This window comes from Ilyomonas limi, assembly GCF_005233845.1.
GTDB classification, from domain to species: domain Bacteria; phylum Bacteroidota; class Bacteroidia; order Chitinophagales; family Chitinophagaceae; genus Ilyomonas; species Ilyomonas limi.
This window is the reverse complement of the sequence record NZ_SZQL01000003.1, coordinates 288358-346028: the sequence shown is the minus strand read 5'-3', so window position 1 is coordinate 346028 and position 57671 is coordinate 288358. Positions and strand designations below refer to the sequence as shown.

General features: G+C 37.7%; 41 protein-coding genes and 1 pseudogene (2 of these 42 only partly in view). 9 read left to right on the top strand and 33 right to left on the bottom strand.

Going from position 1 to position 57671, the window contains the following annotated elements:
* The 7 genes and pseudogenes from FC093_RS06365 to FC093_RS06335 form a co-directional block, all read right to left on the bottom strand.
* Positions 1-444 carry the 5' portion of a DUF945 domain-containing protein gene (locus tag FC093_RS06365; RefSeq protein WP_262711015.1) on the bottom strand. Its footprint begins 21 nt before the window's first position, so only the first 444 of its 465 coding nucleotides appear in the window; it begins with the start codon at positions 442-444; its stop codon lies off the left edge, out of view.
* Between the two features lie 140 nt (positions 445-584).
* The gene (locus FC093_RS06360; RefSeq protein ID WP_137260911.1) at positions 585-881 is read right to left on the bottom strand and encodes a hypothetical protein; all 297 of its coding nucleotides are present in this window, start codon (positions 879-881) and stop codon (positions 585-587) included.
* Positions 857-1036: a hypothetical protein gene (locus tag FC093_RS06355; protein WP_137260910.1), complete on the bottom strand. Its 180-nt coding sequence runs from the start codon at positions 1034-1036 to the stop codon at positions 857-859. The genes FC093_RS06360 and FC093_RS06355 overlap by 25 nt, the downstream gene beginning before the upstream one ends.
* A 177-nt stretch (positions 1037-1213) precedes the next feature.
* Positions 1214-1459, bottom strand: coding sequence for a hypothetical protein (locus FC093_RS06350; protein WP_137260909.1), 246 nt, complete (start codon positions 1457-1459; stop codon positions 1214-1216).
* Between the two features lie 212 nt (positions 1460-1671).
* Positions 1672-2127, bottom strand: coding sequence for a hypothetical protein (locus tag FC093_RS06345; protein ID WP_137260908.1), 456 nt, complete (start codon positions 2125-2127; stop codon positions 1672-1674).
* A gap of 38 nt (positions 2128-2165) precedes the next feature.
* Complete coding sequence (locus FC093_RS06340) at positions 2166-6599, bottom strand: hypothetical protein (protein WP_137260907.1); 4434 nt, start codon at positions 6597-6599, stop codon at positions 2166-2168.
* A 541-nt stretch (positions 6600-7140) separates the two neighbouring features.
* A pseudogene (locus FC093_RS06335) lies at positions 7141-7386 on the bottom strand (IS110 family transposase); the annotation flags it as partial.
* Between the two features lie 444 nt (positions 7387-7830).
* Between FC093_RS06335 and FC093_RS06330 the strand changes: the two are divergent.
* Positions 7831-9300 (top strand): family 43 glycosylhydrolase, encoded by a 1470-nt coding sequence (locus FC093_RS06330; protein WP_137260905.1) that lies wholly within the window; start codon positions 7831-7833, stop codon positions 9298-9300.
* 305 nt (positions 9301-9605) lie between these two features.
* A complete protein-coding gene (locus tag FC093_RS06325; protein ID WP_137260904.1) occupies positions 9606-10589 on the top strand; it encodes an ROK family protein in 984 nt (327 codons plus the stop codon).
* Positions 10590-10670: 81 nt separating this feature from the next.
* On the opposite strand, the gene FC093_RS06320 is transcribed toward FC093_RS06325, so the two are convergent.
* Both FC093_RS06320 and FC093_RS06315 read right to left on the bottom strand, forming a co-directional pair.
* On the bottom strand, positions 10671-12275 hold the full coding sequence (locus FC093_RS06320) for a solute:sodium symporter family transporter (protein ID WP_137260903.1): 1605 nt from the start codon (positions 12273-12275) through the stop codon (positions 10671-10673).
* 7 nt (positions 12276-12282) lie between these two features.
* A complete protein-coding gene (locus FC093_RS06315; RefSeq protein WP_137260902.1) occupies positions 12283-13299 on the bottom strand; it encodes a GntR family transcriptional regulator in 1017 nt (338 codons plus the stop codon).
* A gap of 468 nt (positions 13300-13767) precedes the next feature.
* Here FC093_RS06315 and FC093_RS06310 point away from each other — a divergent pair, with 468 nt between their 5' ends.
* The 4 genes from FC093_RS06310 (at position 13768) to FC093_RS06295 (ending at position 22220) form a co-directional block, all read left to right on the top strand.
* Positions 13768-16890 (top strand): SusC/RagA family TonB-linked outer membrane protein, encoded by a 3123-nt coding sequence (locus tag FC093_RS06310; RefSeq protein ID WP_137260901.1) that lies wholly within the window; start codon positions 13768-13770, stop codon positions 16888-16890.
* Between the two features lie 20 nt (positions 16891-16910).
* A complete protein-coding gene (locus FC093_RS06305; RefSeq protein ID WP_137260900.1) occupies positions 16911-18611 on the top strand; it encodes a RagB/SusD family nutrient uptake outer membrane protein in 1701 nt (566 codons plus the stop codon).
* An 11-nt stretch (positions 18612-18622) separates the two neighbouring features.
* Entirely contained in the window at positions 18623-20599 is a 1977-nt protein-coding gene (locus FC093_RS06300; RefSeq protein WP_137260899.1) for a hypothetical protein, read from the top strand.
* Between the two features lie 172 nt (positions 20600-20771).
* Positions 20772-22220, top strand: a complete 1449-nt coding sequence (locus FC093_RS06295; RefSeq protein WP_137260898.1) for a trehalase family glycosidase — start codon at positions 20772-20774, stop codon at positions 22218-22220.
* Between the two features lie 606 nt (positions 22221-22826).
* Here the strand turns inward: FC093_RS06295 and cls are convergent.
* Positions 22827-24296 (bottom strand): cardiolipin synthase, encoded by a 1470-nt coding sequence (gene cls, locus FC093_RS06290; protein ID WP_137260897.1) that lies wholly within the window; start codon positions 24294-24296, stop codon positions 22827-22829.
* Between the two features lie 137 nt (positions 24297-24433).
* Between cls and FC093_RS06285 the strand changes: the two genes are divergently transcribed.
* Together FC093_RS06285 and FC093_RS06280 are read left to right on the top strand one after the other, a co-directional pair.
* The gene (locus FC093_RS06285) at positions 24434-25450 is read left to right on the top strand and encodes a metal-dependent hydrolase (RefSeq protein WP_137260896.1); all 1017 of its coding nucleotides are present in this window, start codon (positions 24434-24436) and stop codon (positions 25448-25450) included.
* Between the two features lie 199 nt (positions 25451-25649).
* Positions 25650-27164: a TolB family protein gene (locus FC093_RS06280; RefSeq protein WP_137260895.1), complete on the top strand. Its 1515-nt coding sequence runs from the start codon at positions 25650-25652 to the stop codon at positions 27162-27164.
* Between the two features lie 193 nt (positions 27165-27357).
* On the opposite strand, the gene FC093_RS06275 is transcribed toward FC093_RS06280, so the two are convergent.
* From FC093_RS06275 to FC093_RS06260, 4 genes are all read right to left on the bottom strand, one after another.
* Entirely contained in the window at positions 27358-28533 is a 1176-nt protein-coding gene (locus FC093_RS06275; protein WP_137260894.1) for an exodeoxyribonuclease VII large subunit, read from the bottom strand.
* A 229-nt stretch (positions 28534-28762) separates the two neighbouring features.
* Positions 28763-29368 (bottom strand): hypothetical protein, encoded by a 606-nt coding sequence (locus tag FC093_RS06270; protein ID WP_170971009.1) that lies wholly within the window; start codon positions 29366-29368, stop codon positions 28763-28765.
* Positions 29368-29868, bottom strand: a complete 501-nt coding sequence (locus FC093_RS06265) for an RNA polymerase sigma factor (RefSeq protein WP_137260892.1) — start codon at positions 29866-29868, stop codon at positions 29368-29370. Before FC093_RS06265 ends, FC093_RS06270 begins: the two co-directional genes overlap by 1 nt.
* Positions 29869-30759: 891 nt before the next feature.
* Positions 30760-32148 carry an undecaprenyl-phosphate glucose phosphotransferase gene (locus FC093_RS06260; protein ID WP_137260891.1) on the bottom strand — a complete coding sequence of 463 codons (1389 nt, stop codon included), beginning with the start codon at positions 32146-32148 and terminating at the stop codon, positions 30760-30762.
* A 197-nt stretch (positions 32149-32345) separates the two neighbouring features.
* Here FC093_RS06260 and FC093_RS06255 point away from each other — a divergent pair, with 197 nt between their 5' ends.
* Entirely contained in the window at positions 32346-35396 is a 3051-nt protein-coding gene (locus tag FC093_RS06255; protein WP_137260890.1) for a right-handed parallel beta-helix repeat-containing protein, read from the top strand.
* A gap of 141 nt (positions 35397-35537) precedes the next feature.
* Here the strand turns inward: FC093_RS06255 and wecB are convergent, their stop codons facing one another.
* The 19 genes from wecB to FC093_RS06160 form a co-directional block, all read right to left on the bottom strand.
* Positions 35538-36665 carry a non-hydrolyzing UDP-N-acetylglucosamine 2-epimerase gene (wecB, locus tag FC093_RS06250; RefSeq protein ID WP_137260889.1) on the bottom strand — a complete coding sequence of 376 codons (1128 nt, stop codon included), beginning with the start codon at positions 36663-36665 and terminating at the stop codon, positions 35538-35540.
* Entirely contained in the window at positions 36662-37543 is an 882-nt protein-coding gene (locus tag FC093_RS06245) for an aldo-keto reductase family protein (protein WP_137260888.1), read from the bottom strand. The genes wecB and FC093_RS06245 overlap by 4 nt, the downstream gene beginning before the upstream one ends.
* A gap of 6 nt (positions 37544-37549) precedes the next feature.
* On the bottom strand, positions 37550-38560 hold the full coding sequence (locus FC093_RS06240; RefSeq protein ID WP_137260887.1) for a Gfo/Idh/MocA family protein: 1011 nt from the start codon (positions 38558-38560) through the stop codon (positions 37550-37552).
* A complete protein-coding gene (locus tag FC093_RS06235; protein ID WP_137260886.1) occupies positions 38557-39585 on the bottom strand; it encodes a DUF354 domain-containing protein in 1029 nt (342 codons plus the stop codon). Before FC093_RS06235 ends, FC093_RS06240 begins: the two co-directional genes overlap by 4 nt.
* A 251-nt stretch (positions 39586-39836) precedes the next feature.
* Positions 39837-41705, bottom strand: coding sequence for an asparagine synthase (glutamine-hydrolyzing) (gene asnB, locus FC093_RS06230; protein ID WP_137260885.1), 1869 nt, complete (start codon positions 41703-41705; stop codon positions 39837-39839).
* A 3-nt stretch (positions 41706-41708) separates the two neighbouring features.
* Positions 41709-42548 carry a class I SAM-dependent methyltransferase gene (locus FC093_RS06225; RefSeq protein WP_137260884.1) on the bottom strand — a complete coding sequence of 280 codons (840 nt, stop codon included), beginning with the start codon at positions 42546-42548 and terminating at the stop codon, positions 41709-41711.
* Positions 42538-43674, bottom strand: a complete 1137-nt coding sequence (locus FC093_RS06220; protein WP_137260883.1) for a prenyltransferase/squalene oxidase repeat-containing protein — start codon at positions 43672-43674, stop codon at positions 42538-42540. Before FC093_RS06220 ends, FC093_RS06225 begins: the two co-directional genes overlap by 11 nt.
* A gap of 203 nt (positions 43675-43877) precedes the next feature.
* Positions 43878-44999, bottom strand: a complete 1122-nt coding sequence (locus tag FC093_RS06215) for a glycosyltransferase (protein WP_137260882.1) — start codon at positions 44997-44999, stop codon at positions 43878-43880.
* A 132-nt stretch (positions 45000-45131) separates the two neighbouring features.
* Positions 45132-46610 (bottom strand): hypothetical protein, encoded by a 1479-nt coding sequence (locus FC093_RS06210; RefSeq protein WP_137260881.1) that lies wholly within the window; start codon positions 46608-46610, stop codon positions 45132-45134.
* Positions 46611-46701: 91 nt separating this feature from the next.
* Positions 46702-47454 carry a ChbG/HpnK family deacetylase gene (locus tag FC093_RS06205; protein WP_137260880.1) on the bottom strand — a complete coding sequence of 251 codons (753 nt, stop codon included), beginning with the start codon at positions 47452-47454 and terminating at the stop codon, positions 46702-46704.
* Between the two features lie 106 nt (positions 47455-47560).
* Positions 47561-48472, bottom strand: a complete 912-nt coding sequence (locus FC093_RS06200) for a glycosyltransferase (RefSeq protein WP_137260879.1) — start codon at positions 48470-48472, stop codon at positions 47561-47563.
* 11 nt (positions 48473-48483) lie between these two features.
* Entirely contained in the window at positions 48484-49806 is a 1323-nt protein-coding gene (locus tag FC093_RS06195) for a glycosyltransferase (protein ID WP_137260878.1), read from the bottom strand.
* 47 nt (positions 49807-49853) lie between these two features.
* Entirely contained in the window at positions 49854-50870 is a 1017-nt protein-coding gene (locus tag FC093_RS24565; protein WP_137260877.1) for an acyltransferase family protein, read from the bottom strand.
* A 17-nt stretch (positions 50871-50887) separates the two neighbouring features.
* On the bottom strand, positions 50888-52171 hold the full coding sequence (locus tag FC093_RS06185) for a hypothetical protein (RefSeq protein ID WP_137260876.1): 1284 nt from the start codon (positions 52169-52171) through the stop codon (positions 50888-50890).
* Positions 52171-53415, bottom strand: a complete 1245-nt coding sequence (locus tag FC093_RS06180; protein WP_137260875.1) for a glycosyltransferase — start codon at positions 53413-53415, stop codon at positions 52171-52173. The genes FC093_RS06185 and FC093_RS06180 overlap by 1 nt, the downstream gene beginning before the upstream one ends.
* A 60-nt stretch (positions 53416-53475) precedes the next feature.
* Positions 53476-54246: an FkbM family methyltransferase gene (locus FC093_RS06175; protein ID WP_137260874.1), complete on the bottom strand. Its 771-nt coding sequence runs from the start codon at positions 54244-54246 to the stop codon at positions 53476-53478.
* Positions 54247-54378: 132 nt separating this feature from the next.
* Positions 54379-55266 carry an alpha-1,2-fucosyltransferase gene (locus tag FC093_RS06170; RefSeq protein WP_137260873.1) on the bottom strand — a complete coding sequence of 296 codons (888 nt, stop codon included), beginning with the start codon at positions 55264-55266 and terminating at the stop codon, positions 54379-54381.
* 9 nt (positions 55267-55275) lie between these two features.
* Positions 55276-56700 (bottom strand): lipopolysaccharide biosynthesis protein, encoded by a 1425-nt coding sequence (locus FC093_RS06165; RefSeq protein WP_137260872.1) that lies wholly within the window; start codon positions 56698-56700, stop codon positions 55276-55278.
* Positions 56701-56803: 103 nt separating this feature from the next.
* Positions 56804-57671: the 3' portion of a nucleotide sugar dehydrogenase gene (locus tag FC093_RS06160; protein ID WP_137260871.1), read on the bottom strand. Its footprint extends 464 nt past the window's final position; only the last 868 of its 1332 coding nucleotides appear in the window; the start codon falls outside the window, past its right edge — the gene reads right to left on this strand; the stop codon is at positions 56804-56806.

The following is a 57671-nucleotide window of genomic DNA, read 5'->3' as shown; positions in this document are numbered from 1 at the left end:
TGCGCCTTTACTGGCATAAGCGGTACATAAGTTAAATGCTGCCTGTGTTCTTGCCTGACCAGTGCCGCCTAATAAAAGTGATTTTAGCTTGGCTTCCCTGTCTTTATAACTGCGAACATTTTGAAAGTATCCGGTAACGCCATTGTAAGCACCAAACAAGGTGCCTCTCGTGGTTTCTAACTGTTGTGTTTCGTTGCCTAAAGCATATTCATAAGCACGGTTGCAGGTGTTGAGAAAATAGGTAGATAGCTCGCCCTCCCTGCCCCTTTGAATGTTTTGCAATACCTCTTTATTGGGTATCAATGCAAGCTGAATTAATTTATACACTTCTTTATCTGTAATGCGCACTTTAGACCAATTGTTGAAAATGGTTTTTAATTCTCGGGGTTTTCGGTACTGGCATGAGTTGAATTTGCCCGCAGTGAATGTCTCAATATGAGTCAAATAGTGGTTCCTAAGCGAAATACTAAGGCTGATAGGTTTGGGGTAGATAATGGAGAGGTATGGGCTGAATGGAAGTGTTTATATATAATGAAAGAAGCCGGACTGTTTAAAACCGGCTTTTATTTATTCCGTTGGTAAAATCAAACTGAAGGGTCAACGATCGAGGCAATATCACTGATGATTGGCTGCCTGTAATTCGTGTAAACTGCCTCTGCCGCTGTGTTGTCCGCCATCTGTATCTCAGGAGTGTCTTCAGTGACCAGGGTCGTGAGATAACCCAAGCCCCTGCTGTGGTGGTGCCAGATCGGGCAGTATATTGTTTTCGCCTTCGCTTCGTACATCATCTCCATATCGTACCGCCCAATTCTCTCAAATTCGTTTGATGGGTTTATATAAACATGATTCAGGTCTGTTATTGTAACGAATATGTTGAACACAAAGGTGATGCACGTTTCACCAAGAACGACAAGCCTGGGTAATTGTTCTGCAGAAATTTCTTCACGTTGTAGGGCAGGTCAACTGTAGTGGCTTCTGCACTCGGGTCGTACTTCCCAATCAGCAATCCCATTTCCTCCGCTGTTACCTCCGTCATTATGTTTGTTTGTCTTTTAAATACCGGATGAAACCTGCTTTTTAATGCTGGGATTGGGAAGAAAAACTCACCGGCAAATCCTTCAAATTTTTTTAATTTTTTATATGCTTCCAAATTGGGTATAACCGTTCTGAAATGCAATACTGACCTGCCTTAGAGGTTTCATTAGCAACATATTTAATACGTATTCGATTTATTGTTAATTTGTAGTTTGGTATAGCTGTACAGCGTGCTAAAGTTTGCATTTGCAGAACCATTGATATAAAGGCTTTTTGTTGTCAGGAATCCATCACTGTTGTAAGTATAGTCAAAAACATAATCATCTGCATGTACAGGATCAGTTATAGCCGATTTTGTTACAAAACGGCTCACCCGCCTGCTGCCATTCAGTAGCGTGTATTGGTATGCATTTATTCTAACCAAATCGGGAGTAGCAAAATTGAAACCGGCTTCAAAGTTGGCTTTTTCCTGTTGGCGGGTGCCTCACTCATTAGCAAGGTATCTCAAGTAACTTTGGGTAGAGCTACTTGCAGCCAATTTCCCACATACGACCAGATAAGTAGTTCATAAAGATGGGCAGCAAGGCTGACAGAATATGTTTCCTTGATAGGCTAAGAGAAAAGGTGCCGGGCTGCTTATTTACCAATTTTGCCTGCCTTCACGCCTGTTACATTTTTACCTTCTGCAATATCCTGATCAACGCTTATTCCCGCTTTTCCTATCTCCTCTGCTTCTACACCCATAACATTATCTCCCTTTTGCATTTTCTGAACTATTTTTAACTGTGGTCCGTCATTCTCAATCTCCTTCAGCAAATGGCTAATTTCTTTGCCGAAATCAGGGTTCTTTGCCAGTTGTTCTTTTAATACATCTTCTAAAAACGGCTTGTACTTGTCAGGTTCATTTTCAAACCTTGCCAGTGTATCCGATGCAACAGCATCATGGCTGAAAAATGATTTTACCTTCGAAAAAACAGACGATATTTTGTTGAAAACGGCTTTGCCAGCCTCACCGGAAAATTCTTCCATTGCTTTTTTGGCAAAAGGCACCAGCAGCGTAACCAGGTTAGCTGCAATTAGAGTAAAGTTCATAAATGAAATATTTAAATGAATAAATAAATGGAAAGCTACTAATTCAGGTTTAATTTATCCAGGGGCATTTTAACTCCGTCTATATGAAAATCCGGGGCGGAAACGGTGTCTGCACCTGCGATTATTTTAATAGCTGAAAAAATAGAGCCGTAGATGCGAAACACCGATTCGGAACCAAATGCATCCAGGATAACATCAGCGGCGTATTGCAAAGCTGCCATAAATTCTGACCAGTGGCCTGTAACGGAAGCATCTAAAACATCTGCAATAAAGTTTATATTGCCCGACCTGATAGCCAGGTGCAGCATATTTTGCATCACATGCGCCCGCACATAAGGGTTGGATATTTCTTTTGCATGCGTAAAGGCTTGCTGAGCCGAAGCAAGCATGTATGACTCAGCGACGTATGATGCAATTTCGTAAAAAGCGAGAGCTGCAGACAATGGGTTTTTGATGTTTTGGGCAAGCTCTTCTGCTTTGTGCAGCAATTCCTTTGCCGTATGCTCATCAAGATCACTGTAAACAGAGGCGCTATACATGATTACTGCAACAACATGCTGCTGTTCAGGCAAGGTTTTCCATCCAGCAACCAATGTATCTACCAGTTGCTTAAACTCGTCTGGCGCCGCCTTCCTCAAACAAGCAAACTGCAGTTGGGTTATTGCATGGATAAACGGGTCTGTGATATCGTTTAGGCAGGTTTCTGCAAATACAACATCATGCTGCCATGCGTTTATGGCTACTGTATATTTCAGAAATGATGTTTGAATATCATCAAAATGTATGCTGAAGCTTTGAAGAATTTGTTTACACATAGCAATGAATTCCTTGCTTTCCATATCTCCTGCATCATACTTCAAATTGTCGAAAATCTTTTGCGCACGGTAAGAATCAAACAGGTATGCCGAACCAGTCTTTAATATAAACTCCAAAGAGTATCTGGTTGCCACTTCCGGCAGCCGGAGCGATATGTCAAAGAAAGTCTGCACCTTGGGATTGAGATATTTTACAACATCTGCGTTCGGCAAATTTTCAAGTGGCAGTTCCGGCTCATAATCCGGAATCTTTTCAGCAGCTTCTTCTAACTTTTTAACCATGCTATCATATTCTGATGTATTATCTGCCACGGAAAAAGCGATGTGCGCTAATGCAATTGCCTGTTCTGCCGGGTCCAGCAGGTAGTTGCACATCTCTATAGCTGCCTGTTTGTTCTGCAACGAAATAGTCGCAATGGCTGCCGATACAAAAGCGGCAAGCGATGTTCGTGCTCCCGGACTACCGGCCATTTGTATGCTCCTTGCCACCTCGTCCGGAGATTTAAAAGGGCACCATTGACGTTTGCTTTTCCAATAATTAAAAACGTTGGTTAAAAAGGCAATAAAGTTTGCTCCTCTTGACCTGGCAGCTATTGGATCGGACACTATTTCATCAGAGACAGGCCGGAAAAACCCTCCTGTGATAACTGTGGGGTCAAAGCGGCCAAACTGCATAGTTGGCTTACTCTCGGCAATACATTTATTTAATAACGTTTCTGCTCGGGCCCGGTCTGTATCAAGTAGTCGTAATCCATATACGCATCGCGCTGATAGCCTGTTATCCATTGAAAGCGCATCACTTCCACGTATCCAGTATTCACTTTGGATAAACTCAACCCATTTTAGTGCTTCGTTCATATCTGTGCTTGCCAGAGCTTCGCACAAGTCTCTGATGGCGCTATCTACTTTATAGCTCTCAAAAGAATCAACCTTGCCGATCTGTGGCTTTATTAAATCTTCTCCTTCTTTAATCAATGCCTTTCCTGCCTCAGCGTCAACTTTGGAAAGGATTACTCCTAATCTGGCAATCCTGCCTGCAGGTCCATACCAGCCTAATCCGCGCTCATATACCAGGCATTTATCCACCAGTTTTCTGCACCGCTCACCCATCCCCAAATCGGCTGCCAGCTCTGCAGCATTGGCTAATTCCGTATTGTACGCCCCATCGAATGGCGCCTGCTCAAAGTAATCGAAAATCAGCCCGGTTAGTTCAGCATTGCAATACCTGGTTTGCCGCGCAGCACGTACTAAAGAGTAATAAAATCCGTATGCTGGTTTTTCTTTTTTCATTTCTGCGCCTATAAGTTGCGCCAGTTTAGGTAGCGCTTTCTTTATTAGTTTTTCATCGGCAGCGGCAATAGCCTGTTCCAGTATATCAATATAATATTCCAACCGCTTGTCTTTCTTTTCTTTGGCTATAAGCCTGAACGCTTCCTGCATCAAATCTTTGGCTGCGCCCGTTTGCTTGTTTGCAATCAGGTTGCTAATAACGGTGAGGCAGGCTTTGATTTTGCGCTCTCCCATACGATCGAGGCTTTCTTTTATCTCCGCTGGCTGCAGAGAAGAAAGTGCTGCTGCTTCGTACAATTCATCCGATATATCTTCCCCGCTCGATTCCTGCACCAGTTTTGCAAGCCGGAATGCACGTTCCTTGTCAGAACGCATTAGTCTTTTTGCAGCTTCGGTCATGCTTTTCTTAGCAGCATAGCCACTAAATATAGAATCATTTTCCACGATATTCAAAGCGTATTCCACCAGTTTATTGGTCAACACGTAACCGACCGATTTTTCCAATGCTTCTTTATCTGCGTAATCCATAATGGCGGTGAGGCTTACAAATCTTTGCTCGGAAGGTGGCATTAATTCTAAATAAGCAAGTGCCTCATCAATACGACCCAGCTTTGCCATCAGCGCCAGCATAGCGGGTGTTGACCTGCTTCCCTGTCGCAGTAAAAGAGTCCGGCTAAGGGATAAGAATATTGCCGCATACATATATTCACCAGGGTTTGTTTTTTTGCGACATTCCTTCAGCGATAAATCTATAATGTTCATAAATGGCACATTCGACTTAAACCTTCTGTACATAGCCGCAGACAAGTTTGATTTCACCAGGGCAATCAACTGGTCACTGCTGTCTGTCTCCGTTCTGATGATATGTGCAGTTGTGTATTGTAGCCCGTAATCGTCAACCTTATCCCAATCTACTTCGTTCCATGTTTGTGCGCCACTTTTATAATAGCTCAGTATCCTGTGGTGACATTCTATGCTGTCAATCCAGTCGTTAGGGTTTGTTTTTTTCGTTTCCTCCGATGTGAGCCACTGGGCTACAGATAGATGAAAAAGCTGGTAATGCGCCTGTATCTCATCGAGAAAAGGAGCAAATTTCCGGAATACATTCAAAGCCTCAGAACGACTCGTACGTATGCGGCTGAACGCCATCAACTGATCGAGTGTAACGGGTTTTTGAATCACAGTAAGCACGCTCAGCAATCGTTGCCCCACACCTTCCCAGGGTGCTACAAACTGGTCATTCTCATTTACAGGCTTCAGCACTTCGAGTGCACCAAGCGCATTGATTGACTTTTTAATTAACTGAAGAAAATACCAGTACAAATTGTACAATCCTTCCGGCAACGATTCCATTTTTAGTACCTCTTCCGCCATAGCATCATTCCCCGAAGCAGCAGCTTGCTGCAAAGATTTGCCAAAGGCGGTGATATAAGCGAAGTTGCCGTCTGACTTGGCTACCAAGACTTTCTCTAGTTCATCAATATTTGCTTTGGCGAGATATTTTGCTACGGCATCATTTCTAAATATCTTCCTTGCGTAAGTAAGAACATCAGCGGTTACCTGGAAAGACTTTGAATCAATACTTATTTCACGAAGTGCATCTTTATGGCGTGCCCGAAGTATGTCGAGCCGGGGAATGGGACGCGATGTAAGGATAAAGCGTACGTTTGGCGGCAACTCTACACCAAGCTCCAGCCAGTCCATAATATTCTGTGTATTGTATCGCTCTCCTATTTCATCGATTCCGTCGATAATGATGACAATTTGCTGATCGGGATGCAGCTTAGAAAGTGCAGCGGCAGGATCAATTAGTGAAAGATATTGTAATACATCAATGGTTTGCAGGCGTGGTTCTGCCGTCATGTTTTTGATTTCAATACCCGAAAGCGTTCCGTGTAATAAGTTTACTTCCTGCTGTACGCGCAGTGCCGTTTGATAAAAAGGAGATACTTTTAAATCTTCGATTGTAATGCCGGTTACGCTGCCACCAGCAGCCAGCGTATTTACTCTTTGCGTGACTACAATTTGCAACTGTCCCGGATCGAATATATCAGGATGCCTGCTGGCCAGTTGATGACCAATAGTAAAGAAAAAAGATTGAGCATCGCCAGGCGTTAAAGCCGAAATGCTATCGCGACGTATGAAATATCGAAGCCAATTGTTGTGTCCTGAAGATAAAGCACAGGAAATAGCTGTCTTACCTGCGCCGGGCTCGGCTGTGAGCAGTACAAATTTACATGCGTTGTCATTTAGCAGAGTCTCAATTTGATTTTCAATCCAGGGGCGCTGTACAAAGTTAGCATCCTTAACATACGCATCAATGAATGCCTCGAAAAAGATTTCGCTGGTGGTTTGTGTAAAAGCCATTGCCAATCATTTAAAATTGATTATAGAATGACGTCAAACTGCACTCCCAACCTCTGCTTATTGGAGTTATCCGGCTAAGCGGTGCTTTAAATAGGTCTCAGGTTTATAAAGCTGACAAAAACCCACTTAAAAATACTCCAAATTTTAAAACTTCCATTAAAAAGTTGATCGTCCCTGTTAAAACTCAATCGGTTGTTATAGAAAAAGGTATTACTGTGTTAATAAGATAGCGCACTTCGAAACCCTTCACAATTGTAATTGCTTATAAAAGCAAATGATAAGTTGTTGAGATAATCTTTTGCACCTGAGATTTTAGGTGAGTGGAATGTAGAGAATCTCACATGCATTTGGTATCTTTTAGATAAATGAAGATACTTAAGAATAGCGAAAACGTGCTATCATAACATATTGAAGTGTTTAATATGGCTTTATTCAATTTTTTATCCACACACGCAAATACTTATGCATATCTCTTTTGCAAACTGTGCACTCATCTTTTCCAATGAAAGGATGGCATCTTTGTTTTGCACTGGTAGTATCCTCAGGCTATGTAGCTGATTATTGAAGCCTTGATTTGTTCTGTATATTGCCGCATGGTATTGTACAGTTGTTTGCTCTGAAAGTAAAGCTGGTCAGGCATTTCCCACAGCTCAGGCTTTTGCTCTATGGCGTAGCGGCAAATCCATTGTGCATCTTTCTTGTCTGTTTTATTATGTTCCAGATGCATCTGGACATAGTGTTTGATACTAAATGCATTTACTACGCTTACAGCAGCTTCTTTAGCATGTAGGAAAAAAGCTAATCATACGTAGTACACACCAGTTGCTTCCATTACAAAATGATAGCCCGTACCGGTATGCTCCTATAATAGTCTGAAAGCCTTTGTTATTATTAGCTACTCTGATGTAATAGATTTCGTCCGGGTTATTCTGGTAGGTAACATCGGGTGTATTCTAAGATACATCAATGCTGCTGCAACGTTTTCATTGTTCATGAGAGCGTGGTGTTTTGATGAATGAAAGAATGTATTTTTATAGTGGACTAAACAAAAGGGAAGATATAAGCTTTTAAAAGACACGAGATTCTAAAATAAATAAACAAATTAGCCTGGCATCGAGCCTGGTGATAGGGAAATCATGCGGTGAAGATTAATATTTTTTACAGTTTTGCTCAAACGATTGAGCAAATAAAGCAGCATTGCAAATGCTATTTTGAATAAAACTAATACCACATGAAACCAAACTTTTGCCTTGCTGTTCTCCTGCTTTCCTTCTTGTTTTCGAACGCGCAGTTGAGTGTACGTTACAATCCTTCCATACAGCCTGCCAACGCTATGCAATACTTCCAACCCGTTGGTAATAACCTTTTTGTGGGTGATTGTATTCCTTTTTATCACGACGGCATTTATTACCTGTATTGGCTGCTTGATTCTGCACATCATCATGCTTTAAACGGCTTGGGCGGACATCAATGGGCTTTAAGTACTTCGAAAGACTTAAAAACATGGACCAACTATCCTATTGTATTGGGTATTGATGAAGACTGGGAAAAATCTATTTGTACTGGTTCTGTAGTATATGCCAACAATAAGTTTTATGCTTTTTATGCCACACGTTTAATAAACGATGGAAAAGTAAATGAACAATTAAGTTATGCCATCAGCAATGATGGTATTCATTTCGAAAAACAAAAGCCTAACCCTTTTTATACATCCGCACCTGGCTATAGCAAAAGAGACTTCAGAGACCCTAAAGTGTTTGTTGATACTGCAGGAACATTTCACCTGTTTGTAGCCAGTAAGTTAGACAGTTCCTTTTTGCAGAATTATAACGGCGCTTTGGTGCATCTGACTTCTAAAGATTTAAAGAACTGGGAAGTTCAACAGCCGGTGCTAACAGGACAAAATTCTGTGCCGGAATGCCCCGATTATTTTCTCTGGAATGGCTGGTATTACCTGGTTTACGGCGATAATGGCAATACGTTTTATGTAAAATCCAAGAGTCCTTATGGCCCCTGGCAACAACCACCTTATCAGACCTTAAATGAAGATTGGGCAAATGTTGTAAAGACTGCTCAGTTTGGTACAAACCGGAGGATTGCAGCAGCATGGATACCATCACGTTTTGAGAATAAAGATAATAATGATGAAATCTTTGGCGGTAACACCGTTTTTCGCGAAGTTATACAGGCTAAGGATGGCACATTAGAAACAAAGTTCCCACCGGAAATGATTCCAAAAGCTATAAGAATAGTACCTGCAATGCTGTTGGCTGATTCTTTTACCACAAAGAAAAGTGAAGAAAGTTTTACTATCACTTCACCAAATGGAGTAGGTGCTGTGCACTATGAAAACATTCCGCTTAACTGCAGGATTACGCTTCAGATAAGTCCTTCAACTGCTTTTGAAAATTATGGTTTAATCCTGAGGGGAGATGATAAAGGAGCAAACGGATACCACCTTCTTTTTTCTGCCAACGATTCAAAAGTAAGTCTTGGAAATACTTCGATAACCGGCGTGTCTCAACTGGATAAGCCAATACAGGTGGACATAGTAATGAAAGACAACATTATTGATGTATGTATTAATAATAGGAGATGTATTGTAAACCGGGTGATTGAACATCAGGGGAATAATATATGGCTATATGCAAAACATGGAACTGTTGATTTCTCATCCATAAAAATCTCAGAAATAGAATAAAGTAAAGAAGCATCTACAATAAATGTATTGTGGTTTAGAAAAGAACAAATGGAGCCCATTATAAAAATTAGTCTTTAGTATATTGTTACAACCAAACTGCAGCAACAAAAGGCACTATTACGTATTGTCTCGTGCGAAGCAATTTTTATCAGCGGTTTGCAGAGTAATTTGTGTGCAGCAACTGCACTGTACAAATGTTAAACTAAATAGGTAGGTTTACTTATCCTGCTAACTTATTTTAGCAAAGAGTAAATTATTTAAAGGCATAAAATAAGGTATGTTTCTTATTAACAAAAACAATCTGTATGTTGTTAGGTTTTGATATCGGCGGAACCAAATGTGCAATCGTACTCGGAAATCAAACAGAAGATTGCATTACGATACTTTCTAAAAAGGTTCTTCCTACAGATAAGCCTCCTTATGAAATGATTGAAGCCCTTTTTTCGGAAGCGGAGATGCTATTAACAGAACAAGGTATCACACTTACACAAATTAAAGGAATAGGTATCAGTTGCGGCGGACCTTTAAACAGCAAACGAGGTATTATTGTAGCCCCGCCCAACCTGCCAGGCTGGGTAGATATTCCCATTGTATCGCTTACAGAGAAAAGGTTTGGCATTAAAACTTTTTTACAGAATGATGCCAATGCATGTGCTGTGGCTGAATGGAAATATGGTGCGGGTAGAGGTTATGAAAATCTTATCTTCCTGACCTTTGGTACAGGTATGGGCGCTGGACTGATCTTAGATAATAAGCTATATTCCGGTACCAATGATCTGGCTGGAGAGGTAGGACATTTACGCTTGTCGGAAACAGGACCGGTAGGCTTTGGTAAAGCCGGATCTTTTGAAGGATGGTGCAGTGGTGGCGGACTCGCCCAAATTGCACAGGTAAAAGTGAGAGAAAAGCTTCAGATGGGAGAGAAAGTGTCGTTTTGCAATAGCCTGGATGATTTGCCTGCATTGACCGCAAAAATAGTAGCAGAAGCTGCTTATGCGGGAGATGCCTTAGCAATAGAAATTTATAAGATTTGCGGATGGTATTTAGGCAGGGGACTTTCATTATTAATTGATATACTGAATCCTCAGATTATTATTATCGGTAGTATTTTTGGTCGTGCCCAGGATTTATTAGTTCCTTGCATGAATGCGGTAATTCAGCAAGAAGCTATCTGTCAATCTTACAAACATTGTAAAATAGTACCGGCAGGTCTTAAAGAGAACATAGGTGATTATGCGGCACTTTCATTAGCTGTAATTGCATCCGCCAAAGCTTTAGAAACTATATAAATGCTTAATCTGGTGTTGCAAGAAAATAATGAAGTTTTAATCATTGCCGATAATTAGAAAGGGGGATTGTTGCAACTGCTTTTAACCCGCAATGCCTGCTTTGGAAAATAGTATAAAAAGTAAAATCATTGCACTTAATAAAAAAACATAAAACACATGCCGGTTTTTCCATGGTTTTAAATTATCTGTGTTTCTTTGAGATGGAGCATAAATCGCTTTATTCGGATATAATTTCCCAATTACCATCATGAGTATAACTGTAAGCAGAAAGAGCATGGCTAATACATGTAAAAAATGAATACCGGTGTCAAATACAATCTGCGATAATAAATACCCGCATACACAAAATATAAGACCAACTTTGGCGGCAATAGGCGGTATCTTCCTGGAAACAAAACCAATAAACATGATAGTAAAAATGGGTATGCTGAAAACTGCATTTGCCTTTTGCATATATGTATAAAAACCACCGCTGGAAAATATGATAAGAGGGGCAACAAACATGGCAAGCAGCGAAGCAAAAACTTCAAATCGTTTAGTGGCTTTCAGCAGTGATGCATCTGTAAAAGACTGATTTTTTCTTTGTTTGTATGGCTTGTAAAAATTTAAAATGAACAAGGTTGTAGAGCTGTTAAGTGCCTGTGAGAATGCTGTAATAGCCGCTCCGAACACAACTGCTGCAATAAAACCACTGATGACAGGCGGGCTTACATCGCTTATTAACCGTGGAAATACTTCTGTAGTGTTTTGTATATGAACAGTTTTGTAAAGGTGCACTGCAATAATGCCTGGCAATAGAAAGATGAAAGGTCCAAGGAGCTTGCCAACACATGCCAGCACCATGCCTTTTTGACTTGCCTGCAGGTTGCGCGCTGCTAATGCCTGCTGTACAATTACCTGCTCTGTGCCCCAATAAAATAGATTTATTAAAAGCATACCAGTAAAAATGGTTGAAAAAGGTACCGTATCTGTAGCATTGCCAATTGCATTTAAATGCGCTGTTTTGGAAGACAATATTGTATTTACACCATTTTTCCAATCTCCGTTTCCTATGTGTTGCAAACCAAAATAGGCTAACAAAAATGCACTGGTGAGCAGGCAGATACCCAGCATCATATCCGATATTACAATGGCTTTTAAGCCACCGAGAACAGCATATAAGCTACCCGCCAGGCCTATACACCATACCAGCAGCCAGATGGTGCCTGTATAACCAACATTTAAAATATCGGAAAGATGAAATAAGCCGTTGATGGCAATTGCGCCACTATATAATATAATTGGCAGCAGGTTTAAAAGATAGCTTATAAGAAAGATGCACGACACCCATGTTTTGGTTTGCTTATCGTACCTGCTTTCCAGAAAATCGGGGGTTGTAGAAATAGCGCCCCGCAGGTAAACGGGTATAATGAACTCTGCAACCAAAAGCATGGCGAACACCGAGCTTACGCCCCAGGCCATTACCGTCATATTGTTTAAGTAAACAGCTTCACTGCCACCAATAAACTCTGCAGCGCTGATGTTTGTAAAAAAAAGTGCAGTACCAACAGCCGTATAATTAAGCGACTTGCCTGCAAACAGCAAATCACCTGTTGAAACTATTTTCCTTTTACGAACCTTAAGCCACGATGTAGCTGCAACAATAGTGATGACAACCAAAAAGCTAATAAAGGCCACTGCGTTCATATAGGTATCAAAGAGAGTCTCTTCTTATTAAAACAGTTGGTATAATCTCTTGTATTTTTTCGCGTTTCAACACAGCCTGGCCCACCTTTTTTCCCATTAGCGAAAAATCGGTTGAGTAGGTTGTAATACCGCCACCTATCAGTTCTTTCACCACCTCATCGTTATGTGATAAAATGCCTACGTCTTTGCCGGGTTTTAGTTTTAGTGCTTTGCAGTCTTTCAGTATTTTCCATATCTCTGCATTATCAAGTGAAAAATACACCTTGCCTCTTTCTGCCGTACCCGGCACATATTCCGGTAATATACGGGTGTTTACCTTGTAATCTCTGGAGAATTTTTTAAAAGCCTTAATTATTTCTACCGGGTCGAGTGAACCGGGCGTATGAAAGAAAATCATCTCATCGAAGTGTTTTATCTTACTTGCCAGTTCTGCAAAAGCTTTGTAAGATGATTTTTCAAACTCCTGTGTTACATAGTTAAATTCACCTTGCAGCGGCTCGTAGCGGTCAAACATGATGAACTTATTTCTTGGTATCATGTTGAGCAAAACCTTTGTTTTAGGGTGTGGTATTGGCGATACTACGTACATGCCGTATTTGCCTTTTATCATGTTCAGTATTGTTTCAAATACCGTAATGTTGCCATGATGGAAAAAGACATCTATGTGTACATTTGGACCCAGCTCATTCCTGAAATTTCTGTAAAACTGTTCCTGAAAAGAATCAATCAAATACATGAGTAATGCCACTTTCAATGTTTGCTCTGTATCTTCATGTGCCACATAAAAGCCCAGCCTGTTTTTAGATTCTACTATGCCGCGATTTATAAGTTCCCGATAGCCTTTCATCACCGTTTCTCTGGCAAAGCCCAGCTCTTTTATCATAGTATTTACAGAAGGTAGCGCTTCGCCTTTTGTGATAATTCGCTCATCAATAGCATTAATAATCCCTTGTACAAATTGGTCGTGCTTAGAGTAGGACGGCATTTCTTCCAACTCCTGTATCTTATCAAAAACAGTTATCATAACATGCTGGTTGCTGCTTCGCAAATTACTATTCATAAACTGTAAAAATTATTAAACAATGGAACACATGTTTTTAGTCAACCGGCGTTTGACAAGTGTTTAGTTGCGATGAAATAATCGAACGATATAAATTTAAGCTGTTCTATACTATTCTAATATACTTTTTTATTTATTTAAATAAAGTATTTGTTCTAAAAGAGTATCGCAGCAAAATTGTCGTATTTAAAATTAAAGAACTAAAAAATATAAAAAATTTTGTTTTAAAATATAAAAATCTTTTCTTTACATCTGTATAGAACAGAATAGAATAGAACTTCTAATTAAACAGTACCTATGCTGTTCTAACTAAGTAATCGCTTTGTTGCAGCCAAATTGTTTAGGAGGCTATAATGCGGTCTGCTTTAAAAAACCTGAGTCTAACATTGTTTGTCATATAAAACCACTATGTAAAACCAAAATATAACCACTATGAATGTTAAGGTTGCCACCGGTAAGGCAAAAAATGCCGGTATTATAGCGCTTTTGCGTTTTGAATTGAGTGCCTGTGCGCACATGCCACGGGTTTTTATTTCATTGATTTTTCTGTTATTTTCCTGTATTACAGCATTTGCACAGCAAACCGTTACCGGCAAAGTAACCGGCATTGATACATTGCCTATTGCCGATGTTTCTGTCAGGGTAAAAAACGAAGCAATTGCCACTAAAACGGATGCAGGCGGATATTTCAGCATCAGGGCAGCGCCGGGTGCGACACTGGTTTTCAGCTTTGTGGGCTATACAGATCAGGAAGTTGTTGTAAACGGCCAAAGCAATATAGAGGTTGTACTTAAGGCTGCTGATAAATCGCTTGAAGAAGTGGTAGTCATTGGTTATGGCACCAAGAAGCGCGCAAATCTTACCGGAGCTGTCTCCTCCATCAGTGGTGAAGAATTGCAGAAAGCACCAGTAACTAACTTAACCAACAGTATTGCCGGCCAGGTGCCAGGTTTGATTGTTAACACCCGAAGCGGCGAGCCGGGCAACGACAATGCAGATATTTTTATTCGTGGTAAAAGTACACTGGGCAGCAGTGGCGCACTGGTAGTAATAGATGGTGTACCGGACAGGGCTGGCGGCTTTGCAAGATTGAACCCTGCCGATATTGAGTCATTCTCTGTTATTAAAGATGCGACAGCAGCTATCTATGGTGCCCGCGCTGCAAATGGCGTTATTCTCATCACTACAAAAAGAGGTGTTTCGGGTAAGCCATCATTATCCTTAGGTACCAATTGGGCACTTACACAACCCACGCGCACGCCCAAAATGCTTAACTCTTACCAGTATGCGATTGCTACCAACGAGTATGATGCGCTGGTAGGTCAGCAGCCGGAATTCACCCAAGAAGCTATTGATAAATACAAGGATGGCAGTGATCCGCTGGGCTATCCAAGTTCTGACTGGTGGAATGCTATAATGAAGAAACAAACATTGCAACAAAATCATGTGCTGTCGTTGCGCGGTGGTACCGATAAAGTAAAATATTACTTATCTGGCCAATACGAAAAGCAGGATGGTAACTATAAAAATGATGCCTCTTACTACAAGCAGGCGCAGGCAAGGGCAAACGTGGACATTGCGGTAACAAACAGTTTTAAAATAGGTGTGGATGTATTGTTCAGAAATGAATTCAGGAATGCTGCAAAGCGGGGCTATGATGCCGGCGGTATCTTCAGGGAATTGTGGCTTGCCTATCCTTATTTAGTGCCTGTATATCCAAATGGTTTGGTAGGCGTTGGTATTGGTGGCGGACCAGATAATAGCATGTATTACATTACTTCGGGCGAAGCAGGATACCAGCGCTTTACCAATAATTACCTGCAAACAAAAGCTTATTTCAACTGGAATTTATCGTCCATTACACAAGGCTTGTATGTGGATGGCTATTATGCCTACGACCTTACTTTAAATAAAGTAAAGTCTTTCACCAAGACACCGCCGCCTGCTTATAGATATAATACTTCCACCAGTGACTATACACAGGTAGCTTCTTCTATTGCACCATCACTGTTTGAACAGCGGGGGAACATTAATGAAAACCTCATAAACATCAGACTGGGCTACAGCCGCCGGTTTGGCGACCATAATATAGATGCTTTTGCAGCCTTTGAACGCTTTGAGGGTAATACAGATATCATCAATGCATCCCGATCCAACTTCTTAAGCAATAGTCTTGACCAATTGTTTGCGGGCAGTCTTATCGGTCAGCAAAACAACTCGGCTGCGGCACAGTCGGCGCGTGTTAACTTCATCAGCCGTATATCTTACAATTTTAAAAACAAGTACCTGGTTGATTACAACATGCGCTATGATGGCTCACAAAATTTTCCGGAGGGAAAACGCTATGGTTTCTTTCCCGGCATATCTGCAGGCTGGCGTATTTCGCAGGAGCGCTTCTTTCACTCTAATACCGTTAGTGAGCTGAAGCTAAGAGCATCATGGGCCAAAACAGGCAATGACGCAGTGTCGGCATTCAACTACCTGCAAACCTACTTGCTGGGCACAGGCTATGGCTATTCATTGGGCACCGGCGCTTCGCAGGTATCATCGCTGGTACTTGGACCTACGCCTAACCCAAACATTACCTGGGAGCTTGCCAACACAACAGATGTAGCAATCGAATCCCAATTTTTCAAAGGCAGGCTGGGTTTTACTGTTGACCTTTTCAGAAGCATGCGCTCTAAGATTTTAATTACAAGAAGCGAGTCGGTACCCATGTACACCGGCCTGACTTTACCAAACGAAAACTTAGGAAAAGTATTAAACCACGGCTTTGAACTGGATGCCTTTTACAATAATAAAGGTGGCAAAGGATTTAACTATACTGTACGTGCCAACATGACGTTTGCAAGAAATAAAGTAATATTTATGGATGAAGCTGCAGACATTCCGCATTACCAGCAAAAAACAGATATACCTATAGATGCATGGTTCCTGTACGAGTCTGATGGCATTTACCAGAATGAAGCTGAGATAGATAAAACACCGCATCCTGCAGGCACAGCACCCGGAGATATAAAATATAAAGACATAAATAACGATGGAGAAATAAATGACCTTGATAGGGTGAGAATGCCGCTGGTGAGAACACCTGAAATTATGTATGGTGTTGGCTTTGACTGCTCTTACAGCAACTTCGATTTCAGTATTTTCCTCCAAGGGCAGGCAAGAGCAAGATCTTACCTGGCACCTGCAGGCTTGAACATGGTAACTGAGTTTTTTGATGGCCGGTGGCAAAAAGAAGGTGACAACCAATATCCCCGCAACTTTAATGGACCTACCGGCAGAACGTTTGGTGTAAATACCTATCCATCCGACTTCTGGCTGCGTAATGCTGCCTTTGTAAGATTAAAAAATGTGGAGATTGGATACAACCTGTCAAAGACATTAATGAGCAACTTGAAAATGCAGGGCATTAGAATATATGTGAGTGGCAACAACCTGTTTTCCATCGACAAGTTTGGACCTTCATTCGACCCTGAAAACCCGAGCGATGCGGGGCAGTATTATCCTATACAAAGGGTTATAAATATTGGCGCAAACATTACATTTTAACCAATCACAAAAAGTAAACTATGAACTTCTCAATACATTATTTCTGTAAAGGAAATAAACCACAATGCATATTGTTTAAACAAGCTTACAAGTTTATCAGGCTATCGATAATTACCTGTATATTGGTATTTACAGCATGTAACAAAACGCTTGATCTGGAGCCGCAGAATGCATACTCCGGAAAAGATGTGTGGAGCGACCCAAAATTGACACAGGTATTTGTAAACAGTATTTACAACCAGGCTGTACTTGCCTTTCAGGATTGTATGGGTTGGAGCGCACAAACAGATGAGTTGTATGGCAACTTTAACTGGACCAATGAAAACCTGTATGTACGTGGCGAAGCAACACCTGATAATCAAACAAGTGGCTCGCTCAACGACTGGGACAGAATGTACACAGCTATACGCTACGCCAATATCTTTTTTGCAAACATTGACAACGTAAATGCTACCGGTAATGAAGACCTGATTAAAAGAATGAAAGGGGAAGTGTATTTCTTACGTGCGCTATCTTATTTTGAATTGCTGAAGCGCTTTGGCGGTGTGCCGCTCATTACCAAAGTATATGATGTAAATGATAAAACATTTGACGAAAAAAGAGCAAGCTGGAGTGAGACAAAAGACTTTATTCTTGCAGATATAGAACAGGCTGTTCAAATGCTGCCTTTAACCTACGATGACAATGAAAAAGGACGGGCAACTGTAGGTGCAGCACTGGCTTTAAAATCAAGGCTGCTACTGTATGCCGCAAGTCCTTACTACAACACAGAAAATAATATGCAGTTGTGGAAGGATGCTAAAGATGCCGCCAAAGCAGTAATTGATTTAAATGGAAACATGTACGCTTTGTATGGCAACGCCGGCAACGGAACATACAACAATTTGTTTCTTAATTTCTTTAATCCTGAAGTGATTTTTGCAAGGGTATATAGCGGGCTGGTACAGGCAGACAGGTACAACACTGTGAGCCGCGACCTGAGCCCCAACGGCTACAATGGTTATAGCGCATATAATGTGATACAGCAAATGGTAGATGATTTTGAAATGAAAGATGGCACTGCATTTAGCTGGAACGATCCTGCACAGGCTAATGACCCTTATTCAAACAGAGAGCCAAGGTTTTATGCAGATGTACTGGCAAATAATGAACAGTTTAAAGGCAGGCTTACACAGTTTTATGAAGGTGGTGATGACTCACCTCAAAGTCCTTACTCACCATGGAATGCTTCTAAAACAAGGTACTGCGTAAGAAAGATGGTGAATGAAGCACACGACTGGAATGTGCAGGATTATGATGCCGCACAATGGGTGGTATTCCGCCTTTCTGAAATATACCTTAACTATGCGGAGGCATGCGCCGCACTGGGCGAAAATGGAGAAGCACTTATTTACCTGAATAAGATAAGAACTGAAAAGGCAGGGCTACCTGCGGTTACGGCAAGTGGCACTGAACTGATGGATAGGATAAAACATGAGCGCCGGATAGAATTGTGCTTTGAAGGGCAGCGCTACTTTGATATCAGAAGATGGGGCATTGCAGAAGTAGGCTCAGAAGATGCAAAAGGGGTTATCATCAACAAGCAGGCAGATGGTACTTTTACTTACGAGATAATGACTGTTCAGGAAAGAACCTGGGTGCCCGGCTTTTATTATTATCCCATCCCGCGTACCGAAATACAAAAGAACCCGAATATTGAGCAAAACCCATATTATAATTAAACAATAAATAAATGAGAATAGGGTTCGTATTGTTGCTTCTTTGCAGTTTTACTATTTTAAAAGCACAACATTTACGCTGGCATCTTATGCCAAATGGAAGTATAGAATGGGTGGTTGCACAAGACCAGTCACCTCATACAGATCATATTGAGATGAGCGGTAAGCAGGTATCTGTAATTATTACTTATGGCACCGATAGCATGCACAATCTGGTGCTTAAAAAAGAAATAGTATTTCCTATGCTGCGCACCATACCAAACGATACACATGCAAGCCTTGCAAGACAATTGAATGAAGAGGCACGTCCGCATCTTATAGTAAATGGCAAAAAGCTGGCAGAAAAGCCCGGTGCGTTTTCGTTTGATGGCATACTTACCATTCACACTGTTGCAGAAGATGGCATAAGCATTACAAAAGAAATTTTTCCATCTACAGAAAAGGCCGCACTTGTTGAGAATTGTACTGTAAAAAACAGAAGCAAAAAGGCAGTTAATATTGCTGTGAAGAATTTTGTACACATCGATACAACAGATGCAAGCAAAGGCGTATATGGCGCTTATATCACTAAAACAGAAACGTATGGTGCAGATGAAGTAGCGCTGCAACCTGGTGAGCAATATGCCTATGCAATAGTTTCTTCGGGGCGAAAGCTTACAGACCAGCCTTACTATTTCTCTGCCAGTTACGAGAAGATAAAAAGACAAAAACTGGTGGATGAATGGATGCATTCATTAGTACTGCAAACACCAAATGATACACTGAATAAGATGTTTGCTTTTGCAAAAATCCGGGCATCAGAAAGTATATATGATACTAAAAACGGGCTGATGCATGGGCCTGGCGGCGGCACTTATTATGCAGCCATTTGGGCAAACGATCAGGCAGAGTATGTAAATCCATTTTTTCCATTTTTGGGTTATGCAGAAGGCAATGAATCTGCGGTAAATAGCTTTCGCCTTTTTGCTAATTACATGAATGCCCGGTACATGCCTATTCCGAGTTCCATTATTGCAGAAGGTACAGCTATTTGGAATGGTGCAGGAGATCGCGGTGACCAGGCCATGATTGCGTATGGCGCAGCGCGCTTTGCCCTCGAATATGCCGACACTATAGAAGCCCGTAAGCTTTGGACACTTATTGACTGGTGCCTTACCTATCTTGGAAAAAAGAAAACGGCTGAAGGGGTGATTGCAAGCGATGCAGATGAACTGGAAGGCAGGTTTCCGGCAGGTAAAGTAAACCTCTCTACCAATGTGCTTGCATACGGCGCTATGGTAAGCGCTGCGCATCTTGCAAAAGCATTGGGTAAATACAATGCTGCCGATAGTCTTGATAACGAAGCCGCACAATTGCGTAGCAACATAGATAAATATTTTGGTGGTAATGTCCAGGGTTTTAATACCTACCATTATTATAAGGGGAACACAACCCTGCGCTCATGGATAGGTTTACCACTCGTAATGGGCATGTTTGAAAGAAAGGAAGAGACTATGAAGGCTTTGTTCTCGCCTTTTTTATGGACGAAGAATGGTATGCTTACAGAGGCTGGCTCTGCCACGTATTGGGACAGGGCTTTGCTGTATGCCATGCGCGGATTGCTGTATGCTGGCGCCACCGATACTACCCTTAAATATCTTAATTATTACTCATCCAACAGGCTACTTGGAGAGCATGTGCCGTATGCAATAGAAGCTTGGCCTGAGGGCGGGCAACGTCATTTATCGGCAGAGAGCGGCTTATATTGCCGTACAATAACGGAAGGTTTGTTTGGCTTGCAGCCTACCGGTTTTAACTCTTTTACCATACAGCCATTTTTACCTGCTGGCTGGCACGAAATGTCTTTAAACCATATCAAGGCATTCAACAACGATTTTGATATAAACGTGTCAAAAGAAGCAGACAAAACAAGGATTTTGATAACAGAGAAAAGTGGTAAAAAGCAGGAACTTATATGGGATGGAATAAAACCCCTTGAAGTGATATTATAACTGATTTAAATTAAAAATGGCCACAGTTACAAAGCTAAAAAAGAACATTAGGTTTGATTTCTGGTTCTGTAGCTTCTAAAAAGAATAGCGGGACAAAACCGGGTTACCATGATTAATTTGAGTTGAAAGACTGTTTTAAAAGATTATTGACGTGTATAAATAAAAGACTTCAATGAAAAAATATTTACTGACACTTATCTTAATTGCTGTTTACAGTTTTGCCCTTTCTCAAAGTGAAGGTCTTACTTTCCAATCCTCAGATACGGCATTGCAAACAGCATTTATACGGGCAAAAGAAATGGCACTTCATTACAAGGGAAAACCCGCCGATCCAGTGGGTCCCTGGTATGAATCGGCACTGCCGCCACGCTCGGCTTTTTGTATGCGGGATGTAGCACATCAGAGTCTTGCTGCTGAAGTTTTGGGTATGAGCCGGGAAAATAAAAACATGTTTACCCATTTTGTATCAAACATCTCCGAAAGCAAAGACTGGTGCAGCTATTGGGAAATAAACCGGCTTGGCAACCCGGCACCCGAAGATTACCGGAACGACACTGCATTCTGGTACAACCTCAACGCAAACTTTGATATTATGAATGCCTGCTGGAAACTGTACTTATGGACAGGTGATGAAACGTATGTAAAAAATGCAGCGTTTAAAAACTTCTTCAATAAATCAGTAAATGAATACATAAGCAGTTGGGTATTAGAGGCAGACAGTTTACTTACCAGACCGGCACATCCTAATGCGTCTGAATCTTTTAATATCGAAGATGCTTTTCACAGGTGCCGGGGCTTGCCATCGTATTCCGAAGGCGTACCCAACATAAAAATGGGGATAGATTTAGTAGCCGCTATTTATCGCGGGCTCTTATCGTATGCTGCAATGTTAAGAGCAGATGGGCAAGCTGAAAAAGCTGAACTATTCGAGCAAAAAGCCAAAGCATACCAACAACATATAGATAAAGACTGGTGGGACAATGAAGCATCACTCTATAACACGTATTATAGCAACAACAATCAATTTGGAAAGACAGAAGGAGAAACCTTCCTGTTGTGGTTTGATGCATTGGCAGACAGCACGCGCAAACAAAAAACACTACAGCATTTATTAGCCAACAACTGGAACGTCGAAAATTTATCTTACTTCCCGTTCATCATGTATCAAAATGGCTATTGGCAAAAGGCATATAACTATATGCTGCATCTTACAAATCCAGCTACCAAACGAAGAGAATATCCGGAAGTATCTTATGGCGTAATAAAAGGCTTTACAGAAGGATTGATGGGCATTGAAGCGGATGCGCGAATAAACCGGATCAGCACTTACTACAGAAATGCTACAGCGGATACGTGTGAACTGAATAATGTACCTGTTTGCGGCACGATGATCAACCTAACTCATTCGGGTAAAAAGAAGTCTTTACTAAGTAATAACGGACAAAAAACGATTACGTGGCGTGCTGTTTTCCAAGGCTCGCATAAGCTGATTTATATAAACAAAAAACCACTAAAAGCAACGTTAGGTAAAGATTGGCTGGGTAATACTTTTTCATTTGCAGATGTAATGGTACATCCGGTTCAGCAGGCAGAAGCAGAAGTGAAAGCTGAGTTCAAGTAATAAGTGCAACGTTTAGTTTTTTGTGAATGTACTTCGTCAAAAATTTTGTAGTTAAACTTTTTGACAGGTCTATGAGTAATCATTATTTGCTTAGCCAAAATTCAATAGCTGTTTTTGGAAAGTTTCTTTTAAAGAATGTTCAAAACTATCTATATAGTTTTCTGCTGTCTTTAAATTTTTATATCCAAAGCTTTCATGATTCGCTTTGGACTCGACTTTCTCAAAATAAATTTTTAACTCACGGGCTTGTTTTCTCAGATTTTTGGCTTGGATTCGTTCCCGGTTTTCATTAGAAAAATGATAGTTTAAAGGATAGATCTTTGTAAGCGGTTGTATGTTATCCGTAATTTGATAGCGTAAGTACCATCGTATTTTTTAAATACGTTTATCCATAACCACTGATGCTGTTGCGATGCTCATGTAATGAATGATTATACATATAAACCTGTCTTAAAAATAGTAGTTTATAAATACTTCTAAATCGCTTCTCTTGTCTGGTACCCATTGCTTAAAATAAACTTTTGAACAAACAGATCAAAAGATAATTTATATTCAAAGCAACAAACAGGCTGGATGATAACTTTCGATGGCATTCAATAGCAGCTCTCAAAACAAAGCAGACATTAACCTGCATACCGAATCTATACCTCTTTGGAAAATCGGGCGGCTCTGCCATTGCTCCAGTGTGATCAAACGGCTGTTTTGCTTATCCTGCTCAAAGCTTTCTTCGCAGGCGGTGCAGAAAGCAGTTTCATGGATCACGGAAGTGATTTCAAAGTTCAGGTAAAAGCTACGGATATCTAAGTTGACGGTACCTACAAAAGCAAGGGAGCTATCAATGGAAATAGTTTTAGCATGTATAAACCCTTTTTCGTACAGATATACATTCACGCCCCGTTGCAACAGCGGCTTTATAAAAGAAAACATAGCATGTTGTACAAAAAAGGAATCCGACCTGGCAGGCAGAATCAATTCCACCTTCACGCCGGTAGAAGCGGCAATCTGGAGTGCAGAAGTCAGTTCATCGGGAGGAATAAAATAAGGCGTGCAAATACGGATAGTTCTTTTAGCCTGGCTGATAGCCAGCAAAATCGTCTCCATAATGTAGGGCGCTTCAGAACTTGGACCGCTGGCTGCTATGGCAACAGTGGCATTGCCCTTCTTTGGCGGATGCGGTTTTAAATAACTGCTTTGACTATTGTAATCGTCTTTGCCGCCTGCAAAGTCCCAGCTTAAGAAAAACTGCACCTGTAGTAAGCTTACGGCGGGGCCTTCAATACACACAGACGTATCCCGCCAGTATAGTTCTTGCCTGCCATTGTTCCAATACCGGTCGTCTATGTTGATGCCACCTACGAAACCTATTTCTCCATCTATTACTACAATTTTGCGATGATCGCGGTAATTACTGTGTGCCAGCGAGGTAAATGTTACCGGCAATATCTTTAAAAACTGCACGCCGGCTTCTTTAAATTGTTGTGGTATGTCTTTTAAATGACTGGAACCTACGCCATCAACAATTACCCTTACTTCTACGCCTTCTTTTTGTTTGTTGATTAAGATAGCTGCTATCTTGTTACCCACTTCACCGGATGTAAAGATGTAATATTCTAAATGAATATAAGCGCGTGCATTTTGGAGTGCGGTAAATAAGGCAGGAAACATTTCTTCTCCATTGTCCAGCAAGGTTACTTTATTGCCGGTGCTTATTAAAGACTGTTTTTGATGATTCAAGTAACGGAATGGCAGCGCCATATCACCAATATTATTTTCTAATAACTGAAGCCGTTCTTCCATCCGCGACTTTAACTGCTCAAAGTATTTATCCATTCGCTGCTGATCTGCTGAACGCTTTTTGTCAAATACCTGTTTTTTGAATACGGGCTTTCTGCCCACAAAATAGTATATCAATAAACCTACTACCGGTATAAAAACAATCACCAGTATATACGCTAATGACTTGCTGGCCTTGCGGTTTTCGCTTACAATTGTAATGATAACGCCGGCGTAGATAAACAGCATGGGTATCCAATACCACTCTGCAATAAAGTCTGTTATATTATGCCAGGTTATCATTTAATTATCATTAGGTTTATTTGTAAAATAAGCGATAGTTTCACGTTTGGGGAATGTATAGACAGATGCCTTTGAACAATGTATAAATATAGAGTTAAGTATTAAATTTCAGAAAGAAATTCCTGATACTCAAAAGCATGGATTCCATTACACACATGGCACTTGGCGCTTGCATTGGCGAAGCTGTTTTGTACAAACGGCTTGGCAAAAAAGCGCTGGCGGTAGGAGCTACTGCACAAAGCCTTCCCGACATAGATGTGCTGGCTTCTTTGTGGCTGAAGCCACCGGAAAATTTATTAGCTCACCGGGGTATTACGCATTCCCTTTTATTCGGGCTTGTTGCTGCAATTCTATTGAGTATTGTAGTAAAAAGAATGTTGCGATCGAAAGAGATAAAATTTAGTACTTTATTCTTGTTTTGTTGTTTCCAGCTATGGCTGCATGATGTATTAGATACCTGTAACGCTTATGGGACCGGTCTTTTTGAGCCCTTTACTCATCAGCGTTTTTCTTTTCATTTACTGTATGTGGGCGATGCTTTCTTTTCTGTTTCATTGATAGTTGCTTTTGTTGTTTTAGCCTTCTTCCTTAAAAGAAATAAACAACAAAGAACAAGGTGGTTATGGATAGGTTTGCTTCCTGCCTGCTGCTACCTGATATTTGCCATCTTTAATAAAGTGCTGGTAAAGCAGCAAGTCGTAAAGTCATTACAGGCAAAGCATATACTGTACAAAAGCACCATTATTACACCCACCCCTTTCAATACATTGCTCTGGTACATTGTAGCCGCAACAGACAGTGGTTATGTGGTGGGCTACCGTTCTGTATTCGACAGGGATAGTTCGCTAATCCCCTTTACTTACTATCCTAAAAACGAAGCCTTGCTGCAGCAGGTAGATGTGAAAGTGAATGTGAAAGGACTGCTCCATTTTGCGGATAAATATTATACGGTTGAAAAGGTAAATGACACGCTTATCTTTGATGTACTGCGTTTTGGTCAAGTGCTTGGCTGGCAGGATGCAAAAGCTCCCTTTGCTTTTCAATATTTTTTAAATCCATCTTACGATAATACGCTGGTAGTACAAAGAGGGCGCTTTATAGGATGGAACAGGAAAACCATCATCAATATGTATGAACGAATAAAAGGGAGATAAGAGACACATTTTTCCCATTTTGCTGATAGATTTGTTTAAGATTGCTTATTGTACCATTTTCAATTAAGTCGTGTGCTATTCAGGCCTTCATCTTACTGCTACAGCCTGTATAACATAACTTACTTGAATGTGTCTATTGCTTGCTGCAATAGTTTGTTTACCATTATTTTCTTCTAAATATTAAAACAATACATACAATATGAAGAGGCTTATTACGCTGGTTTTGCTACTCGCATTTTATTGTGTTGCCGATGCCCAGGAAAACAACGCAGCAGGCATTTTTGATAGTCACACCGATGTAGGCGGCGCAAGTGTAAAACGCGGCTCAGCCACCTACATCCCTGAGACGGAGCAATATGTTATCTCCGGTGCGGGCTATAATGTGTGGGGCGATCATGATGAGTTTCAGTATGTATATAAAAAGATGAGCGGTGATTTTATTTTGTATGCCAGAGCAGAGTTTTTGGGCAGTTGGGTAAATTACCATCGTAAGGTGGGCTGGATGATACGTAAAAGTTTAGATGGCAATTCGCCACACGTCAATGCCGTAGAGCATGGCGATGGACTCACTTCGCTGCAGTTTCGCCGTACTGCCGATGCACAAACCGAAGAACACAAGTTGCCTATTACCAAAGCCAATATTTTGCAATTAGAAAGAAAAGGCAATACCTACATTATGCGGGCTGCCGTATTTGGAGAGTTATTTACCGTAGATTCTGTTGCTGGTATAAATCTTGGCGATGATGTGTATGTAGGGCTGTTTGTAGGCTCGCACAACGCCGATGTACTGGAAACCGGAGTGTTTAGCAACGTGCGGATTTCGGTGCCCGCACCAGCCTCCTTGGTGCCTTACAGGCAATATCTCGGCAGCAACGTAGAACTTTTGGAAGTGGCTTCGGGCAGGCGCCAAATTATTTACACTGCGCCTAATTCTATACAGGCACCCAACTGGATGCCCGATGGCAATAGCCTCATTTATAACAGCGATGGACTGATATATAAATTTGACCTTGCCAGCCGCATGCCACAGGTGCTCCATACCGGTGAGGTGAAAAACAATAACAATGACCATGTGATTTCTTTTGATGGCAAGATGCTGGCACTGAGCAGCGGCGTAGAAAAGCTGGGTGGTTCTATTATTTATACTGTACCTATCACCGGCGGCAATCCCAAACAAATTACACCTGTTGGTCCTTCGTACGCACACGGGTGGTCAACAGATGGACAAAGTATTGTATTTACCGGTCAGCGTAACAAAGAGTTTGATATATATAAAGTGCCTTCCAATGGAGGCAAAGAAGTGCGTTTAACCACTGCCACCGGCCTGGACGATGGACCAGAGTACACGCCTGATGGAAAGTATATTTATTTTAATTCTGTACGCTCCGGTTTGATGCAGATATGGCGGATGAAACCGGATGGGAGCGACCAGGAGCAAGTAACTAACGACAGCTTAAACAACTGGTTTCCGCACATATCACCTGATGGAAAATGGATAGCTTTTATTTCTTTCCTTCCCAGCGAAGTAAAGCCGGATGACCATCCGTTTTATAAGCACGTGTATATAAGACTGATGTCAACAGAAGGCGGTGCACCTACCGTAATTGCTTATGTGTATGGTGGACAGGGCACAATAAATACACCCTCGTGGTCGCCCGACAGTAAGCGCATTGCTTTTGTAAGTAATAGTGGCAATAACGGCGGAAATAAATAATTGCAGTTGAGTAATTATCGCAGAGGAAAGAGAAAACGAAGTTCACGAGGGGGTGATACTATTTTCAATTTGGTAGTATGATAAAGCAGAAGCCTCAGCTTTTATACAGTAATCTAATTGAAATATATAATAATCTCCGTATTAACTCCCCTTTCTCTGCGGTAATAAAACGTTATCGCTCCTCGCCATTTAACTATAATGTTTTGCCAATGATAATACCTACAATAACAGCAATGATAACCAGCAGCCAATAAATAATTGTATTGATTTGCTTTTTTACAAGTAACTGTTTCTCACCTTTTACTTTTTGCAGTTCCTGCACTTGCTGCTGGTGCTGTTGCATAGTATTGGAGAGTTGGCCGGAGAGCAAGGCTAACTCTTTTTTATACAATGCTTCTGTGTTCTCTACGTCTTTGGTATGCAGTTCTGCAGTTGCTTTTATATGCGCTTCGAGGTTTTGAATTTGTTTTGTATAATTGGCTTCCAATTGCTTCGTAATATCTTCTACCAATTTTGCCTTAGAGTGTTGCAGTTCTTCCACTGTGCGGTTGTACATATCATTAAAATACTGACCAAGCGCAGTAGGGGTAATAAATGCTTTATCAGCTACTTTTTGCAGTAGTGTATTGTCTTGCTGGTGCCCGATAGCAGTAAGAAAATAGCAACTTAGTTGTAGTGCTGCTTCGGCAATATCCGGCTTGTTAAATATGTCTAATTTATCACCTCCACCTCTCGAAATAATCAGCAGGTCGGCCTCTTCCTGATAGTAGTGCAGTGCATTAATAATTTCTTTTTCGGAAGTAAGATTAATACGTTCAAACCGGAACTCATAAAAGGAAATGGCTTCCTCCAACTGGTGCCTGATATCACTGTCAATAATGCCCGTTTTACCAATGAGTATAACGATGCGTACAGGTTCGTTTTGAATGATTTTTGTTTTAATAAACGCATCTACATCCTTATACCCGTTCTTTGCTTTGCATTGCAAAATATCCAATGCTTTTATCTGTTCGGGTGTAAATTGACTCTCCTGCTGGTGAAGCAGTTCGGTTACATTCAACTGTAGTTCTATACGTGCGCCATTAGCCTGTACTTTCTTGGTAAGGTAAGCCTGGCATTCAATGGTTTGCTGCGCAATTAAATTTGATCTTATGATAGCCGGAACGATTAAGGTAATGCAGGCATCCGAAGCCTCATCCCGGAGCTGATCGTAATAATAACCGTTATAATTTTGACCCTTGCCCGGGATATAGGTTCCTTTGGCTGTAATAATCCTCCTGGTAGCTTCGCTGTTCAAAGCATTATTGAAAATATTTACAATTGCCGATGGGCTATACACCACACTTTGTTTTTCTTCCGTTAGCGTCATAACGGGTGCAAATTACAGCTAATTTGCTAAAAAAATTAGGATTATAAAGTAGTAAAAAGCCTGCATTGTTTGTGCAGGCTTTTTGTTTTAAAATAATTGTTTGAACTGCAAAGACACAGCGAACACAAAGAAGCACTCCAGAGCCCGTGACCTGCGGATAAAGAACTATCGCTAAACTTATTCTCCCGGAATCTTTGTAGTTCCAAAAGCTTATAAATTTAATCGGCTCTCAACATAATAATTGCATTTCTTTTATCAACTCTTTTAAATAGGTAAGATGCCTGCCTACCTTCCGCTGCTTTATTTCTTTATTAAGAAAATACTGCAATAACAGCAACATTGCATAAGCCCCAAACCTTATGGCAACAGGAAGGGAATGCCATTTATCTAACATGCGATAATGCTGCACATATGGTACTACTTCCACTAATAGTATGAAGAAGAGCAGTATGCCACGCATGCCGGCAACTTCCCATTTCGCTCTTTTTTCCAGTAGTTGTACTTGCTGCTCCAGGTTTGTTTTTATCATTGCATCCATGCCTTCCATTTTGCTTGCTATACGGTAGTTGTAATAAGCAAAAACAATGATAGCAATACAAAAGACAACATAGCTCCAGAATAGTATGCTTGTAAGTACACCATGTATATCGTGTAAGTTGGTAGTGAAAAGCATGAGCGGAATAAGGAACATGAGCACCATTTGTCTTCTGAATGTTTTTTTGAGGGCTGCTACCGGCCCATAACTTTTTTGTTGTAGTATTTTCATTATATCTGTGTTTATATTTTTTACAGGCGTTTGTTGCCACATTTTCTTTAAATCATCCAGTTCCATCATCAATTATTTTTTGTTAGCTGACGCAATTTTTCTTTTATACGGTTCATCTTTACGCGCAAGGTTGCTTCGCCAATGCCAAGTATGTCTTCCATCTCATTGTAAGAACGGTCTTCCATGTACAGCATCACAATGGCTTTTTCTATTTCGTTTAGTTGCTCAATGGCTGTATATAATTGTTGTAATTGTTCCTCTGCTGCCATACCGGAGCTTTCATCACTGATATTTTCGGGGAAGCTTGCCGGCTCGTAAGACGTAATGAAGTTCTTTTTCTTTCGCAACCCTGTGATAGCTGTATTGATAGCTACTCTATACATCCATGTACTCCATTTTGCATCGCCTTTAAACTTCGGGTAAGCCTTCCAAAGCTGTATCACCATTTCCTGAAACAGGTCTTGCCGGTCCGCATCGGTGTAAGCATACATACGACATACTTTATGAAGCAATAATTCATGTTCCCTGATATGTTTTTCAAACTGCCTTTCTGCTTCCTGCTGTTGCAATGGAGATAACGTTTATAGTAGTAGTCGCAAGTTGATGTTATTTGTTACAAGTGGAAGAAAATATTTTTCATAATGCATGTATAAAAACACAAAGCAGCCATGAAGTGTGCTTCATAACTGCTTTGTGTTTTACTAAAATAACCAGTATGTAATTGCTTTTAAATATTAATTTTTAATTCTGCTGCCCAGAAATCGCATACTGCAGCATCATAGTGGGTGCAAATTACAGCCAAGCTGCTAAGCGTATTAGTATTTAAAACATAAAAAAGCCCTTCCTAAGCAAAGAAGGGCTGAAAGTGCTCAGCGTGAAACTGTTTATACATTGTAACGTAAAGCTACAATTGCGCCTCAAAGCGAGAACATGGTAGCGGTTTAGCAAGTCTTATATCATAAAGAATAACGCAGCATGGTGATATAGCAATTGTAAGTAGATGCTACTTGGTTAATTATTCTGTTTTTGGCGCTTACACCTGCCGGGTTTATTGAATGTTTCATTTTGATAGCGTGTGGGTATTACACTGCCCGAAGATAAATGTTGGTATAAGAGGTAATATTATTACGAAACCTTACTATCCAGGCATGTTGTGTTTTTAATTGGTTTTTGTAATATGACAGTACAACCGTGGCAGCAATACATATAAGCTTAAGTGGTTGGTGGAGCTTAGATGGGAATATCATTCCCATAATGTTCCTATAAGGTTCCTGTAAAGGTAGGAGAAGAATAGTGCGGAATTAGGGTTGTATTAGCAGCAGTGTTGCACCATGTAAATGTAAGAAAACAAAGAGATATACAGTTTTTTGTGCAAGAGCTACTAAGCAATCGGGTAATATTATTACGTTGCTTTGCCTTGTTGTATATGCTTAAGTATTACCTGGATGTACATGGTATATTTAGTATGCATTTTTATCTCCCTTCATAGTAATATAAATGGTTTGAAATATAATACGTATGTCTAACCACAAACTCCAGTTTTCCATATACCATATATCGTGCTCTACCCTGCCTTTCATTTGCTCCAGCGTTTTGGTCTCGCCTCTATAGCCGTTTACCTGAGCCCAGCCGGTAATACCGGGTTTTAAAAATTGCCTTACCATATATTTATTAATAAGCTTGGAATAATCTTCAGTATGCTTAAGCATATGCGGGCGAGGGCCAACTAAACTCATTTCTCCTCTTAATACATTGAAGAATTGCGGGAGCTCATCCAAACTTGTAGCTCTTAAGAAGCGACCAACTTTAGTAATGCGGTCATCATCGCGCGTAGCCTGTTTGGCGTCAGCATCTTTATTTACTTTCATACTGCGGAATTTTATACAGCCAAAAGGTTTATTGTTTCTCCCTGTGCGTTGCTGTATAAAGAAGACATGCCCTCTGGATTCAATTAAAATAATAAGCGATATTAAGGGCGTTAACCATAACATTACCACCGCTATGACCAATGAGCTCAAAACTATATCAAATGCCCTTTTTTTTATCCTACTGCTAATGTCTGAAAGTGGTTCTTTCCGGGGTGTTAACACCGGAATATCTCCTAAATAGTTGATATGCATGGAGCATCTAAGAAAAAGCGAAAAATCTGGTATTAGCCTGAAATGTATACATTCCTGATCGGCCTGTTCCATTATTTTATAAATATCCAAATTTTGTTCTGGTGCAATGGTTGAGTATATATCACTTACCTGATATTGTTTTGATAATTCGATCGCTTTATCCATAGAACTGAGTATAGGATAATTTGAAAGTTCCCGTACGTTTTCTGGGGCTTCACAAAAACCAATAACTTTTGCGCTCATGCCTTCTGTTTCGAAGTAGGTGGCGAGCTGTTTTGCCCTATCGTTAAAACCAAGTATAAGGATATGGCGCATAAGTGATTTGCTTTGCTTGAAATGGGAGTACACACCCAAATAAATAAGGCGATTGATAAATAGCAGCATAGCATAGCCGCCCAATATAATTGCTATATGAATACGTGGAAGCTGATAGAATTGAACAAAAAATAGGCTCACTATGATTAATGCTGACCAGTATAAATAAATGCGTGCTGTACGGCGCGAAAGCAATTCGAAAGAAATAATATTTTTCCCATGATATAAATTGCCAATCCAGGCGATTAATAACCAACTTACATTTAATGCCATCCAAAAATAGCCATGTTTTATCACAGGAAACCTATCAATAGATTCCACTGTATGCCAGGATATCAGCATCAGTAGATTTAAAAAAACTACATCGAGTGTTAATACTGCATGCCGTATTAAACCCGGAAAGCGGTTGCTCATAAAAAGTATGCTGTTTTTGAATTTGTAGGCGTGAACAATAATGAGAATTTAAAATCCAGTTAAGATATTAGATTGCTAAGCTATGCATTAAGCATATACATTACCTTTACTGATTATTAAGATGCAGCTTAGATGTACGCAGGCACCAAAAAAGCGAGTTTAAACTTATTAGTATTCATTTATCCAATATCATTCACATGAGTAATGCAGGATTGATTTTGTATTTTAGAACAATTCCCTGGAAGTTATTATTCCTTTTCTTCGGCCTATTTTTTATAGGTGAAGCCAGGGCAACCAATTATTATTTTTCCTCTTCTAAGGGTAATGATTCACGTACAGCTATTCAAGCGCAAAATCCTGCTACTCCGTGGCAGTCACTCAAAAAATTAAACTCTTTTTTTAATAATCTAAAGCCGGGTGATTCTGTGCTATTGAAGAGAGGAGATACATTTTACGGTTCTATAACTGTTTCAACATCAGGTGCAGCCTCTTTGCCAATTGTTATAAGTGCATATGGAAGAGGTGGAAAACCAGTTATCAGCGGCTTTACTACATTATCTTCATGGACTGATTTAGGAAACGGCATTTACAAAAGTAACTGCCCCGAATGCGGTGTGACTGATAATATGCTAACAATTAACGACAAACCGCAAATGATTGGCAGATATCCTAATAGAAGCTATTTAACTTTTGAATCTCATGTTTCTAATACGTCTATAACCGATAATGAATTAAAGAACTCTCCCAATTGGGCCGGTGCAGAAGTTGTTATAAGAAAAGACAGGTGGATTATAGATCGCAACAAAATTAAAAATCATTCAGGTAATACCATCTCCTATACCTCTGCGTCCGCATATTCAGCTATTGATGGATATGGTTATTTTATTCAAAATGATCCTAAAACGCTGGATACTTTAGGAGAATGGTATTTTGAACCAAAGAATAAAAATGTACTTGTTTATTTTGGCTCTTATAACCCTGCTCTTTATATTGTGAAAACAAGCAGTATTGATACATTAGTATATCTCAGATATTGTAATTATATCACTTTTGACGGACTTTCTTTTCAAGGAGCAAATGTTTCTGCATTTGAACTAATTGCTGCCGGTCATATTGCTTTACAAAATTGTTCTATAGATTTCTCCGGAAAGAATGCGATTTATGGTGCCTGGTCTCAAAGTTCTCCATTTTTCAGCCTGACACATTCCATTATAAATCACACAAATAACAATGCTATCACTTTAAGCGGTGATTTTCCCAATGCATTGATAAAATATAATACTATAAAAAATACTGGTCTTATTGCAGGTATGGGCGAAAATGGGGGGAACTCATATGAAGGTATTGATATTGAAGGCGCTAATAGTATTATTGAAAATAATGAAATTGACAGCTCGGGATATAATGCTTTAAAATTCACCGGAGATTCAATAAAGATTAAAAATAATTTAATAAAGGGATTTACATTGACAAAAGATGATGGCGGTGGCATTTATACATGGAATGGCTCTAAAAATGCAACACCCCATCATGGCATGCAAATAGAAGGCAATATTATCTTAAATGGTATTGGTGCTGGTGAGGGAACAAACAATCAAAATTATTTACCTTCCGAAGGCATTTATTTAGATGATAACAGCTCAAATTTAAAAGTCTTTGCGAACACTATTGCTAACTGTTCACATAGTGGAATATATCTTCATAATTCACATGAAATACAGGTTCTAAATAATACTACATTTAATAATGGCACTCAAGTTAATATTAGCCACGACAACATTTTGCCAACATCCCCTACAAGAAATGTAGCACTTCAACATAACGTCTTCTTTTCTTCTGATGCGAGTTCTAATCTCTTAAAATTATCAACTATTGCAAATGACATTAATCTTTTTGGAATTGCAGATAGTAATTATTACGCCCGGCCATTAGACGATAACTATACTATTTCTACCAGCCAAAGCTCATTATTGCCTGTTGAAATGCATAACCTTTCAAAGTGGCAATCATCATATCAAAAAGATATCCATTCAAAAAAATCTCCTAAAGCTATAGTCCCCTATTTTCTAAAGAAACTTATAGGCTTAAACATGGTTAATAATGGTTCTTTTACTAACAATATAAATGGCTCTTCTTCCTGGAATTCGTCAGGTAGTTGTATTGCCTCCTGGGATGGTTCAGGAAAAATTAATGGCGGTGCTTTAAAAGTAAGCTATACAAAACAAACTAACGGAAGTACGGGTGTTGTTGTGCCAGTAGGAAAAATAAGTTCAGGTAAGGATTACATATTAAAATATAGTGTGACAGGCATAAAGCCAAAAGGGGAAATTTCTGCTTTTCTAAGGCAGAGCAATTCTCCTTATGCTAATTTATCAGCTATAAAATATGATTCAATAACCACAAAAAGATCGGATTACACAGTTCTATTTTCTTCATCTGCAACAGAAAATAATGCCAGCATTATTTTTCAGGTAAATGATTCCTATGGTACTTTCTGGTTAGATAATATTGAATTGAATGAAGCTAGTGTGACAATAACCAACCCAAAAGATTCTATCCGTTTTGAATATAATGCTACTACTAAGGATAAAAGTATTATTTTGAGTGAGACTTACTTAGGAATAGACAGTACAACATACTCAGGTAAATTAATACTTAAGCCTTACTCGTCAATTATCCTACTAAAGAATACTCCTCTTAAAACATCACCTATACAATCTTTGAACTTTGAAGGTAAAAAAAAGGGTACTACTGTTAGTTTGCAATGGGAGACAAGTAATGCCTTTAATACAAGCTCTTTTGACATTCTTAAATCTTCTGATGGGGTGCAATTTAAAAAAATTGGGCAGGTAGCTGCTAATAGTATAGCATTAACTTCTTCTATTTATACATTTAATGATAACACCTTTTCCGATGGCAAAAGCTACTATCAAATAAGAGTAGTGAGTAAAGATGAAAAAAACACTTATAGCAAGACTATAGTACTACCTTCTTCTGAAAATGTTAAGTTAAGTGTAACGCCTAATCCTGCTTCTAATAAGATATGGGTATATAGCAATTTTTTTCAAGATTATAGAAATGCTGTATTGACTCTTCATGATATTAAAGGGAGTGTAATCAAAGTCATTCCTATTACTTCTTCATATAAAAGTATTCCCATCGATATTTCCAACTTAGCAAAAGGCACTTATATTATAACGCTCGTTGATGGAAATACCATCTGCAATCAAAAGTTTATAAAGCAATAACTGAAATTTATTTAAGAGAATTTAAACGACCATTATCAATTTCTAAATCTTTAAAAGATAGTATAGAAGATATAGAAGAGAAATTACATCCTGGTTTATTGGTTATAAAAGATGGTGTTGGAAAAACAGGATTTCGCACATTCAATTCTCGCTAGCTATCTTATTCTTTGAATCTTTTATAACATACAATTCAAACAACTTTGCTACAATTCTGTTAGCCGTTTTTCCATTCCATAACGGCGGAATACCGGAATCTTTCCATTTGCCGTGCTGAAGTTGATTCAGATAAGGTATCAGGTTAAGCGGATCAGTCCCAACCAGTTCATTAGTTCCAATAGTAACTGTTTCCGGCCGTTCAGTAGAATTTCTAAGCGTAAGGCAGGGAATGTTTAAAACCGTTGTTTCTTCGGTAATCCCCCCGGAGTCGGTAATCACTGCTTTTGCATTTTTTACCAGATATATAAATTCAAGATACCCCATCGGATCTACCTGAATCAATTTTGGATTGGAGTACTGAATTACATCTAATATTTTTTTTGTGCGTGGATGTACAGGAAAAATGACGGGTAAATCATTTGTATTTTCCAATATAACATCCAGCAAATTTTCGAGATTACCTGCATCGTCCACATTAGCAGGCCTGTGCAGCGTAATAAGAAAATAGTGCCCTTTGCTTAGTTGATATTGCGCCCAAATATCCGGCTGTTTTATACGGGTAAGGTTCTGAAATAATGTGTCAATCATCGTATTACCAACAAAATGAATTTTGTTGCGCTGTATGCCAGATTCACGGAGGTGTTGATTTGCTATTTCACTGGTAGTAAAAAAATGGTCACAAATGGCATCGGTAACTATCCGGTTTATTTCTTCCGGCATCGTTCTATCGCCTGAACGAATTCCCGCTTCTACGTGTACTACATCAATACATAATTTTTTAGCAGTTATGGTACAAGCCAGTGTAGAAGTAACATCTCCCACCACCAATACAACATCCGGCTTATTTTCCTGCAGTTCCTTTTCAAACTTTATCATAATTGCTGCAGTTTGCTCCCCCTGACTTCCTCCGCCCGCTCCCAAATTAACATCAGGCTCTGGTATGCATAATTGCTCAAAAAAGTCGGCACTCATTTTTTTGTCGTAGTGCTGACCTGTATGTACCAGACGGTATTCAATGTCTTTGCCTTTTTCCTGCGCCTGCTTGATTGCTTTTATAATAGGTGCTACTTTCATAAAATTTGGACGTGCACCAGCTACAATAGTTATTTTCATATAGCTTCCATTAATTGATATTTCTGATCGTATTCATGTATCAGGGCAACTGTTTCATTTATATTATCTTTTGAAGATGCTCCAAACAGTATAGACTCGATGTTTGGAAGACCGCATACATATTCTATAGCTTCCTGAGGTGGAATAGCGCCCGCTGCTAATACCTGCATAGCAATTATCCTTACCTTTTTTGTTTCTAATACATGTTGATATGCTTCCTTACTGCCAGACATCCGGAAGCCCACTTTATTAATAGAGGTACAGATAATCGGATTTTTAATGCCCACTTGTTCAAGCGCATTTAATAATTTAGGCATATTCATAGTTATAAAGCCGGCCTCTGCATTATACTTCCTTTCCACATACTCCTGAAAAGCTTTAAGAACGTTGCCCATTCCCAAACCCAATAAAAGATCGGTTATTACATTCTGTAAAAAAATAACCGGTGTTTGTATGCCTTTAAACATTTTCATTTCTGCATCTATCATCAGTTCCATTATGGATAAATAATCTTTAGACAGATAAGCCATTCCGCCTTTAAATAAAGAACCCAGAATGTTTCCCGGCACATACTCTCTTAGCGTACCTGCTATTCCTAATTCTGTAACTGCATTGGCATATTTATGAGCATAAGGCATACAAGGATATATTTTAAAATCCTCATACTTTTCCGGCCTCTTCCTTATAATATCGCATATATTGGCTATACGGTCGTGCGTGGTACACATAAAGGTATTAACGCCCGCAGCTATTGCATGGTTCAACGCCTTTATAATCGCATCATCGCTTTTGAACTTTATAGATTGCGCTCTTGATTTTTCTTCAGATACGTGATTAACAGCAAAAAACTGGTTATCACCATAAAGTATCCTTTCCATGGTTAATTAATTTATATTGTTTTTAATAAGGGAGATTGCCTGATCCGTTTTCCAGGCGCTTTCAAAATTGTTGATAGTATTAGGCACTTTTTTTTGTATAGCTTTTATAAAATAATCTACCTGATCGGAGTACTCCTCGCCTCTTAAATAAAAATCTACAGACTGCGTCAGGTCTGTTATGTACTTCACATTCCAGCCCTTTGTATAGTTATCCGGGCAATCGGATGTTTTAAAATGAACCTTCAGTTCGCTGGCATCACAGATTATTTTTCCCTGGCTGCCAATAATGGTTATTGATGTTGACATTTTTCTATAGGTATCGTCGCTCCAGTTTACTGACAGTACTCCTGAAACTTTTGAAGAAAGCTCTAATAGCGTAAATACTGAATCCTCGACATTCTTGGAGTAGAAGGATTTTAAAATAGTGCCTTTTACTCTTGTAACGGGCCCTAAAATATAGTTGATCAAATCAACAACATGAGACGCATAATCCAATAGGCAACCCCCACCTTCGGCCGGGTCGGAGCGCCAGTTATTCTGCTTTGGACGTACTACTACAGGGCCATAAGCTTCTCCTGTAAAATGGAAAATATCTCCCAGGTAGCCTCCATCAATAATCCTTTTTACTTCGCGGAAGGTGCCAATGAATTCATTGTGGTACCCTACCTGGTTTATTAAACCTTTTCTTGCAGCCAGTTCTACCAGGTCCTTTCCCTCCTCCGTACTTAAACACAATGGCTTTTCAGCAAAAACATGTTTTCCTTTTAGCAGCAGATTTTTTACAATGGGTGCATGATACTTTGTAGGTACCGCTACAAATACTGCTTCGGGCTTTGCTTTTTCAATCATTTCCTCATAGTCTGTATAGACTTGAAAAGAGGAATACTTTTTAAACACGTCCAACACCATTTTTGAAGTATCAGCAACTCCCACTACTTCTACATCATGATGTGCGCCTAAAATTGATAAATGGGATATGCCCATTTTACCAGCACCAATCAATGCAACTTTTATCATTGTTTGTTGTATTTTAGTATTGCTTGTTTAAATAGTTGATATGCTTCTTTTCCTTTATTAATGAGGCTCATATTTACATCCTGGGAAGCTTTAGCAGCTATCATTGCTTCTACTTCTTTGTATTGCAACTCACTTTTGTGTATCATTAGTTTTTCAGCAATAAGAAACCTATCTACTTCCAGTAGTTCGCCCTGATAAACGGAAACAGTAGGAACACCTATTAATGCCATTTCTCTGGTCATTGATCCGCCTGCTCCAATAAATAAAGCGCAGTTGGTAGCTACCTCTTCAAAGGGTAAGGGCTTTACCGGAACTTCTATACCTGAAAAAGCGGATTGTGTATAATGTGCTAACTGCGCTTTCTCCCGTGTTAAAATGGTTATTGGGTGATGTTCTTTCAATTCAAGCAACAACTGATCTAAGAAATTATGTTTTCCCGAATAATATTGCGCAGTGGATGGCTCGGGACGTACATAAATTGCATGCTTACTGAAATCCTTCGTAGCTCTTTTGCTTTGTATATCTACTCCTTTCGGCCATAAATAAACGCCTTCCTTTATTCCAGGATATTTACAAACTTTACTTCGCTTTGCGCCCATTTTTACCACTTTTGACAGAGAGAGATTTTCCGGAATAAATATTTTTGTAGCAAATAAAAAAGCAGGGATATTGCCCAGGGCATGTTCGTTATCATTGGTATAAATAGAAGGGATTCCCAACAACCTGGCAGTTAGTGGTAAATAAAAACTGCTCTGACAAATAGCTACATCAATTCTTTTATTTTTTAAAAAAGATAACAGCGCATATATTCTTAAAGGGAAGGCGAGCAACTTTTTAACAGTCGTTTTTTTAACCTCTGTTCCTATAATAGTATGCTCCCAATTTCTTTGTTTGATTAAGTCAACTGTGTTGGCAGAATCTCTGCAGGTCAATACAATCTCGTGCCCGCTTTTAGTAAGTTCATTTATTAAAGGTTCAAAAAAACTTACTTGCGGAGAATTGATAAAATCTATCCAGATTCTCATTTGAAATGATTATTTGCTAAATGTTAGGTTTATGGATGTGACGAGAAGATTGACAGAGAATGGCACTGCAATAAATAAGACGATTGCCTTATATAACTTTTAATAAATTTTCCTGATTAATAATTATTTTATCAAAATCTTAAGCCTGATAGGTGTGGGAATTAACGGGCGGCGCAGGCATTGATATGTATGACTAGCATAATTAAGTGATTAAGGTAGCATATAAAACGTTTTCATCAGTGTACATCAACTTACAACTCAGTATTTTGTTTCAGTATATAGTAAATACTTAACAAAAGGAAGATTTGTTTTTCCAGATTTCTGCCATTCTGATGGTTGGATAAGAGTTTCATTACAGCATTCATATCAAACAAGGTACTAAACGCTTTATCACTTGTGAATACTTTTTCAATATCGTTTTTTTGTTGTCTGAACCAGGCTTCCGTTGGAGATTTAAAGTTTAATTTTTTTCGCTCGGTAATAGTTGTTGGCAAGTATTCTTTTGCAAAATCCTTATGAATTATTTTCCCTCTTTTCGAATTGAATTTGTACCCGCTCTTTAATGATTCAATAAAATCAATTAAGTCGTTATCCAAAATAGGCACTCTGCATTCAAGACTAAAGTGCATAGATATCTTATCGGTGTACATCAATAAATCATCAGCAAGTGAAGTGCGTAAATCGTAATATAGAAACAAGTTGCTGGTGCTTGCTTGTTCCGGTGTTCTTTCTTTCCATATTTGTTTGAAAGCATTTTGCTGTCTTAATAAAGCGTTTCTGTAAACTTTACGGCTTGCAGCGGTCATCAAATTAGTTACTTCACTAACAGAAGAAATAGCATTGAACTCTACCAATGAACTAACATCATCAGCGTATTGCATAGAAGAGATTAGCCTCCTGAATCTTTCATTTCTGTTATAAATAAACCGAACACTTTTGGTCAATGGCAGTAATGGTAAAAACAAGCGCGACTTTTCCAGCAATGGCAAACCCTTATACTTATTATAACCGCCCAAGGGTTCGTCAGCTCCCTGCCCGCTTAAAACTACTTTTACTTTGGATGCTGCCAGCTCGGAAAGAAAATACATTGGAATGATGGAAGTGGTGCCAATGGGCTCTTCTACTATTTTAGCAATTGCTTCTACAGAATCTAAGAAACGTAGAGAGTTGATTTTTTTAGTATAGTGCTCTAAGCCTATTATTGCTGCCGTTTGTTTTGCATATTCAATTTCGTCTATATTATCATGCTCACCCTCAAAACCTACAGTAAAAGCTTTTATGCCTGTTTTTGACCTTTGTTTTGCAATAGCAGCTACTAATGCAGAATCCACTCCGCCGCTCAATAATATACCTACTTCTACATCCGCCATTAATTGCCTTTCTACCGCTTTCTCAAACAAGTTGCCATATTCCTTTACCAGATTTCGATAATCGCCTTTTTTAGTGCCTAATGACTTTGGTGTAGCAACAAAATAGCTTTTGATTAAGGAAAGATTTCCTTTAAGATTGAATACAAGTAACTGCCCTGGCTCAACCTTATAAATATTTGTATATATGGTGGATGGAGATGGTGTGTACCTCATTCGCAAGCTACTCATTAATGAGCCTTTATCAATTGCTGGATTTAAGAAGGCTCTAAGCGGTCTGATTTCGGAAGAAAATAAAAGCTGATTGTTGTGAAAGTAATAATATAAAGGCTTTACACCAAAACGGTCTCTTGCGAGATAAAGGAATTCGTTTTCTACATCAAGATAAGCAAATGCAAAAATGCCGTTTAAATCTTTTAGGGTGTTGTATATGCCAAACGTTCTAAAATAGTTTACAATTGTTTCTGTATCCGAATGTCCATTAAACGTAATATTAGGTAGTTTTTCTTTTAAATCTAAATGGTTATATATCTCACCGTTGAATGTAATACAAGCTTTCCTATCATCAGCAAACATAGGCTGGCTGCCCGCTTCACTTACATCCACAATGGATAACCTACGATGCAAAAGATGTACTGAATTTTGATTTATTTCAAAAGATTTTGCGCCTGAAGCATCGGGTCCGCGATGTTTGATTTGATCTAAAACAGTAGCGTTAATTGTGGCATTAACAGCACCCAGAATTCCACACATATTTTACTTACTAAAGGTTAAAATTATTCCACTGGAAGTATCCATCTTCATATCACTATAAGAGATAGGAGAATCGCTATAATGAAGATATTTCTTAGCGAAAAACGGGGTCGCCCAGCTATATAATACTTTTACCGGTTTTAGTAACTTGGGCAATTTTAAAAGCTTTTCATAAAAGCGATAATTGTAATCCCCAAAATAGATCCTATTAACTTCCTTAAGGCCTGATGGTTTTATCAATCGTTCCTGCACACTGTTTACATCATAATGCCTTTGCCAGAACACTTTCTGATTCGTTCTTGATTGCTCACCGTAAACATTTCCTTTCACATAAAATTCTTTATAGAAACCTTCATTAATCAAAGTAGTAAGTATATAAATACCGCCCGGCTTTAGAAGTTGTGCAGACAATTTCATGGCAGTACTATCTGTTACGCCTTCGAAATGCTCGATTACGGAAATATTAGTAATTATATCATAAAAACGCTCTTGAAACTTTTCAATCAGAAAATCCTTTTCTACTATATGAAGCCGTTTTTCAATTTCAATATCAGGCATAAATTTGCGGGCAAAATCTTTCTGCTTTTGGACCCAGTTAAACTTGTCAACACAATAGATATTCCAATTGGTGTGAACTAAAAGATATGTTGGTAATGGTGATTCTCCACTGCCAATGTCTAAGAAATTTAATTTTTCTTTGAACCTATGCTGCAATTGTTGTAGAATATATGGCAATTCAGCACACCTTTCATAACTTAAAGATTTAATTGCATAGGTGTAACCTTGCAATCTATGATGCCTTGTAATCTCTGCAAGAAAATGAGAGTCAATTTTATAATTCATAAGTTTCTAATAGATTTAAACTATATAAATATGGTAAAACAGCCCACCTGAGCATTTGGGGATTTCTCTTATTGTTAAAAACATCTATGCTGGAATATATTTTATCCTTGTAAATAAAATTCTTATTAATTGAAGATGCTATTTTTTGAGCTTCTTCAATGTCACCCACCCGTACAGCACACTGAAGCATTTCCGAGTTATCATACAAATCAAATTTGATTAAACCTGGTTTATTTTGAACAGAAAATCGCTTATACATACCCTTTTTTTCATCCCACAGATTTAGTTTGAGATAAGAATAGCCTTTATGTATCACACTTTCTATACCTGGTAAGTCGAGATTATAGTTTTCTGATTTAATTAAATTTTTTAGAACTATACAAGAGTGAAAACAATCAATGAATGGCTCTCCCTCCTCAGAATAAAACCACGAACCATCAGGCTGCTGTTGATTTTTTATATAATTAAATAACCTTGTTACTCTCTTTAGAGTATTCAAAGAGTAATCAAAATACTCATCTAGTAATATTAGGGCGTACATAGTGTAAGAGACTGAATTTACTACTTTTCGATCTTTATATGGGCCGTAAGACGTTGCTTCAAATTCCTCATTTTGCGCTAGTACATGAATGTCCTTATCAAAAAAATCGTATATAGACTTACAGACGTCTTGATAAATACCTCTTTGGTTAGTAACCTTTTCATGCATAATTAATGCCTCCAGTACATAAGGAGTAATTGTAGTAAATGGAGTAGCTTTAGGATATACTACTGCTTTGGTAACAGGATGTGTAAAATTCAATCCCCACCCAATGCCATGCGCTCCCCTTAAATTATTCTTTAATAACCAATTAATATGTAGGTCTGCATATTCCAAGAATATTTCTTTGCCACTAATTTGATATAATCTATCAAGTATCATGGCTGCAAGCGCCCGAACAATAGCATATTCTTGTTTATTGTATCCTATCCGAAGGCTATTATTCAGAAAGATATCCGCACAAGAAGCTATGCCTGCAATACCTTTTATTACTAGACTACCATCATAAAATCTATGTTTGATAGTAGCACCCAACCTCGTTTTCCAGAAATCATATGGATCATATGTTGACAAATCAGTATTCAAACAGAACTGTTTGATTATTTGTTCACTTTTTATTTGTGTCTGTAATATAGAGCTAGACTTCATTTTAAACCTTCTTTTACTTTTTCTACTTATATAAGCGATCTATTACGTTTGAAAAAACACTTACCATATTATTTACATTACTTTTAGTCAGAATTACGTGATGTGAATCTATAGCGAGCTTGCATGGAAATAGTATATTTTCAATTATTTAAACAGGACAGTATTCCATCTTTAAAATTTTTCACCATTACTTCCACCGTATATAAACTAACAGAAGATTTACAGCCTTGTGTTAAATCTTTATACTGATCTGTTTTAAAAATATTTAGAATTCTTTCTACATAACTCTCCAAAGAGTTTTTAGTAATGACTCCATTCTTATTATTTTCTAAATAGTCAATTTCAGGCCCATGAAAGGGAGAATCAGTTGTAATAATCGGAGTTTCAAGGGCAAAGGAATCTAAAATGCCCAATCCTACGGCACTAGGCATTAACTGAATTGTGGAAACCTTAAAATAGACAACGCGGTCTAAGCCAAATTTTGGTCCTATATAATGTATCCATTTATTGGCTTCCGAAGCTCTTTTCACCTTATCGGCTTCAACACCGGCTCCAATGAATATCATATTGAATTCTGGAATTTCACCTTTGATTTTATAACATGCCTCCAATATGAAGTCAATCCTTTTCTCGCGATACATTGCACCACAATAGATTCCGGTTTTATCGCCTTTAATTCCGAGTTGGTCTTTAAGGGCATTTACTTCTGAATCAGTTAGTTTATTATAATGATAAGAAAGGCTAAACGTATCAATGGCATTTTGTACTACTGTAATGTTTCGCTCAGTGTAATTATGACTTAAAAGATACCCTTTAACGCCTGTTGTATATGCAAACCACCAATCACATTTGTTTAATAATACATTATTAAACTTGTTTCGCAAGCTGTTAGGGGCTCCCTGCATATTCCTTCCATGACCCCAAAAGCCCAATTTATATTTTTGAAAATGCCTGCTAATCATTAAATAATAATTTAGAAGTAGTTTAATTTCAGGCTGTACAATTATCATAGTTGCACCTTTAACCTTTCTAAAGCAGGGTTGCCAAACTAATTCCGAATTTCCTATTTTAAAGGACCTGTTGGGAACATAAGTAGCCCATGGCAAGTCCACTTCATCACCTCTCAATTCATTACCGTTTTTAGATTTACCATAAATCAATTCTAATTGAATATCGTCGTTTAGGAGCTCTTCTTTCAAATTCTGAAAAAAATCTATCCGATATTGAGGTAGATATTTATAAACAAATAACACCTTTTTCATATTATCTAGAAATTAAGGAGAAATGGGTTTTAGAGTATAGTATGTGAGGGATGTCTTCAGGCTTAAAATGAAGCGAAATAAATTTGTATCTTATAGTACTTAAGCGAACCTACACAAGCAATAACATAACATTTAATAAACTCCTGATAAAACCATCATTGCATGTTTAAGTAAATGTCTTGTTCTTATTTTATAATCTTCCTTACCTACAGGCTGTTGAAGTGTTTCAGGCCAAAGCTTCTGTATTATTTTATGATGTAGTACAAAATTTGGGTACCTACGATATTTTTCATCAACTGATAACATTATTGTGAGCAGTAGTCTGTTGTTAAAAGGGCTAAACTGGTCCATTGCAATATCTAATTCAGCTGGGTAATGTGCACCCCAATTGCCCATTCTCTGCTCCCAATAGAGCATATCGTAAATATTAAGATTATAAGCACTGCAGAAGCTACTAATTTCATGAATCCACTCATCAAATTGAGAAACAACATAGCTAATACCCTTATAATACTTCATATATTTCATTTTTGTGAAAGTAGTACCATTAACCTTTACAGGAAATGGTGGACGAATGGACGTTCTCGTAATTTCAGTAATATTTCCATTTATGTTAATCATACCATTAAAATCTAAATGGTATTTATATATATGTCTAACCTTTGCTAAATTAGGTCTTGCCAGTGTCACATTTGTTTTGAGTATCTTTTCAAATGTTGGTTCTATTTCAGTATCACATATCTGTACATAGAAAGGTATGTTTAGCTGCTTGAAAAGTTTTGAGGGTATAAGAGCATCCGGAATTTGGGTACTTTGATTATTACTTACACTTACAAAATAAGTAACATCTTTCGAAATGCTTTTGCTTGCAGCCAAAAGTAATCTACTATCCCAGCCAGAGGTAACTGCTAAAGCAAGTTTGCTCCTATTGTTTATTGCATTTAAAGAGCCAACTAATATTTCAGCAGCCAAATCTGTCCCTCTATCCAGGTCTATTTTTTCCAACGGCTTATGCGGCCAATACCGTATTGCCTTTATTCCTTTCAAATCCAAATAATGATTAGGCATCAAATGCAAGACATCACAAAATATCGTACCCGAACCAATCCAGGCATTTTCGGCATCTTTAATAAGGGCCGACTTGATAATATATTCTTGCATTGCGAAAGACTCATCCTTTTCTAATTCAATAAAATGACGGATAATGGCTGGATCTGAACCGCATACGATAATATCTTTATTCTGATAAAAATATACCTGTCTTTGCCCGCAAACATCATGGAAAATTCTTAACGAAAGCTGATCATAATATATAATGATCCACCTTCCACCTAAAGATTCCGTTTTATTTACTACGTCATTGAAACTCGATGACTCCTTAACTATATCATTCAGAATCTCCTGATTTGATTTCATAGGAGCAAATGGGTCCACAAAAAACCCGAGCAACGTTAATTGAGTTTCATTAAAAGAGCTTTGTGTAACCTCTAAATCTGGATGGGCAGACAAATAAAAGGTGCTGTCTAGTTTGGTATTCTTCCAACCATCAAAACAAAATTCTGGCTGAGAGCTCAGGATAAACTGCCTTCTATAGAGAAAGATATTTTCCATTTTAATTTTCTTTTACCTTAATGTAATTACTGTGTTGATATATGGGCAGACTGTATGTGTTTTATGTAATTTTGAGTGCTCTACAAATCCTCTACTTGCTTGTATATTTCTCCTTATAAAGCTCTAGCATGCAGCGTAGATTTTCTTCCAGGTTTGTATTTTCAAGAAAATCAATAAGCATGTCCTTGTTATAGGAAGGATGAACCATTACTTCAAAAGCAGGAATAAAGTTTGTCTTCTTCTGTAGATACTTCATAAAGTAATTAACATTATTGAATCTGTCAGTAAAGTGTACTCCCATTCCCTTAATGTATCTATTCAACAGCGTATTATATGCAGTTCCGAAAAAGTTCTTTCTTCTTCTAATAGCAGCAATTCGTAACTTTTGATTTTTTTCTTTTGCAAATGCAATGAATATTGGCGCTAGTACCGGTAGTGTATGCACGTGTTGATGAGAGTCAATATGTGTTGGAATTATTCCTGTTGCGATTAGTTTATTATATTGTTCTCTGATTTCGGACTTAATCTTACTTTTTGTAAAGGGAGAAAGCAGGTTACGAGGGTTTGATGCAGCTTGCATTATAAATTGCCCATTTTGGTTTGTTAGACCTGTTCCTGCTAAATCTGTAAGAGGGTGTCCTTCTGTTAAATTAACATGAAGTCCAATATTGTTTGCAAACCCGTTATGGTAAGCCAATTTCACGGCTTCTTCAAAACCATCCATGTTTACCATTATTGTTGTACTGTTTATAATGCCTTTGCAAAAGCAACTTACTATAGCAGCATTTATAATACTATTACATCCAAAATCATCTGCGTTAATTATCAATTTAGAATTTTGCATATAATCTAATGAAGTATGGAAGATATAGAGAAGGGGAATTTGCTTCTTTTAAATAAGACATATATCAATTTCAAGAATCAGGAATATGCCAGTTATCCACAATAAGTTATTTGTATTCTTTATATCTTAAGTTAAATAATCCAGCCAATCCTCCGATTCCCTCTGATAACTTTAAAATTCCATAATATTTGATTTTAACAGGCATTATCATTAATGGGGCAGCAGTAAGGCCTAAAATAATGTAGAAAAAACTAGTCAATGTCTTTTTTAAGACCTGCAAATATTTCTTTTCTAATTTCAACATGTACATAAACATATTTCCTCCTCTATATGTCCTTCGAATAAACCATTCAACTTTTGTTCTTTTTTCAGGAATTACTTCATAGGTGATAGCCTGCGCAGCCCAAAACAGTGTAGCCCCTTTTTTTGTCATTTGCATGCCAAAATAAGAATCCTCTGAACCCGTGTTATTAAAGCGCTTATCAAACCAAACATTGAATTTCCGTAAAGAAGCACACCGGATGATTAAGTTGCCTGTCGTCCACATTGTGAGTTGAGTATTATTAGCGTATTGCTCTCTTTTAAAAAGCCAAGACATATTTTTGGAAACAGGTTGTGTAATATCTGCAATAACAGGTCCTCTTGCTGCATCGGCTTTGTTACTTACAATTGTAATTACTAATTCGTTCAGCCAATTTGTTGTCACATATTCGTCATCATCTATAAATACCAAAAAGTCAGGATCGAGCTTTAGTGACTCCTCTATTAATTTGTTTCTAACATTTGCAAGACCTTTAACAGGGTAATTGTGATAATTCAATGTGTACAAATTACAGAATTTATCTCTTAATGTACATACAACCTCATTAGCCGTTTTTTCAAAATCATTATCAATAACAATGATATCCACCTTATTTATTAAACCCTTATCAATATTGCATTTTGCTATACTAAGCAACAATTTAGTTAGTATAATTGGTCTTTTATACGTTGGAATACAAATTGATATGTAATGCATTTAAGATTATTTTATTTTCCATCATTGAAAAGTGAACAAATAGTTTTTTTAAACTCGTTTCTAATTTCCAAAGCATTATGGTTTCTTTCGGCAACATGTATTGCGTTTTTAGCAATCCGCATTCTCTCGCTCTTATCCTGAATTAAATGCTTGATTGCTTCAGCAATTTTCTCACAATTATTGTCTCTTATTACTTTAGCCCAACCACACTCTTGCGCATATCTTGAAATAGCAGTTTCTCCCGGAGCGAATACAATTATAGGTGTTCCACATACCATGTACTCTGAAGCTTTTGTAGGCATAGAATACTTAATATACTTAATGGATTCCTCAGAAAAGTCATAAGGTAATACAAGTATATCAGCCTCTGAAAATACCTTGGGTAACTCGTTATAAGAAACGAAAGATTGATGCTGCAAAGAAGTATAATCACTTATCCATGCAGGCTTTTCCCCCGCTTGTGTTTGCAAAACAAATCTCAACGATGTATTCAATTCCTTATTTACCTGTTCTACTGCTTTTGCAATTAACTCCAAGGATGTATCGATGCCAAGTCCTACTCTGCCAGCATAAAGAATGGATGGCGGATCTGAAAGGTTATAGTCCTTTTTTTGATATTGTTTCCAAAAACTAATATCCACCGGATTGTGAAAAGGGATAAAATCTGCACTATAACGGCTCTTATATTCATTGCTCATTTCATTGCAAATGCTCATCAGTATGCTAGACTGGTTAAGAAGTTTTCTAAATTGCTTATCAATTTTTCTTTGCCAGTAGTTTTTAAAGAAACCCTTATCGCTGATGATAGATGGCCAATCATCCATCATATGAAAAATCATGGGTTTTTTTAAATAATTCTGTAGCAGGAGGCAAAACGAAACACGGTCTAGTTCTTCTGCCTGGGCATAAATGATATCCGGTTTAAATGCATCGAGCCATTTGCAAAAATTTACTGATAAAGAAGTTGTTTTAACGAAGTGAGATAGTCCTGTCCATTTTAAGAACGGAAGCCAAAATTTCATAATTATGCTCACCCTTAACCTGGATTTATTAATGGTCAGGTTCTGTATTTTTCTATCATCTAGCTTTAAAATTCCTGACGGGTATTTACGCCTTATCAGATTGAATGGAAATATCCATTTTTGTTCTTTATAGCCTAATTGATAATAGGTATTGCAAATACTTGTGTCAATGTTATACTCCAATAAATGACCTGTGCAAACAACCGCAACTTTATCCTGGTCCCAACCAGCAAATAAGTTGGATAATGTGATTCCACCACCTGTGTCGTTATTAAAGGGCTGGCTAATGATCAAAACTTTGGGTAAGGGCATAAATTAATATAGAAATTTTTTATATAGCGGAGTAAAACAGCAAGGCTTTAAAGTGTATAGACTTTAGTGGGCACAATTTTATTAAAAGTAGAGCGTATGAGTATCGAGACTATAACAGCTAAAATCGTACACGATAATATAAATAAGCCGTCAATTTTTAATCTCAGCAATTTAAAAAGTATTAGATATAAATTAAGGATAGTGGTGTTAAACAAGTAAATAGCAAAAGAACTGATACCAATAGTAATAAAAGCTTTTGTTATTAGCCTGGGCCATTTCAAAGAAGAAATGTAAAAAACAGAAAGTATTGTAGCTATACTTAATAATTGATATGGTATAATCAAGTTGTTTGACAGATCAATTATTATTAAAATAGCGGTCGATACGATGATTAATATTCCATTCCTTTTTATAAAGTAGAAGAACTTTTCTGAATCTTTATAAATCAACCCTCCTGCTAAAAAAAAGAAAAAAAACTTGCAAGCTAAATCAGTACTAAATAGATGTGATGGTGTCAAAGTAGTTAAAACAAATGCTAGAGTCAGAAGTAGATATAGCTGGCTTTTGTTTAATTTCAATAAAAATGGGGTAATAAAATAAAATATGGTTAACACATAAAGATACCAAACAAAATGGGCAGAGCCGTCATTAGGACTAAAAAAAACGAAAAATATAGAATTGCTTACTTCAGCTATTGTTTGATGGTGGTAGAAGATATCCACCATAATAGAGAGAAATGAAAAAAATAAATAAGGCGGTAAAAACTTAATAATTTTTCTTCTTTGAAACTGAAGGTAATCTGCGTGGGTTTTAAAGCTCTTTTTTGATGTTGATAAAAAAACAACAAAGCCAGACAAACACATGAAAAGTGCCATATGAAATTTATATATAAATTCCATGGATATAGAGTACCAGCCTATGCTTAATGTTTCAGGAAAAATAAAATGCCCATAGACTACTAATAGTATAGCTATGCCGGTTGCTTTGTCAATAACTGCTAAGCGTTCATTTCTTCTGACTCTAATAGAATGCGTATGTCTCGAAATAGCCGGATTATCTAACATTATACATACAATTATTACTATTTATAAGAAATTTTATATGCTTTCTTGAAAAGGTATCTGATTTGGTTTTCTGGTATTTCCCTAAATTTTCTATTATAGCAAATTCCAACAGCAATCCAAACGAGTAGATAATTTAAGGTAAAAGCAGTTACTGTAGAAGGGTATAAATTTAAAATCCATAATAAGATCCATAACCCTAATGCTTTTGAGAGTGTGTTCTTAGAAGAAAAGATTCCAAGTATCATAGCTGGAATTGCAATTAACAGTAATATACAAAGTCTTATGATTCCTCCCTTTAAAATAATTTGTAAATAATCGGTTTCAATAACACTCCTATAGTCTGTATAAATATCGTTATCTATATTGGGCCCGTAGTATTTTCCGTTTATGCCTTTACCAATTATCCAATCCTGTGTTTTCATATCCAAATAAAAGTATTCTTCGCCACCCGTTCTTGTGTCTTCGTCTAATCTGCTCGTAATTAAACTGAACATACCACTCTTGTTCTCATTGTAAAAATGAATAGTAAAGTACAATGCAATAGATGACAATACTATTGATAGGAGTATGATAACAAAATTCCTTTTATTATTAAGTAGAAATAATATGTAAGAAATGAATAAAGGTGCTCCTGTCATAAATATCAATCCCCTTCGGGCTCTTATTGCGCCAAACAAAAGCGTTACTATCATTACAAAAAAGGCAATTAAATTTCTTTTTTTAGGATGGTAACGATAGGTAAGAATAATAAATGCACAAGGGATACTAAGTGTTTTTGAAAAATGTTCTATAAACCCTTGACTAATAAGATTAGTTGGATCAGACACGAGCAATAATTTAAGATAAATGCTATAATAGATTAAGCAAATAACTCCCATTACTATGATTACATCACACATCCTCTTTATAAACTTTATATTAATTGGGAAAAAGATTACTAATGGTACAAAATATAGCAGTATACCAAGCCAGGCGTTATAGAGCATCCCTATCAAAAAATCCTTATCAAAAGAGAACCCATGTAAGAATATGTAAATTGACCAAAGTGCGTATAAAATAAAAATGTTATTTAGGTATCTATTATCACTTTTGAAAGTGACTAGATAAAAGGAAGTGGAAAAAAGAAGAACTAATCCAATAGTCTGCAAATAGGCATAAATGAGATTAGCTCCTAAACTTGATAAATAGCAGAAGCAAATTGAATAAAGAATAAACCCAAGCCAAAAGAGCTGAATTGTTTTCCATTCTCTATTGTTCAAAAACAATTGCTTTCTACTTAATACTTCAAGCGTTTGTTCCATTATATCTTTTTAGGATCGGATGAACGTATGTAGTCAAATAACTCTAAATGTTTCTTAATTACTAATGCTGTCTTAAATTCAGGCGATATATCGCCTTTCGTATTCTCATTAATGCAGTATGTTATACCCTTCGCAATATCTACTGCGTCTTTATATTTTGCTAAATACCCGTTTTTTTTATGTCGGATCATATCGGGTATTCCACCCACATCAAAACCAACAACAGCAGTTCCGCAACTTAAGCTTTCGAGTATAGTAGTAGGTAAATTATCAGCAAGCGAAGGGGCAACAAATACATCTGCAGCATTGTATGCTAATGCAAGTGAATATTCATCTTTCAGAAAACCTAAAAAATATGTTTTAAAGGGAATAGCATCAGCAATTTGCTGGTTATAACCACTCCCAAAAATTAATACTGAAATATCTTTTTTGATATCGTTGTTTAACTTTAATACAGCTAATGCCTTTTGCAAATATGCCCAGCCTTTATACGGATTATTTACGGATACTGCACCAAATGCTACCACCGCTTCATTACTACCTATGTTAAATACTTTTTTTGCTTCTTGCTTGTTTATAGGTTTAAAAAGCGTATTGTCAAGAATATTAGGTATATGAAAAAGAGGCTTGTTTTTTATAAGCATAGCTTCCTTGGAACAGCTATAGAGCCACTTGCTAGGAGAAATAAAAAACAAATTATCGTAGCTAGAATAAAGGCTTGATTTTCTTTTAAACTGTTTGGCTGATAAGTCAATCATTTTAACGCCTTCAAACATTTGACATTGTTGACAAGCTGTTTTATATTTTTCACATGAAAAACTATAGTGACAACCTCCGGTGATTGTCCACATATCATGCATAAAAAACACAATAGGTTTTTGTAGCCTTGCTAATTGATGTAAACTACGAAAGTTGAGAAAACCATTTAACGCCCAATGTACATAAATAATGTCAGCATCTCTTACTTCTGTAAGTTTTGCAACATTTGTGCCTGCAATAGGATAAGTGAAAAAACCATATTGTGCTTTAATATTTTTTATTAAATAAGATTGCAACTTATTGTTTACCCTCGCAGTCAGCTTGGGTAATCTACCCAAGTACTTTATTTTATGATAGCCCGGTATATCTGCTATTAATGATACAATGCTTGAATCAATACCTGCTTTCAGCAATTCTTTATGAAGCCTGAATGCAGCACTACCAGCCGAGTTGGTTGAATATTGGATATGGACAACTTTGATCATATTACTTCATTCATTATACGGCATGTTTGAAACTTCTTCTTGTACTATTCTTTTTGTTATTTAAAAGTTTTCTAAATTCCTTACATAAACATCACCAAAGTCTGTCTTGGAATCAAAATCTGTGGCACTAATTATTTGAAGGAAGTTTTCTTTATTAACCCACTCGCCCGACAGAACAAATGACTCGCCCATTGAATAGTTATAAAAAGCATTTGGATTCATATCGTTAATCAACTCAATGCATTTAATAAGATTTTCCTTTAGTTCTGGTACTATATATTCAAACGAAATATAAGGTACTTTTTTAGTAAGTCCTTTTAATACTTCTGGTTCATACCCTTCCACATCAATCTTGATAAATTCTGGCATACCATATTGGCTAATTAAAATATCAAGTGTAGTTAGTTCAATGCTGTCTTTTTGTTCCCATTTATGACAAGAAAACCTCCCATCTTTTGTTTTTTTTATAAAATCTTCAGAAAAAGAGGATAACACATCCGTTTCGCTTATATAAAAATCCTTTACTTCTTCTTTAGCCCCACAACCTTTCTTAACTATGATTATTCTTTTACCGAATTCATCTTGTAATTGCCTTATGCAAGATTTTTGCGGTTCAACTGCAACTACTTTTGCACCAATTTGTAAAAAAAGTTTTACTCGGTTACCCATATTTGCCCCCACATCAAACACAAGGTTGTTTTTTGAAAAAAACTGAGAATAAAATTGGATTTTATATTGTGGCTCATTACGTGGAAATAGTCTGTTTTTTAGAGTAATAATGGCTTTTGTATTTTTATTGCCTATTACTTTAGAAATGTATTCTTTTATCATGGCAGTAGGTTGAACTTTATTTGAATTTCCTTATTTATTAACAAGCCTATTTTCAGAATAGCAAAAGTTAGTTTTGTAGTACAATAATTTAAAAATACTTTAGAAGAAATTGAATAAACAAATAAGATAAAGCTAGACCTTCAGTTTAATCCATTTTGATGGAAAGATACCTAAAGCGCAACCACCGTTTAACCATCGATCAGGCATTATCACAATTTTCTCTTCGTTATTATTCAGCCATGCAGCCCACCAGCTAAATGTACTGTTAGCAATTATATTGTGCTTGCACAGACTCATCAGATACATATCAATATAGCTAAGATTGCCGCGGTACTTATCAATATAGGTGCAATTGCATAATTGCAAATTCTCTTTTACCCAATTAAGGTCATCTGAAAAAATGAAATAATGAGGATTATCAACATTCTTTTCAATGTATGCTAAAGCATTTTCATAGTAAGTTTTATCCTTAATTACAGCATGAGTACTATTCCATTTAGCAGCTAAAAAATCTCCTCTTCTGATATGGATGCTGATTGAATTGCTATGTTTTATTGCTTTGATATAAGTTTTGCTTATTTCATCTGTTGGTTCCCTAAAAGCAAACTCTTTTTGAAGTGTGCTTTTAATATTTCTAAAGTAAGATTCTACTTGCCATATTCCAATGAACAAACTGGACTCTTGCATAAACACACTATCGTCATATTCAAATTCCCTTTTCTCAATATAAGTTGTGTATCTATATTTCTGATATAAGGGTATAATCCTACTAAATGTCCATGCTGCTAATTTATTCCTGTATAAGAAATCTGCATTTAGAAGAACATATCTAAGGATGTTTAACGGAAAAGGTAATTCAAGTTGAAATGCCCTACCAAGATCGAAGCCATTATGATGATAATTATATAGGAAATTTAAAAATGATATACGCGTTTTTTTTCCTCTTTCATTAAGGGCTTTATAAAGCGCATATTGGAACATTTGATTTCCAAGACCGCCATAAATTAAAACTCTGTTCACTAAATATATTTATTTATACCAAATGCTGGCTTTTGATTTTCTAATAAAGATATTATAGTACTGCAGTGGAGCTATAATATAACCATACACGTTGGCAACAATAGAAGCAATTAAAATTGACTCAACTCCTGTGTGATATTGCTTTATAAGTGTTAATGAAACAAGCAAAAAAGCGGTTGAAGTAAAAATTGCAGTTATAAACTGTACTTTCAGGGCTCCTATTCCGTTAAGAACCGAAACAAAGATGCTGGCAAACATGCCTGTTGCAAAAAATATGTAACAAAGCAAAGAAATACTTGATTTTATAATTACAACATTTTTACCTATCCATAATTCATAAACTGTATTGGCAAATACCAGCATTACAGCTCCTAACAGAATAAATGGAATAAGAATTAAGAGGTACTTCTTTACAACATTTTTTACCCATACTATATCGCCGCAATTATAAGCATTAGTTACGCCACTCCACAATGGAGAAATCAATATAGTAAAAACCATGTGCAGGCTGGAAAAGTATTTATATGCAATATTATATGCGGTGACTTGTACAGTATCAAAATAATGCGCAATTAAAAATAAGGAAGACTCATACTGAACAATAGCCACAACGTTTATTAAAAAGAATTTCAAACCAATTGTCATTATGTCCTTAGCATACTCTCTTCTAATAAGAGCAATAGAAGGCCTATAATTTTTATATTTTGTTTTAAATAGAAAAAAGTTTGAAAGAATTAAAATGAGGGTAGGTCCAATCCCAACTGCTAACCCAAGTCGCAGTAATGATCCATTGCCAAACCTGGTAAGCACAAAAATAATTGCCAACGACAATAGCTGGCCCAACATGTCTAGGAATGATGCCATTGCCGGTTTTTGGTCGGCAATAAGGATTGTATTTATTATGCGGAAAACAAATTGAAAGCAGAAATAAGAGAATACAATCGTGGCAAGTCTGGAAACCTCGCCTTCCATAGCTGCCGGAATGTTTAATAAGCTATGCCAGTTGATAACTTGGTTGATGCTTATTAAAAAGATCCATAGTATACTAAAAATAAGTGCTAGGCAGCAATAGGTTGTACTAACATATATCCTCGCTAACAAAATATTGCTATGTGCTTTAGCAGCTCCAAATTTGTTGCGCAAGCCTTGTGTAAAACCAATGTCAAAAAACGAAACCCAGGCTATTATTGAACTTAGGGTGAGCCATATACCGTATTGCGATGCATTAACATAGCTAATAGTAAGCGGAACCAGTATAAAACTTATAGCTATGCTAATTCCTTTAACTAAAAATGAGATTAAAATATTCTTCTTTGCTTTTATGCTACGGGCATGTCCTTTATTTAAAAGTTTATTGGCTTTTTGTAATACAGTAAAACTATATTTTAAAGCTTTAGATTCCTGATTGGTTTGGATCTGCATTTCCTTAAGCAAAGCTTCTGTTTGAAAGAACAATATCAATTACCTGCTACGTGTTTTAACCAGGTTTAAAGAATAATAATATATACATCCATCACAGTCAAAGGTTCAATCCATTTTATAACCTTGCATCAACAAAATCCTTTCTAAAAAAACCTTTCACATCATAAACTACCCCGTTGCTTTTACATAGTTGTTGTAAATCAATTGTTTCAAATTCTTTATGAGACACTGCTAAAATAACCACATCATAAGAAGTTCCATTAAGTTCTCTTGACGATCTAACGCCATACTCGCTCCTTACCTTTTCAGGGTCAGCCCAGGGATCGTATATGTCAACGCATAAGCCATACTGATGCAACTCGTGGTATATATCAATCACCTTTGAATTGCGTATATCGGGGCAGTTTTCTTTGAACGTTATGCCCAGTACTAAGGCTCTGGCGTTTTTTATTTTATTTTCTTTTGCAATCATTAATTTAATCACTTTATTTACTATAAAGTGTCCCATGTTATCATTCACTCTTCTGCCCGATAAAATCACCTCAGGGTGGTAACCCAATGATTCCGCTTTATGTGCCAGATAATAAGGATCGACACCTATACAATGACCGCCTACTAGTCCGGGTTTATACTTTAAAAAGTTCCATTTAGTTGAAGCTGCTTCAATTACTTCCTGTGTATCTATACCAATAAGATCAAATATCAATGCTAATTCATTTACAAAGGAAATATTGACATCTCGTTGTGCATTTTCAATGGCTTTGGCTGCTTCTGCTACTTTTATGCTTGGTGCTTTATATGTTCCTGCAGTAATAATGCTGGCATACAAATCATCCACGATTGAGGCTGTTTCAGGCGTGGAGCCCGAAGTGATTTTTTTTATTTTCGTTAGTGTATTTATTTTATCGCCGGGATTGATGCGTTCCGGTGAATAGCCGCAAAAGAATTCCATATTAAACTTCAGCCCGCTAAACTCCTCTAAA

Coding starts and splice junctions, on each gene's coding strand:
- FC093_RS06325 (WP_137260904.1), top strand. CDS start 9,606: ATGTTGTTAGGTTTTGATATCGGCGGAACCAAATGTGCAATCGTACTC.
- cls (WP_137260897.1), bottom strand. CDS start 24,296: ATGATAACCTGGCATAATATAACAGACTTTATTGCAGAGTGGTATTGG.
- FC093_RS06330 (WP_137260905.1), top strand. CDS start 7,831: ATGAAACCAAACTTTTGCCTTGCTGTTCTCCTGCTTTCCTTCTTGTTT.
- FC093_RS06355 (WP_137260910.1), bottom strand. CDS start 1,036: ATGACGGAGGTAACAGCGGAGGAAATGGGATTGCTGATTGGGAAGTAC.
- FC093_RS06280 (WP_137260895.1), top strand. CDS start 25,650: ATGAAGAGGCTTATTACGCTGGTTTTGCTACTCGCATTTTATTGTGTT.
- FC093_RS06345 (WP_137260908.1), bottom strand. CDS start 2,127: ATGAACTTTACTCTAATTGCAGCTAACCTGGTTACGCTGCTGGTGCCT.
- FC093_RS06260 (WP_137260891.1), bottom strand. CDS start 32,148: ATGAGCAACCGCTTTCCGGGTTTAATACGGCATGCAGTATTAACACTC.
- FC093_RS06215 (WP_137260882.1), bottom strand. CDS start 44,999: ATGAAAAAGGTGTTATTTGTTTATAAATATCTACCTCAATATCGGATA.
- FC093_RS06270 (WP_170971009.1), bottom strand. CDS start 29,368: ATGATGGAACTGGATGATTTAAAGAAAATGTGGCAACAAACGCCTGTA.
- FC093_RS06195 (WP_137260878.1), bottom strand. CDS start 49,806: ATGCCCTTACCCAAAGTTTTGATCATTAGCCAGCCCTTTAATAACGAC.
- FC093_RS06235 (WP_137260886.1), bottom strand. CDS start 39,585: ATGAGAATCTGGATAGATTTTATCAATTCTCCGCAAGTAAGTTTTTTT.
- wecB (WP_137260889.1), bottom strand. CDS start 36,665: ATGAAAATAACTATTGTAGCTGGTGCACGTCCAAATTTTATGAAAGTA.
- FC093_RS06305 (WP_137260900.1), top strand. CDS start 16,911: ATGAACTTCTCAATACATTATTTCTGTAAAGGAAATAAACCACAATGC.
- FC093_RS06240 (WP_137260887.1), bottom strand. CDS start 38,560: ATGATAAAAGTTGCATTGATTGGTGCTGGTAAAATGGGCATATCCCAT.
- FC093_RS06210 (WP_137260881.1), bottom strand. CDS start 46,610: ATGGAAAATATCTTTCTCTATAGAAGGCAGTTTATCCTGAGCTCTCAG.
- FC093_RS06255 (WP_137260890.1), top strand. CDS start 32,346: ATGAGTAATGCAGGATTGATTTTGTATTTTAGAACAATTCCCTGGAAG.
- FC093_RS06285 (WP_137260896.1), top strand. CDS start 24,434: ATGGATTCCATTACACACATGGCACTTGGCGCTTGCATTGGCGAAGCT.
- FC093_RS06315 (WP_137260902.1), bottom strand. CDS start 13,299: ATGATAACTGTTTTTGATAAGATACAGGAGTTGGAAGAAATGCCGTCC.
- FC093_RS06310 (WP_137260901.1), top strand. CDS start 13,768: ATGAATGTTAAGGTTGCCACCGGTAAGGCAAAAAATGCCGGTATTATA.
- asnB (WP_137260885.1), bottom strand. CDS start 41,705: ATGTGTGGAATTCTGGGTGCTGTTAATGCCACAATTAACGCTACTGTT.
- FC093_RS06185 (WP_137260876.1), bottom strand. CDS start 52,171: ATGGAACAAACGCTTGAAGTATTAAGTAGAAAGCAATTGTTTTTGAAC.
- FC093_RS06200 (WP_137260879.1), bottom strand. CDS start 48,472: ATGCATTACATATCAATTTGTATTCCAACGTATAAAAGACCAATTATA.
- FC093_RS06180 (WP_137260875.1), bottom strand. CDS start 53,415: ATGATCAAAGTTGTCCATATCCAATATTCAACCAACTCGGCTGGTAGT.
- FC093_RS06275 (WP_137260894.1), bottom strand. CDS start 28,533: ATGACGCTAACGGAAGAAAAACAAAGTGTGGTGTATAGCCCATCGGCA.
- FC093_RS06175 (WP_137260874.1), bottom strand. CDS start 54,246: ATGATAAAAGAATACATTTCTAAAGTAATAGGCAATAAAAATACAAAA.
- FC093_RS06300 (WP_137260899.1), top strand. CDS start 18,623: ATGAGAATAGGGTTCGTATTGTTGCTTCTTTGCAGTTTTACTATTTTA.
- FC093_RS06340 (WP_137260907.1), bottom strand. CDS start 6,599: ATGGCTTTTACACAAACCACCAGCGAAATCTTTTTCGAGGCATTCATT.
- FC093_RS06320 (WP_137260903.1), bottom strand. CDS start 12,275: ATGAACGCAGTGGCCTTTATTAGCTTTTTGGTTGTCATCACTATTGTT.
- FC093_RS06205 (WP_137260880.1), bottom strand. CDS start 47,454: ATGCAAAATTCTAAATTGATAATTAACGCAGATGATTTTGGATGTAAT.
- FC093_RS06225 (WP_137260884.1), bottom strand. CDS start 42,548: ATGAATTATAAAATTGACTCTCATTTTCTTGCAGAGATTACAAGGCAT.
- FC093_RS24565 (WP_137260877.1), bottom strand. CDS start 50,870: ATGTTAGATAATCCGGCTATTTCGAGACATACGCATTCTATTAGAGTC.
- FC093_RS06245 (WP_137260888.1), bottom strand. CDS start 37,543: ATGGAAAGGATACTTTATGGTGATAACCAGTTTTTTGCTGTTAATCAC.
- FC093_RS06295 (WP_137260898.1), top strand. CDS start 20,772: ATGAAAAAATATTTACTGACACTTATCTTAATTGCTGTTTACAGTTTT.